We start from the raw sequence: 55,877 nt of genomic DNA on the forward strand, positions 1-55,877 counted from the left end.
GCCTTCGATGCCACCGGTAACGGCGGTTATCTGGCAGAAGCTGCTCGGCTGCGCTGGGGCGCCAGCATGATCGAGTGCGTGATGCTCAATGACCCCTGGTACCGGGAGTGGATGCCCAAGCTCAAGGCTGAGTTCGAAGACGACAACCTGGTGATCCCGCGCCATGCAGACGTGCAGGACGACCTCGGCAAAATCCAGGTCATCAACGGTATTCCCAAGATCGACAAGGGCAAGAACACCGGCCAGGGCGGCCAGCAGCGCCACGGCGACTTTGCGGTGGCCCTGGCCATGGCGGTGCGGGCCAGCTGGATGGAGGGGGGCGCCATCGAGTTCACCCCCTTACCTGGTAAACACGGGCGCGACAGCAACGACGACTATCACCGATATGAGAGAGGGGGTTGGTAATGGCCGGACTCATCGACATTCATGGCAACTCGCTGCGCCTGCAGAAGGAGCCGCAAACCGAAAACGACGCCAAGCTGGCCCAACTGCGCCGCCACTACAGCGAACACCCCACGGTGGGGCTCACCCCGGGCAAGGCGGCCGCTGCGCTCAAAGAGGCGGAGGAGGGGAGCCTCATCGCCCAGTGCGAGCTGGCCGAAGACATGGAAGAGAAGGATGCCCATCTGCAGAGCGAGCTTGGCAAGCGGCGCCGCTCCCTGCTCGGGGTGAGCTGGACCATAGAGCCGCCCCGCAATGCCACCCCCGCCGAGCAGCGCGACTGCGAGATGATCCGGGAACTCTTGGAGGACTTCACCTGGTTGGATGATGCCATCTTTGACGCCACCGATGCGGTGCTCAAGGGATTCAGTGCCCAGGAGTTCAGTGGCTGGGAAATGGTGGAGGGACTGCAGCTCCCCAAGGGTATCGTCTGGCGCGATCCCGCCTGGTTCCAGACCCACCCGGATGACTGGAACCAGTTGCGACTGCGGGACGGCAGCAAGGAGGGGGCGGCCCTCAATCCGTTCGGCTGGGTCATGCACAAGGCCAAGTCGAAGTCGGGGTATCTTGCCCGCACCGGCCTTATCCGCACCCTGGTCTGGCCCTTCCTGTTCAAGAACTACAGCGTGCGGGATCTCGCCGAGTTTCTGGAGATCTATGGCCTGCCGGTGCGCCTGGGAAAATACCCGGAAGGGGCGACTGAGAAGGAGAAGGCGACCCTGCTGCAGGCGGTGCTCTCCATCGGCCATAACGCTGGCGGCATCATCCCCCGGGGGATGGAGATCGAGTTCCAGAATGCGGCCAACGGTCAAGCCGATCCCTTCGGGGTGATGATGGACTGGTGTGAGCGCTCCATGAGCAAAGCCATCCTGGGCGGCACCTTGACCAGCCAGGCCGACGGCAAGAGCTCGACCCATGCGCTCGGCAACGTCCACAACGAGGTGCGCCAGGAGGTACGGGATGCAGACCTTCGCCAGCTCGCCGCGACCCTGACCCGGGATCTGGTCTATCCGCTGTTTGCCCTGAACGGCAAGAGCTTCCAGGGGCCGCGCCGCTGCCCGCGCCTGGAATTCGACGTGACCGAGCCGGAGGACATGCGCGATCTGGCCTATCCACTGCGGGCCCTGGTGGGCATGGGGATGCAGATCCCGGCGCAGTGGGTGCGCGACAAGCTGCAGATCCCGGCGCCCAAGGAAGGGGAAGAGGTGCTGGTCATCGTCGATAAGCAGGCAGGGGCCGGGGAGGCGGCTCTCAGGGCACAAGGGTTGGCGGCCTTGGCGGCAAAGAATCCTGTTCAGGGTGATAACAACGACGCCCAACTGGCGAGGCTGCAGGCGGAGGTCGCCCCCTTGCTGGCGGGCATGACCGATGCCGTCCAGGCACTGGTGATGCAGGCCACCACCCTGGAGGAGATCCGGGATGGCTTGCTGGCGCTGGAGCCCAACCTCAGTCATGACGAACTGGGGGCCCTGCTGGCCCAGGCCATCGCCGCCAGCGAACTGCTCGGCATGCTGGAGATGGAGGAGGGCAACTGATGCCCGTTCGTTACGGCAGTCTGCCGTTTGAGGAGGCGATCGCCTTCTTTCGCCAGAAGCTGAATATGCCGAGCGAGCGTTGGGCCGATGTGTGGCGGGATGCCCATAACCGCGCCTTTATGGTGGCGGGGGCGACCAAGACGGACTTGCTGGCGGACCTGCGCGGGGCGGTGGACAAGGCGATAAGCGAAGGGCAATCCCTCGGTTCGTTCCAGAAAGCGTTCAAGGAAATCGTGGCTCTCCACGGTTGGGAGCATACCGGTCCGGCGTCCTGGCGCTCTCGCGTCATCTTCGAGACCAACCTGCGCCAGAGCTATAACGCCGGGCGTGATGACCAGATTGAGCGCATCAAGCACAAGCGCCCCTATGCGCTCTATCGCCACGGCGACTCCGAGCACCCCAGGGAGCTGCACCTCAAGTGGAACAACCTGGTGCTGCCGGTGGACCATCCCTGGTGGGATACTCACAGCCCCAGCAACGGCTATGGCTGCAAGTGCAAGAAGTTCCTGCTCTCCGAGGCGGATCTCAAGCGTCGGGGGTTGACGGTGGGCCAGGCACCGGATGACGGCAATTATGAGTGGGTGGACAAGGCCACCGGGGAGATACACCGGCTCCCTCGTGGCATCGATCCGGGTTTTGATTACCGGCCAAAGACGCCCGCCGCCCTGACCGAGGCGATGGCCAAGCGGGAGGCGGCGAAACCCGCGCTGGCCGAGCGCTTGCCGCAGCGGTTGGTGGAGAGCGCCTTTTCGACGGCCAAGGGGGTAACGGCGCAGGGGGTCAGCGATCTGCTGGCCCAGCTACCCGCACCCCAGCGTGAGCCCTTGGCGGCCTTCCTCAAGGCGCACCCAATCAAGACCCTGTTTATCAAGCAGACCGAGATGGGCAAGGGGGCGGCAGGGCTCAAGGTTGCGCCGGCTATTGCCGAGTACCTGGGCACAGACCCTTACCTGGTGCGGTCCCTCTATTACACGCGCCGGGCCAGCGCGACCAACGGCTTTACGGCCAAAAGCTGGGGCCATCTGGTTATCAAAGTTAAGGCGGGTGATACACTCAAAGCAGTGGACATGCAGGCGGTGCAAGCGGCGGCGGCCGAGGTGGTGACCGATGCCCATGGCAACACCGGGCCCCGTCACTGGTTGCAAAGGGGGACCAGTGGCGAGACATTGCGCCGTCACTGGAGCATCTCCGCCAACGTCGGCGGTAAGCAGGGGGAATCAGCCCAGCGGCTCTCAACCTGGTTGCACGAACTCGGTCACCAGGTTCACTTCTGGGCCGGGGAGCCTGACCTGACGGGAGTGGGGCTGCTGACGGAGTATGCCGGCAAGACCAGGATGGAAGCCGCCGCCGAGGCGTTTGCCGCCTGGATCTTGGCGAGGGATGCCATGGTGGCGCATTTCCCCGAACTGGCCAAACGGGTGGAGGCCATGCTGGCCCAGGCCACGACCGCCAGCCGCAAAGGAGAGAAAGGATGACCCTGTTGGAGCAAGCCAGCGCCCTGCTGGCAGAAGATGGCCCCTTTACCCTGGCACAGGCCAAGGCGCTGGATGCCTTGTGCGAGAAAGCCCGGGGCGAAGAGGCGGATATGTTGGGGGATCTCTGGGCTGCCGCCATGGCTGCGGCCGATGAGGAGGCCCTGCACTTTATGACCACCTTCGAGGATGAGATCTGATGGCGGGCAGCTTTATCGCCATCAGCCACCACGGGGTGGCCGATGCCCATGAGTTGTTGGCCCGGCTCTATCAGCGCACCGGCGATTTGAGTGAGCCTCTGGCGGATATCGGCGAGGGGCTGGCGCTTTCCCACCGGGATCGCTGGGATGCGCAGGAGACCCCGGAAGGGGAGCCCTGGGCCCCCCTCTCGGACAAGTACCGCGCCCGCAAGCCACGCCATGCCGACGAGGTGCTGCGCCTCAACGACGATCTGCGCGACACCCTCAACTATCAGGCAGATCCCCAGACCCTCTACTTCGGCACCCCGCTGGAATACGGCGCCGCTCACCAGTTCGGCCGCCCAGAGATCAACCTGCCCGAGCGCCCCTATCTGGGGTTGTCGGAAGCAGACCAGCAGAGCGTGCTGGAGACGCTAGAGGACTACTTGACGCCAAATCGCATGTGATGCGTTTTAGGAAGATTGGTGCTTTGTTGGCAGTAAAGGGTAGGATTAGTTCGTGACGTGGGTCTAAGAGTGGTTTAAACAGGCTTAAACACCGAGAAATTGTGTGTGTGAAGCGTTAGGATGTGTTTCAGTCGAGACAAGCTGGAACTATTGTATCTATGCAGCACCAAAACTTGAAAGTGAAGCTACATGTCTACTCTATTGAGCGCTGGGGGATCTACGGAACCGAGAAAAATCAAGCAGCTCCTAAGTGCTGTGGAGTAGATGAGACATTAGAGGCTTTGCATCAATGGGCAATTTTGAGTAGTGCTCCGTTAAGCGAGACCAAAACATATGATGGGAACGATCAGATTTTGCCTTCTTATGCTTGGGGGATGAGTAAGGGGGCACACGGTGACTGGCTTGTGTCACTATGGAACGAAGTCGAAAACTACGAAGGTAAGGTTCGATATGCTCCTTCTACCCAGCCTGTAGATGCTGCGCAAGCTACAACCCATAACCCTGGTGCCAATATGATCCCGGGCTTTCCATCACTATTTTGGGTTTTGCCTAAATTAAATATCTTGATTGCTGTTGTTCCCGATACACAAAAGAGCTCTGGGGTGAGGCAGTTTGGTGAGTATGTGAGGGGCTTTATTGGGTTTTTCTCTGAATATGTCGTGAAAGATGAAAAAGACCCAAAGATTAGGGTCGGTTTGACGACTGCCAAGAGGCCTCAAGGAAAGGATGAACGAGCCGTCGACTCAAAACTTCACGTATCTTACTATGCTCATATTAAACGTAAGCCAGGACATTTTGATAAAATATTGGATTCTGTGGCTGATATTAGAAAAATAGTGAAAAAGGTAGATATGAAAACATTGACTGGCAGACCTAAGTTTTGGCGGGGGATTTATTTTTTTGCTAGACACCTAGGTCTTCAGAATGAAAATGTATCATATCTTCCAAGGAAAACATTTAAGGTTGAGATACCAGTTACTCTTGAAAGAGAAGATGTCAAAAGAGCTATCAAGGAATATCTTGATAATGATGGTAGTCCAAGCTTTGATGTAGGGTACATTTTAAAAGGTGATATGCAGCCTATTTATTTGAGCGGTAGCAGACTAATCGAGGAATGTGAAGTCTCATATCAAGTTAGAGCTGATGGAACAGCAGATTTGACAGCCTTAATGTCTGAGCTACATCGACATAGAGATGATGTGAAAAGATGGATTTCATGATTATCTCCTTTGGTAAAGAGAGGGGTTTATAATGCTGGCTCACATCAAAAAGAGAGTGAGTGAAATATTGGATAGACACATAAAGACTATGTTGTTTTATATCAGATGTTTCTTTTTGCTCCTAATCGGATTGCTAGCATATTATACATCTCCACTTATAGATAGATCTTCCATATCTGGACTTTTGGATGCATTGCTGACTGTATCTAGTCTTTTATTTGCGGTGTTCGGTGCTTGGCTGTCTTTACTCGCTAGCAATATGCTATCTGTTGTCAATTCAAATCACTCGAGTCGAGCGGATAGAGATAATGAAGTAGACAAAGCAGAGTTGTTGGTTGCACCAATGACCGCTGCTGCAGTCATGGTTGTAATTGGGATTGTGGCTAAGTTCGGCATCGTATTTACGACAGCAATGACAGTGCCACCATGTATTGCCTTTGGGTTGAAAATGGAGCTTGTTTTTATTATGACCACATCAGCATTTTATCAAGTGTGGTACATCATTGGAGCAGTAAAAGTAGGTATTCAGTTTGTCTTATCTCTGGAGCGATTATCTTGTGATAAATCCTCTGATAATAGATAGTATTAACCCACCATAAACCCCTTCCTTCCTCATGCCGCCGCACAATGGCGGCATGAACATATCCAAGACCCCATACTCAGCGCCCATCGTGGCCATCCTCCATACCCACCCCGCAAGCGGGGAGCGGCTGGCGGTCCTCGATGCGCAGCTCACCCCCCAAGGCGATGGCTGGTATCAGCTGCTGCCGGTCGGCCCCTTCAAAGCCCGTGACGGTCGCCCCTTCGATGTGCCTGGTGGCCACTGGCAGCTCGACAAGACCATCGCCACTACCCTGATCAATCGTGCCAAGGCGCTCGGCCAAGACATCCTCATCGACTACGACCACCAGACCCTCAAGGTGGATCAGAACGGCCAGCCAGCCCCGGCGGCCGGTTGGTACAACGGCGACGAAATTGAGTGGCGCGAGGGCCAGGGCCTCTTTATCAAACCCCGCTGGACCGAGCGGGCCGCCGCCCTGGTCGCTGCCAAAGAGTATCGCTTCCTCTCTGCCGTCTTCCCCTATGACGCTCAGGGCCGCCCCCTGGAGCTGCGCATGACTGCCATCACTAACGACCCCGGGGTGGTGGGTATGCAGGCGCTGGCGTCGCTCAGTGCGCTACCCGCTTCCCAACCCGGCCAGCCGGCCACCCCCGCCCATGCGGTACACAAGGAGACTCCCATGAATGAACTGCTGAAAAAGCTGCTGGCCAAGCTCGGCATCGAGCTGACCGGTGACCCGACCGACGAGCAACTGCAGAAGGCGCTTACCGAGCTCGACAGCCTGCAGGCCAGTGCCAAGAAGACACCGGAGCTGGAGGCCGCGCTCTCGGCCGAGAAAACCGCTCTGGCCGCCCTCAAGGCACAGACGATGTCAGTAGAACAAGGAGGCCAGGTTGACCTGGCGCAATTCGTGCCGGTGGCGACCTACAACGCCCTGGTCACCCAGGTGGCGGCCCTGACCGCCCAGGTGGACACCACCGACGCCGCGACCCTCATCAAGGAGGCCCGCACCGCAGGCAAGGTGGTGGCGGCCGAAGAGGAGTACCTGACCGCCTACGCCGCCCAGAAGGGGGTGGCCGCCCTCAAGGCGCTGCTGGAGCCGCGCCCGGCCATCGCTGCGCTCACGGCGAGCCAGACCGCCGCCGTCACCCTGCCGGAGAAGAAGGGCGAGGCCGTGCTCTCGGCCGAAGACAAGTACGCCGCCGACCAGCTCGGCATCAGCCACGAGGACTTTGCGAAGGCCAAGGCCTGAGCAAGCCCCGTTTCACGCGAAGGCAGTTCCGTTTAACCAGAGAAGGAATAGACCATGGCCATGATTACACCCGCGCTGCTGCAGTCCCTCTTCACCGGCTTCAAGAAGAACTTTGAAGACGCCAAGAGCGAGGCGCCGACCCAGTACACCAAGATCGCCACCGTGATCAAATCGACCACCAAGTCCAACACCTATGGCTGGCTCGGCAAGTTCCCGTCCCTGCGCAAGTGGGTCGGGGATCGGGTGATTGAGTCGATGAAGACCCACGGTTACCAGATCGTCAACGAAGACTTCGAAGCCACCGTGGCCGTCGATCGCAACGATATCGCGGACGATGAGCTGGGCATCTATGCCCCGCTGTTCGCCGAGATGGGGCGCTCGGCCGGGGTACATCCCGACGAGCTCTGTTTCGGTTTGCTGGGCGCCGGTTTCACCACCCCCTGCTACGACGCCCAGTATTTCTTCGACACCGATCACCCGGTCTATCCCAAGGTCGATGGCACCGGCACCCCGGCGCTGGTGGCCAACCTGGTGGTGGATGGCGCCTATACCGGTGAGCCCTGGTTCCTGCTCGATACCAGCCGCGCCCTCAAGCCGATCATCTTCCAGGATCGCAAGTCCCCCGAGCTCATCGCCATGACCAAGATCGACGACGAGGCGGTGTTCACCCGCAAGGAGTTCCGCTACGGGGTGGACTGCCGCGACGCCGCCGGTTTTGGCTTCTGGCAGCTGGCGTTCGCCAACAGGCGGGCGCTGACCCCCGACAACCTGTGGGATGCCTACAGCCGGATGCGGGAGTTCCAGGCGGACGGCGGCCGCAAGCTCGGCATCAAGCCGACCCTGCTGGTGGTGCCAGCCTCCCTGGAAAAGCTGGCGACCCAGATGCTGGAGCGTGAGCTCTCCGAGAGCTCCAGCAACGAGCTCAAGGGCAAGCTGGAGCTGGTGGTGGCTGACTACCTGTAAGTGACACCGAGCTGTTTAACGGTGGGGTTAAGCGAGTGCAGTGCGGGCGTTTAACCCCCGTTTAAACCGGATCCTGGATTGAACGAGACAGAGGGAAACATGAGATGGAACACGAGATGGAACAGGCTATTCGCGTTGGCATCACATCAACGGTTCGTCAGATCTATTTTCGCGCGGGCTTGGCGATTGCACCTGGCAAGTCTGAGCGGGTTGTGTCGCCTGTGCAGTGCGAGGCCCTGGAGGCCGATCCGCGCCTGGTGGTCACCCGCCTGGGTCAAGACGTCGCCCCTGCGACGGCTGATGCACCGCAGACGGACGGGGATCTGGACGCAGCAGTGGGCGGCCTGACTGGCTCGGGCTATCTGGCGGGCGTCGCCACGTTGGATGGCAAGGTCACCCCGTTGGCCGAGATGAAGGTCGATGAGCTGCGCGAACTGGCCGTGGAGATGGCGATCCCGGGCGCCGCCAGCATGAAGAAGGCCGAGCTGGCGGCTGCCATTGCGGCGACCGAGGTGCAATACCCGGTCAAGGACGAGGCTGGCGTCACCACTGAGTCGCCTGCCGACCCCGTGACAGAGGGCGCCTGATATGTACGCCAGTGTCAGCGATATGGTGACCCGCTTTGGCGAGGCGGAGCTGTTGCGCCTCGCCATGACCCCGGCCGGCGAGCTGGATAGCGCGGCCATCACCATCGCCCTGCAGGACGCCAGCGCCCTGATCGACGGCTACCTGGCGGGACGTTACCCGCTGCCGCTTGCCCATGTCCCGAGCGCCCTGGTGCCCATCTGCGCCGACATCGCCCGCCACCGCCTCTATGGCGAGCAGGCGCCGGAGCAGATAGCCAAACGCAATGAGGCGGCCCTGGCCTTCCTCAAATCGGTGGGCAAGGGGGAGCTGGCGCTGGGGCTGGCGGCCGATGGTGAGCAGGTGGAGAGCCAGAATCTGGCCCAGCTGCAGTCTGATGGTCGGGTCTTTGGCCGGGGAAGTGGGGGCTTCCTATGAGTGCCCCCACGCCTGAACTCGACTACCTGGCGGCGGGGGAGCGGTTGCGCGAGCTGCTGCTGCCTTTGAAGACCCGGGGGCTCAAGGAGGTGTTTGTGGCCACCGACCTGGAGGCGGTGGCCAACCTGGGGCAGCACACCCCGGCCATCCATGTGATTTACCAGGGAGAGCGAGAGAGCGAGAGCAGCCAAAGCGGGCGGCAAAGCGCGTTCGATCAGGTTTGGCTGCTGGTATTGGTGCATAGAGCCACCCCCAAGGAGGTCAGCGCCGGGGTGTGGTTGGGGCGCATGTTGCAGGCCGTGGCCGGTCGGGCCTGCGGTGACAGTACCTTTCGGCGTGAAAGCGCACTGGTCAAGCCGAGTTACAAGGGTGGGGTGGTCTATCTGCCCCTTGCCTTCAAGACGACAGTGAAATTCAAGGGAGAACGGTCATGAGCGAAACACTGCACCTGGAAGGGGATCTCTATATCGAGACCTTTACCAACAACGTCTCGAATGGGGTGATTGGCCCGGTGGACGTCAACAGCCTGGAAGTCAAACCGGACAGCGAGAAGATCAGCATCCCGAGCAAGCGCAAGCACAAGCTGGGCCAGGCGCGGGAAAGCTACTTCGTGCCCAAGCCCGCCACGGTCAATATCAAGACCAGCGAGATCCCGCCGGTGCTGCTGGCTGCCGCCTTTATGGGGCTGGAGAGCCCGATCAACCAGGGAGCAGGGACGCTCACTGAACTGCCGGTGACTCTGCCGGCGCACCCCAAGTGGGTAAGCCTGGGCAAGACCAATCTCTCGGCCACCGGCCTGGTGGTGAAGGAGGGGGCCACCGCCTTGGTGCTCGGTACCGATTTTGAGATCAACTATGCCCTGGGGCTGCTGCGGGCCACCAAGGCGGGGGCGGTGGCAGATGGCGGCCCGGTGACCGTCAGCGCCAGCTATAACGCCATCACCGGCACCCGCATCGCCGGCAACGTGCAGCCGGAGGTGAAGGCGAAGCTGACCCTGGATGGGCGCAGCGTCATCAGTGGGGAGGCAATCCTGCTGACGGTGCCCCGCGCCAGCTTGTCCCCCAAGAAGGCGGTAGACTTCCTGAGCGACAAGCCCATCGAAATCGAGCTGGAGGGGGAGCTGTTGGCCCTGGATGGCGAGGACGCACCTTTCTATGTGGATCGGCCGGAGACGGTGTGATTGTTGGGGAATAAGAAACGGCGGGGAGACCCGCCGTTTTCACCAACCCCAACCGTTTGTCTGCATGGAGTCAATTGATGTCTTTAGCTAGATTTTTTAACTCAATTTATAACTCTTTCCTTCAATCAGCCCCCCATATGAGAGTGTGATATCTAACCGTTTAAATAGCGCAAGGAAGTCAGCAATATTCATATCAAGGCAAATTTCTTTGACCTTGATTGGTTCTCCGGAAGATTGAAGCATTTCTGGAATGCTTGTATACCCGTTTAATCCAGTGACTAGGAATGTAACACTCACAGGGTCCCTATGTGTGCCACGGTTTTCCCCCGTCCACATAGAAATACCAACAACAACATGATCATCATTGATATGACCATTATATTTTAGCCATTTTTCCGCGTCAGTCATATCAGCACGATCAGCCGCAGCGCTACCTTTTAGGTGATTGTATTTAACCGATGCTTTGAAAATTTCCATTTGTTATTCTCATCATTAATGGCCCGTGGAGTCAATCATGTACACTGTAGTCGAAAATTTATGCAGCCGGAGGTGAGGGCGAAGCTGACCCTAGATGGGCGCAGTGTGATCGGCGGGGAGTCCATTGTACTGACGGTGTCCCGCGCCAGCCTGGCCCCCAAGAAAGCTGTGGACTTCCTGAGCGCCAATCCCATCGAGATCGAGCTGGAAGGGGAGCTGTTGGCCCAGGATGGCGATAGTGCGCATTTCTATGTGGATCGGCCGGAGACGATGTGATGGTTGGGGAATGAAAACGGCGGGGAGACCCGCCGTTCTGCATGAGTACAGTTCTTTTATAGCCGCTTATTTTATCAATGCTTCGTGAATTAGATGCATGCCAATATGCCAAGCCGACCGGTGATGAGTGATATTGAGGGGCTCATCTTCTGAGGGATCTATTAAGTCAGAATCACCATTTGGTTTAAATGTGAAGCCACCGGTATCCACAGATTTTTCCTCGGGGTATGTTTCTAATGAATAGCAGCGGACTATACCAATAATTCTGTTTGGTTCTTCCTTTCTAATTCCGGTTGAAAACACAAGCCGTAATGAGATACCAACAAAATTGATGTCAACAGTAGCTGTATCAGGAGTACGCTTTACTGACAGTCCTTTCAATTCGGATCTTGGCGATCCAAAAGCATGTTCAAGATTTTCAGCAAACTCAGAATACTTGGCTGTCAGAGTAATGTACTGTCTAGATGTCGTAGTCAGTGCAGTAAGTAGTTCATTTTCAGTCAACATTATTTCGTCCTTAACTTTATATTAATAGTATGACTACTGTTCCCGAGTGCGTGATTCAAGCTGAGTTTTTAGCGATGAGATACTCCCATATGCCCAGACAATGTGCTGGTCGCTTTCATGGCCGTTTGTAGTGTCATAACCGACAGCTGCACAGATGTGTCTGCAAGCTTGAAAAACCTTTTCTAGGGTGTAGCCATCGAAATCCTTTTCGACAGCATCAAACTCTGCTTGGATTGATGATGTAGCAGCATACACAGCAGCTTTTTCAAACTCTGTGTTTGCTTGTGAGGCCAGCTTAGCGAGTTCCTTTAAGCGGCTGGCCAATAACATTGGATCATTCATGTTAAATTCCCTTTTGAGTCTGATTTTAACTGGTTCAGTTTAATCGAACATTATCGTTTGCCTGTGACGCATCTCAGTAATTCACAATAAATCCAACCATTCGACCACCTCTTTACCATAGGGCATATCTGAATCTCTCAGGAATGCCCCATGTCCACCTCTTCCACCCTCAAACTCGCGCTAGAGCTGGCGGCCAAGGTCACCGGCCGCGAGGATCTGGCCGCGCTGGCGGGGCAGGTGCAGGAGTTGGGCCCCCTATCTGACGAGACGGCCGCCGAGACCGAGCTGCTGGCGCAGACGCTGGAAACTCTGGGTCAGCAACAGGACATGATCGCTCAGTTCGAAGCCAGCGGCCGCGCCCTGACCCAGCTCGAACTGGCCACCGTGCTCTCCCGGGACCGCTTGGCCGAACTGCGCCGCGAGCAGCAGGGGGCGGCAGGTAGCGCTCGCCAGCTCACCGACCAGGAACGGCTGCTGGCCTCCGAGGTCAAGCAACTGGAGCGCCAACTTGTCGCCCAGGCTGCCAGCCATAGCCGCCTGCATGCCGGTCTCTCCCAAGCCGGGCTCGATACCCGCAACCTTGCCCAAGAACAAAACAGACTGCAGCGGGAGCTGCGGGGCAGCGCGGCCCAGACCGAACGGCTGGGGCGTTCCCTGGTGCAGGGAGCGCAAGGCGCTGGCGGCTTCCAGGGAGCCATCGGTAGCCTGACCGGCCGCCTGGTGGCCATGGCCGGTACCTGGTTCGGTATCCAGACCCTCACCACCCAACTGATGGCCATGTTCCAAACCGGCGATCAGGCCGAGCGGCTCAGTGTGCAGCTCAAGGCGGTGATGGGGTCGATTGCCGGCGGCAAAGAGGCGTCTGCCTGGATCCAGGACTTCGCCAAGAACACCCCGCTGCAGCTCGACGAGGTGACCCAGGTCTTCGTGCGCCTCAAGGCCTTTGGCATCGACCCCATGAACGGCGCCATGCAGGGCATCGTCGATCAGGCCTACAAGCTCGGCGGCGGCTTTGAGGAGGTGCAGGGTATCTCCCTGGCGCTGGGCCAAGCCTGGGCCAAGCAGAAGCTGCAGGGGGAGGAGATCCTGCAGATGATCGAGCGCGGTGTGCCGGTGTGGCAACTGCTGGAGCAGGTCACCGGCAAGAACACCGCCGAGCTGCAGAAGCTCTCGGAAGCAGGCAAGCTCGGCCGGGACACCATCCAGGCGCTGATGAACGAGATCGCCGCCCAGTCGAGCGGGGCGGCGGCCAACAACATGAGCCTGCTCTCGGGGCTTATCTCCAACGCCCAGGACAACCTGGCCAAGTTCTACCGCATGGTGGCAGAGAACGGGGCGCTGACCTGGCTCAAGAACCAGCTGGCCAGCCTGAACCGTGAATTCGACCAGATGGCCCAGGATGGTCGCCTGCAGGTGTGGGCCCAGCGCCTCTCCGACGGCATCGTCGGGCTTGGGGAGTCCATCAAGGCCTTCATCCAGACCGTCTATGCCTGGCGCGATGCTTTGCTGGTGATGGCTCAGGCCTGGTATGGCCTGAAAATCGCGGGCTGGATTGCCGATCTGCGCGGCCTCTACGGCCAGTTCATCGCCCTACCTGCGGCGACGGCCACGGCGGCGGGGGGCATGACCACGGCAGGGACGGCAGCGGCCGGGGCGGCGATCGGCGTGCGGGCGCTGGGCATGGCCATCAGGGCTGTGCTGGCTGCCGTGACGGTGGAATCCATCATCCAGATTACCCAGTTCGCCAACGCCCTGCGCCAACTGGTGCAGGCCGAGCTGGCGCTGCGAGAAGCGCAGGCCCAGCGCTCGCAAACCCAGGCCCAGCTCAATGGCCAGTTGGCGGCCCTCTCTGCCGAGCTGGGGTTGGCCATCACCAGCATGGCAGACCTCGATCGCCTGGTCGCCGAGGGCAAGGTGCATTACGACGAGGCGACCGGCAGTTGGCGAGCGGGGGCCGCCGCCGTTAAGGCGTTGGGCGATGAAGCCAAGCAGACCCGCGACTATCTTGCCGAAATCAACACGGTGGCCAAGCAGACGGCGGCGGATGGTCCGGCAAAGCTGGCCAAGGCATTTGATGAGCTGGGGCTGGACTTCGAGCGGGCTAATGGTCGTATCGGCGCCAGTTTCCAGAATACGCTCGGCGTCTTGGATACCCTGGTGCAATACACCGGATCTAGTTCGGCAGCCTGTGAAGAAGCCCTGGCGGCGGCGTTCAACCAAGCGAAGAACAAGGCCGAGATCGATGCGGTGATCGAGCGCATGCAGGCGATGGCCAAGCAGGGCCAGCTCACCGGGGATGGCATCACCCGCTCGATGGCCATCGCTGCCGACGCCATGAGCAAGGTGAAGGGGGGCAGCGGCGATGCCAAACAGGCGGTGGCGGCGATCGGCGATGGCTTCGACACGGCCGCCGCCAAGGCCAAGAGTGCCACCGATGCCATGCGATCCAATCTTCGCGGCGTACAGAAAGAGGCAGAGCAGACCGGTAATGCTGTGGCCTCTGCAGGTGGTGGGGGCGGTGCCGGTGGGGGCCGAGGGGACGTCACCCGCACCGTGGGCGCCGGCTCGTTCTTCTACAAGACAGTGGACATCAACAACCTGCGGGGCAATGCCGATGCCCTGGCCAACACCCTCGCAGGCGTGGAAGAGGAGCTGGCCCGCTACAGCCAGAAGGTCAGGGACATCCCGGCCTATAGCGAGTGGAGCAAATGGTACGCAGAGAAGTTCCAGAAGGAGATGGAGGCCATGCGCACCAAGCTCCAGCAGGAACTGAGCAAAGCCCAGGCCAAGGAAGCAGAGAAGGCGCAGACCACCACCTCGGCTGCCAGTCAAGCCGGGCCATCTTCCCAAACCTCGTTCACCCAGGGGCAGCCCCAGCGGATCATCATCGAGCTGAGATCAGGCTCCGCCCGGGCCGAAGTTCAGGCCGATGAGGCCAATGCTGCCGCCCTTATCAACCTCCTTAAACAGCAAGGATTGCGCTCATGAACGTCACCTTAAACGGGCTGTTCCTGCCCGATGATCTCGTTTGGCGCGACGAGTTCGATTGGTCGCCCGTCGAGCAGGTTGTCACGCCGACGCTCTCTGGCGCTCTCCTGGTCGAGGAAACGGCCACGCCGGAGGGGCGCCCCATCACCCTGGTGGGCCATGCCCCCCGCACCACGGTGCTCTTGCTTAAAGCGCTGGAGGCCCAGGTGGCCCAGCTGATGACCCTCACTTTGCTCAATGGGCAGCAGCGGGAGGTGTTCTGGCGTCGGCCCGGCATCGTGGCCACCCCTCTGATCGAGATGGCTGACCCCGAAGCGGGTGAACCCTATGCCCTGACTCTTAACTTCACCGAGGTGATCCGATGACCATTCATTCCGGCGACATCAAACTGATGGCCAGTCAGCGGTTGACTGACACCACGGACGGCGGCGGCCGGGTCACCGGCCACGAAATCGTCAGCGGCGAGCACAACAGTCTGTTTCCCGATGTCAGCGATCTCGACCGCGCCTATGGGGTGGTCAACCTGCGCAAGGCCTTTCTGGCGGTGCAGACCGACGACACCGACACCTACTACGGTGCTAACACCACGGTGCTGCTGCCGCCGAGCGACCCGAACGTGGGCCTGTGCCTGATGAGCACCGAGGACCACCACGACACCCGGGACGCTGCCCGCGACGTGCTGGAGCGCTACCTGGCCCGTGGGCCCAAGTGGCGCGGCTTCCTGTACGACACCCAGCTGGAAGGGCAGCGGGCGATCCGCTTCTTCCAGCGGGTCGAGGTACGCCTGCCGGAAGTGGGGGAGACCCTGGTGCTGGTCGGCAACGAGGGGAAGGCCGGCGAGTTCGAGCAGTATGTTCGGGTGCTGGAAGTGACCCAGCAACTGGCCAAGTTCCAGATCCCCGGGGTGGGCGAGTTCACCCGCAACGTGGTGACCTGCAAGCTGGCGGATCCGCTGCGCTACACCTTCGAGGGGGAGCAGCCGACCCCCTATGATGTGGTGACCAACCTCAAGACCGCCCTGCGCGAGACCGTGGTGGCCGATGCGGCCAACTACTTCGCCACCACCAAGCTCGCGGAAAATGCGGCCTTTGGGGCCATGCAGGTGAAGGCCAAGACCATCTTCACCCAGCTGGTGCCGGCGGCCAGGAGCGAGACCCCGGCGGTGGACCTGACCGCCGCCGGCGAGCTGGCCAGCCTGGTGGATTCCGGCAAGGCCCTGGTCACCTTCTCGACCGTGGCCAGCATCGCCCCGAGTCGGGGTCTGTTCCTCGGGACGGGCGTCAAGCCGGGGACGCTCAGCATCACCATCGGCGCGGCCACCATCACCGACAAGGGGGGCGAGCTGGTTGTCGCCGGGTCTGTGGTGGGAGCCATCGACTACGGTCGGGGCCAGTTGGAGTTCAACGCCCAGTGCCCGAACTACGGCACCGCGAGCAAGAGCGTCAGTTTTTGGCCGGCGGCCCGCCCGTCGCGTATCGCCGACACGGCCCAGATCGAGATCAAGGCCAACAACCGGGGCTATGCCTATACCATCACCCTGCAGCCGACCCCGGCGCCGGGCACCCTGACGGTGTCGTTCATGGCGCAAGGCAAATGGTACGACTTGAAGGACAACGGCCGGGGCGAGCTGTTCGGGGCAGACAGGTCCTACGGGACCGGTATGGCCAACCTGGCCACCGGCTCGGTCATGCTGACCCTGGGGGCGCTGCCGGACGTGGACACTGCGATCTTGTTCAGCTGGGCCACCCCGGTCAACTACACCAACCGCAGCGGCCAGGCCATCAGCATCAGCAAGAGCGCCTGGCAGCTGCCCCACACCGGCATCACCCCCAAGAGCCTGATCCTGACCTGGGGCGCGGGCCTGACCGCCAACGATGCGGTGGGGGATGGGCGGATCCGGGGCGACATCACCGGCACCATCGACTATGCCGAGGGCATCATCGATCTGGAGCACATCACCCTGCCGGCGCTGGGCCAGGAGTACGTGGCCCAGTACCAGTACGGCGAGCCGGTGACCGAGCGCCACATCGAGCCCGGGCGCCTCAGCACCCCCGGCCAGGTGGGGCACCTCTCCATCACCCTAGACGGTGACGGCGGCGGTGCGCTCAACCTCACCCCGGGGTCGGTGCGGGTGAAGTTCAACGCGCTCTACAACATCGTGGCGGCATCTGAGCAGATCCTCTCCATCGAGAAGAAGGACCCCATCATCACGCTGCAGGACGATGGTCAGGGCAACCTGAAAGACGCCAGCGGCAACGTGTTGGGCGCCATCGACTACGGCGCCGGCACCCTGCATTTCATGCCGGACGGCACCGCCCTGCTGCCAGAACCGACCTATGCCTGGGTACCGGCTGGCAGTCACCAGGACCCGGTGACGGGCACCTGGTACACCGACATGCGCTGGACCCTGACCGGCTTCCAGTACATCAACACCGCCTACACCTTCCCCGATGGCGAGGGAGGCTGGGTCGATGTGACCTACCGCAACAACAACAGCGCCCTGGCGCAAAACGCGACCCTGACTGCCCAGGCGCTGCGTATCGACGTGACCCCCGGTTTTGCCGAGGCGATCCTGGAGGGCTCGATGCGCTTCACCTTAGGGGGGAGCACCTACGTGGACCGCCAAGGGCTGCTCTATCGCAACCCGGACCCGGAGACTGGCGCCGGCATTCAAGCGGGCACCATCGACTACAGCAACGGGCTGGCGGTGCTGGCCGATTGGGCAGCAGGGCAGGCGGCCCAGCCGGCGCTGCAATCCCTGGCCACCTCGTTCAGCGCCCAGTCGGTGGATGCGGTGACCTTCCGCACCCCGGGCGCCCCGGTGGCCCCGGGCAGTCTCTACCTTAGCGCCAATACCGTCACTGGGCGGCGCATCGAGGCGACGGCGGACGGCGACGGCTATTTCACCACCACCGACATGGACGGGCGGGTGAACTTCCAGACCGGGGTGGCGACGGTGCGTTTTGGCCGCAAGGTCACGGCCGCCGGCAACGAGGGGGAGCCCTGGTATGACGCCGAGGCGGTGGGGGAGGATGGCAAGATCTGGCGCCCGCTCAGCCTGGTGGCCGACACCATCCGCTTTAACTGCGTGGTGTTCAGCTATCTGCCCCTCGATGCCGACATCATCGGGCTGGATCCGGTGCGGCTGCCGTCCGATGGCCGGGTGCCGTTCATCCGCACCGGCAACATCGTGGTGGTGCACAGCACCCGCAAGGCCGCCTTCCCCCTTGGGGTCAGTGCCGGACAACAGCTCAACACCGGCCGCGAACGGCTGGCTCATGCCCACGTGGAGGACAAGGACGGCAAGCAGCTGGCCCAGGCGCTCTACAGCGTCAACCTGGACAGCGGCGTGGTGACGCTTGCCAGCCCCTTGAACCTGACCGGTTACACCGAACCGCTCTACGTGGTGCACCGCATCGAGGACATGAGCCTGGTCAGCGACGTGGAGATCTCGGGCCGGCTCAGACTGGCCAGGCCCCTGTCCCACGCCTATGACGCCGCCGATACCTTGGTATCGAGTGCGCTCATCATCGGCGACTTGTGGGCGCGCTACACCAACCTGTTCGATCAGAAAACCTGGACCAACAAATGGCAGGACTATGTGGATGGCGACCAGTCCACCGCGCAGTACAACGACACCGACTACCCGATCCAGGTCACCAACCGCGCCACCCTGCAGGAGCGCTGGGCCATCATCTTCTCCTCCAGCACCAATTTTGTGCTGGTCGGGGAGCATGTAGGCCAGATTGCGGCGGGGGACGTGAACACCGACTTGGCCCCCATCAACCCCAACAACGGCCAGCCCTATTTTAGGTTGGACAGGCGGGGATGGGGGGCTGGTTGGGCGGGCGGCAACGTACTGCGCTTCACCACCCAGGCGGCGGCGTACCCGCTCTGGGTGATCCGCACCATCCTGCAGTCGGTGGCGGCGCAGGAGACCGACAAGTTCGAGCTGCAGCTGCGCGGCAACGTCAACCGTTAACCGGGTGGGGCAATCTGCCCCGCCCTGAGCCACCTCACAGGAGAAAACCATGGCCCATCCCGTAAAATGGTTTTGCGAGGCAATGGGGGGCGCCCCCTTGCTGTCAACCGACACCGGCAATGGCACGGCGGGCACCCTGATCTCGGTACTGAAAGCCTGCCTGGTGACCGGGTTCAATATCAACCCCATCCAGTCCATCACTATGAATGGCGGCCTGGCGGTCGTCACCTTCGCCCTGGCCCACGGCTTCCTGCCGGACAGCATCGTGGCGATCGAGGGCGTCAACCTGAGCTGGAACGGCGAGTATCGCGTACTCTCGGTGACCACCACCACGGTGACCTTTGCCCCTGTCGGCACCCCGTCTGCAGTAGGGGCCGGTGGCACCATGAAGGTGGCCCCGGCAGGCTGGGAGCTGGAGTTTGTCGATGGCACCAACACGGTGGCGGTGTTCAAGCGCATTGCGGCCGACGCCACGGCGCTGCGGCTGCGCATCGACAACACGGCGTTTTCTGGTTGGAACGGTACGGCAAGCTTTCGCTACTACTACGCCAAGGCGCAGATGGTGGAGAACGTCACCGATGTGAACACCTACAGCCTGGTCAAGGAGTTCGCCTGGCCGGCGTCCCATGCCTATGCCACCGGCGAGCAGCAGTGGGATTTGGTGGCCGACGACAAGCTGTTTTACTTCCTGCCGCGCTATAGCTCGACCAAAATGGCCGCTGTGCTGATGTTTGGCGACATCAACAGTATTCGCCCCAACGACAACTATCACTGCGTGCTGACCGGGATCCTGACCCCGATCCAATCTAGTGGCTATCACTGGGGGACCAGGCTGGCCAGCACCAACGGCTATCCCATTTATAACGATGTGCTGCAATTTGGCACTTTGGTGGGTTCGGTAGGGAATGCCTCCAACCAAGCCTGGATCAACCGGCGAACCCTGTTTGCGATTGCCAGGATGCACCACCAGTTGCCAGGCTCGGATAACTGCCTGCTGCTCGGCATCGGCTACGCCTTCGGCTGCCCCTACCAGGCGGGGGTGGCTTACCCCAATGCGCCCGATAACGGGGTCTACTTCAACGACGGCAAGATCCCCATCGTGGAGCAAACCGCCCAAGCCATCCGTGGCTTCTTGCCCGGGGTGCTGGCACCGCTGCAAAACGACCTGCGGCTGTGGCGCTATAACATCGCCCACGACCCCGCCAAACCGGGATCCCTGCTGCGCATTCTGAAGGGGGCCGGCGCCATAGACCTGTCTGGATCTTCTGGTAAGTTCGAGGACGCCCAGGGATTCGCTTATACCGAATACCGCAACACTGAACGGCTGATCGGCTTTGATATTGCGGGGCCATGGCGATGAACACCGTACTGCCTGATAACGCCGTGGCCAGGGTGATGACGGCCACCGCCAGCTATATCAACCCGGAGGGGAGGGCGATCTCCTCGCCCCCCGCCGTCACCTGGAAAACCAGCGTCGATATTGGACGTTGCCGCACTGCCCTGCGCCATGCCGAGCCCCCCATCTTGCTCGGCTATATCGCCAGCAAGGTGACCATTGACGGCGAGGGAGTGGCTGGCAGGCGGGTGGTGCTGCTGGGGCGCGATCTGGCCATTCAGGGCATCACGTTCAGCGATGAGCAGGGCAACTACCGGTTCGATCACCTGCTGCTGACCAACCGCTACCTGGTCATGGCGCAGGATACGTTCGAGTTTTATTACGCCCCGGTCGCCGCTGACCTGCTCACCCCCACCCCCTACTTCAAGTAAAGGAGCCGCCATGCTGACCTTTGCCGAGCCCTTGCGCACCAGCCGCGTTCAACTGCTGGCCACCGCCATCGACGAGGGCAGCGCGGGCGCGGCTACCCTCAAGATTTACACCGGCCCGAGACCCGCGCCCGGGGCCGCCATCACCGACCAGGCGCTATTGGTGGCGCTGCAGTTCCCCCACCCCTGCGCCCAGAGCGTGACGGGCGGGGTGCTGACCCTCAAGCCGCTGGCCGAGCAGATGGTCACCGGCAGCGGCGTCCATGCCTGGGGGCGCATCGCCAACCGGGATGGCGACTTTGTGGCGGATCTCGACGTGGGCCCACCGGAGAGCGGCGCCGACATCGAGATCCCCGCCAGTGAGCTATTTGCTGGTGCCATGGTGCGCATCAATAGCGCCAGCCTGACCGAACCCTAAGCCAAGCCCAAGCGGAGCGCCTTATGGCCAGACCCATCGACGGTAACCTGGAGCTTAACAAGGCGCGTAAGCCTGGCGGGCACCTTGAGCTGAACCCAGCCCATGTCACCCGTTATCTGGCGGTGTTGCAGGGCGCCAGCTTGCCCCCCAGCCTGGCCTGTTCGCCGGGACTGGTGCTGCCCGCCGTGCTACAGGGGCAGAGTGCCGCGCCGGTGCCTGGCATTTCGGCCGGGCTGGTTCACCCCGGCCACCTGACCGCCGAACCGGCGGCGCCGGTGACCACCGTCAGCGCCACCGTGGTCATCGAGGCCACCCTGGCCAGCACCGTCCAGGCGGTGCTGCACGACTTCGAAGCTGGCCATGACATCAACGTGTTCAGGGGGCCTAGCCACACCAACGCGGGGGATTGGGACAGGGCCGCCCTGGTGACCACGGCGGTGGCCGACGACTGGCAACGACCTGCCATGACCCCCGCGACCTGTCAGGCCGACTGGCAGGAGGCCGGCCCGCTGATGGCGGTGGTGGTGGATCTCAGCGACCAGATGCCCCGCCACGATGAGCCGGTGCGGGGGCTGTTTGACGAGGCCCTGCCGCTGGGCACGAGCCATGGCCAGGGGTTCGACAGCCTGCCGCCTGGTCATGTCGTCACCCGCTCGCTCTGGGTCGAAGGGGCCCCGGTCAGCCGCTGGCAGGTGAACGAGTATCGCCACCCGCCGCGCCAGGACAATGTGTGGCAGCCCGGCAGCTGGCAGCAGGGGGCCCCGCAAGGGTTCACCCTGGGCGGCCAGCAGTGGCAGCTGGGCCTGCCCCTGCTCAAGGGCTGGCTGGACAGGTGGGAGGAGGCGATGCAGCCCCCTTGGGGTCTCTCTCTCCCCCCCAAGCCACCTATTCCCCCCGAGCCAGGCCACCGCAGTGGGCTACTGGCATTCAGCCGACCCAGGGGGGATGCCTCCCTGGAGTTTGTCTGGTTTGGGCAGGCCCACATCGTTATTCCAACCCGGAGGGTTTACCTGGTGAGCAACGCAGCACAGATAGTGCGAGTCAGGGACGGGCTCGACATTCCCGCCACCTCGCTGAGCATCGAACTCGATACCGACTCCTGGGCCTGGCAGTTCACGGCCCAGATCCCGCGCATCGCGGCGGCCGAAATGACGGACGAGGAGGAGGTAAGCATCCATGTCAACGGCCAGCAGTGGGATTGCGTGTGCGATGGCTGGCAGTCGAGCCAGAGCTTTGCCCGCGAGTCGGCGACCCTGACTGGGCGCTCTCGCACGGCCTATTTGTCACCGACTCATGTCTTACCCCAGGCAGTGAGCGAGATCGGGGCGGCGACCATGGCCCAGCTCGCAGAGGCGCTGCTGCCGTTCGGGTGGACCCTGGACTGGCAGGCGCCGGATTGGCTGGTACCTGGCGGCTTCTTCAGCCTCGACAGCCAGACTCCCATCGTGGCGATCAAGTACCTGGCCGAGGCGGCGGGTGGGTTCGTGCTGCCGCACCAGCGCGAGCGGCACCTGGTCATCAAGCCGCGCTATCCGACCATACCCTGGCAGCTCGACGGGGCGCTGGCAGACGTGGCCATCCCCCGCGCCATCATCACGACGCTGGGCAGCGACTTCCAGCCGGGGCAGGCGGCGAACGGCATCTATGTGAGCGGTGGCCATCAGGGCATCAATGCCCGGGTGCTGCGCCAAGGCACGGCAGGGGATCGGCAGGCTCCGGCCATCACCCACCCGCTGGTGTGCGATGTGGTGGCAGCTCGCGCCCAGGGGGTGGTGGGGTTGGCCAAGACCATGCCGAGGCGCACCCAGACCATCGAACTGCCGCTCTCGAGCGACACCGGACTCATCCTGCCCGGGGCGCTGATCGCGGTTGATGGCTGGAAGGGCTTTAACCGAGGGGTCAGGGTCGCGGCTGGAATGCAGGGCCGAGCCATGACGGTGCGCCAGCAACTGAGTGTGGAGCGATTTGTATGAACCTGTTCAAGCGGTTCCAGGAGCTGATCCCCGGTACCGACCCGCTGCTGGTCGGTACCGTCACCGCAACGACTGGAACCAGCACCACGCTGGAGACCCCAGGCGGGGGCGTGGTGATTGTGCGAGGGGGAGGGGTGGCCATCGGCCAGAAGGCGTTTTATCAGGGAGGCGCCATCATTGGGCCCGCACCTGATTTACCAACCTATGAAATCGAGGTTTAAACCCCTGTTAAACGTTGGCTTTTTCTGGCGATATGGCAATCAGTGGTTAGGCTTTATTTGTTCAAGGAGGATATCGCTATGAAGAATGTGAAAGGATTCACATTGCTTGAACTGATGATAGCGGTCAGTTTGGGCGTCATTTTACTCGGTATTGGGGCCCCGGCTTTATCCAGCTTGCTCAGCGGAAACGCTCTGCATTTCGAGTCCCGTAACATACTGAAAAACATGAGATTCGCTCGTAGCCAAGCAATTGACAATCAGACGGTAGTGACTGCGTGTTTGGCTGATGCCAACGACAATTGCGTAACGGCAGACCCCTCGCATTTCTTGGTGTTCATTGACGACAATGCAAATGACGTCCTGAACAATGGAGAGCAGGTTTTGGTAAGAAGTGCAGATTTCCCCAGCTCACTGACAGCAACCAACAGCATCACCTCTAGCACTTTCAGCCCGGATGGTACTCGGGATATCGACGATGAAGATGAACATGTCATCAGCCTCTGTATCTCAGGTAATGCACAGGTCAATCTTGTGACGCCGCCAGGTGGCCGAACCCGTCAAGAAACTCAAGCATTCATCTGCCAATAGCATCTTTCATTCTCGGCGGAATCTGCATCGCCGAGAATGATAAATCCCATGTTCCAGTCGATGGTCATTTTCCCCGTAAGAATTTCTCATTTTTCGCGGCGGGCTACACTTGCGATAGCCATGTCCTTGGATATCCGCTGCCGCCTCCTGCAGGCAGCCCGCCCCCATCAGGTTGATTGCGGGAATGTAGAACTTGAATGTCGCCATGATGGACTCCGTATGATTAGCCATTAAGTGGTATGCGGGCGCCAACATAACAGCGTCGGAGGGGATGAGAAGGGGTCAATGGTATCTCGTTTGCAACTTTGTGGACTCGATCGCGCTCTTTGAATGGACGGTCGCTCAAGGCTTGACAAGGGATGGGAGTGCAAAAGGAACGTAAAAACGTTTTTCAAGAAATTCATCATCTTAGCAAACGTTTCGCGCCATTTTTGTCAGCTTTGAAGCGCAGAAGTGTGAGGCGCATCAAGGAATTGGAAAGCGCTTTCGACCATAGTTGGCGCCTCCCCGGATGAGGGGACACCGGCTAGAAAGTACCGTAAAGAATCACCTTAACTGCACTCGGCTGCCATGCGGCGGGGCGCAACCAGGAGTCCACTATGTCTGATGTATTTCACTTGGGTTTGAAAAAAGCGGATCTGCAAGGCGCCACCCTGGCGATCGTCCCCGGTGACCCCGAGCGCGTGAAGCGCATCGCAGAACTGTTGGACAACCCGGTGCACCTGGCCAGCCATCGTGAATTCACCACCTGGCGCGGCGAGATGGACGGCAAGGCCGTGATCATCTGCTCCACCGGTATCGGTGGCCCGTCCACCTCCATCGCGGTGGAAGAGCTGGCCCAGCTGGGTATCCGTACCTTCCTGCGCATCGGCACCACCGGCGCCATCCAGCCGCACCTGAACGTGGGCGACGTGATCGTCACCACCGGCTCCGTGCGCCTCGACGGTGCCAGCCTGCACTTCGCGCCGATGGAGTTCCCGGCCGTGGCCGACTTCGACTGCACCACCGCCCTGGTGAACACCGCCAAGGAGCTGGGCTCCAAGCTGCATGTGGGCGTCACTGCTTCTTCTGACACCTTCTACCCGGGTCAGGAGCGTTACGACACCGTATCCGGCCGCGTGGTACAACGTTTCCAGGGTTCCATGAAAGAGTGGCAAGCCATGGGCGTGCTGAACTACGAGATGGAGTCCGCCACTCTGCTGACCATGTGTACCAGCCAGGGCCTGCGTGCGGGCATGGTGGCCGGTGTCATCGTGAACCGTACCCAGCAGGAAATCCCGAACGCCGAAACCATGGCGAAAACCGAATCTGATGCCATCAAGATCGTGCTGGGCGCCGCCCGCAAGCTGATCTGATAGCCCTCTTTGTAACAAAGAGTACCGAGTGGGGGGTGGGGGCCGTTGCGAAAGCGCGGCCCCTATCTTTATCCGCCGTTTGCCGCTTTCCCTCTCCCGTCACGCATTTCACTGATCCCGCCGCACTTGCACTTGTTGTTCCTACCCATTGCCTCTAAAACGGCGCTGGACAGCGCACTTGCATCGGCTCGCCGCTCACCGGGTGCACAAAACCGAGTTCACTGGCGTGCAGCATCAGTCTGGGGGCTCGTTCGCAGCCTGGCGGGAGCAGGCCGCCATAGAGATCGCATCCCAGGATGGGATGGCCCAGCCACTGGCTGTGGATGCGCAGCTGGTGGGTGCGCCCGGTTTCCGGTACCAGCCTGACCCGGGTCAATGGCACCGGCTGGCCTGCCCCCTCCAGGGTGAGCCGCTCCATCACCCGATAGCGTGAGCGGGCGGGTTTGCCGCTGGCGGCGCAGATGCTCATCAGCGGGAACAGCGCCGGATCCTTGGCGATGGATGCGTCGATGACGCCCTCATCCACCGCTAGATGGCCGCAGAGCAGTGCCTCGTAAGCCTTGCTCACGGTGCGCTGGCTGAACTGGTGGCAGAGCAGGGCGTTGATGCTCTTGTTTCTGGCCACCACCATGACGCCCGAGGTGCCAAAGTCGAGGCGGTGCACCAGGGTGCAGCCGGGGTAATCCTGTACCAGCCGGTAATGGACCGAATCGAGGTTCTGCGGGTTCTTGCCCGAGAGGCTCAGCAGGCCGCTCGGCTTGTTGATGAGCAGCAGATGCGCATCCTCGAACAGGATCTCGATGGTGGCCGCACAGGGCGGGGCGATGAAGGTGTCGACGATGACGGACATGGGGCAGCCGGACGATGAAGGGGGAGGGATCATACCCGAACGATGGCGGCGCGGCGAATCTGGATGTCCGCTCCCAAGGCCTGTCGCCAAGTACTTGATCTCGTTGGTTGAGGCGTTTTGTGACTCCCTCCTGAGTTCATCTGGCCATCTCTTGCTAAGGTATGGCTCCCTGTCATGTTGTAAGGAGTCTGTCCATGGCGTTGCCCGTTATTCTCGATTGCGATCCCGGCCACGATGATGCCATCGCCCTTATTCTGGCGCTGGCGAGCCCCGAGCTGAAGGTGCTGGCGGTCACCACCAGCGCGGGCAACCAGACCCCGGACAAGACCCTCAACAATGCCCTGCGCATCCTGACCCTGCTCGGCCGCGACGACATCCCGGTGGCGGCGGGGGCAGCCAAGCCCCTGGCCCGTGAGCTCATCATCGCCGACAACGTCCACGGCGAATCGGGGCTGGACGGCCCAGAGCTGCCGGATCCCGCCTTTGCTCCCTGGGCGATGAGCGCCCTTGAACTGATGGCAAGATGTCTGCGCGAGAGCCCGGAGCCGGTCACCCTGGTGCCGACCGGGCCGCTCACCAACATTGCCCTCTTGCTGGCGGCCCACCCCGAGCTCAAGCAGAAGATCGCCCGCATCGTACTGATGGGGGGCGCCGCCGGTGCGGGCAACTGGACCCCCGCGGCGGAATTCAATATTTATGTGGATCCCGAAGCGGCCGATATGGTCTTCAAGTCGGGGCTGCCCATCACCATGTGCGGGCTGGACGTGACCCACGAGGCCCAGGTGATGGACGAGGATATCGAGCGGGTACGCGCCATTCCCAACCCGGTGGCGCAGTGCGTGGCACAGCTGCTCGACTTTTTCATGATCTATCATCGGGATCCCAAGTGGGGATTTGCTGGCGCGCCGCTCCATGACCCCTGTACCATCGCCTGGCTGCTGGCGCCCTCCCTGTTTCACGGGGTGGAGTGCCGGGTCGATATCGAAACCGGCGGGACCCATACCCTGGGCATGACGGTGGTGGATCGCTACGACCTGACCGGCAAACCGGCCAATGCCCTGGTGCTGCTGGGGCTCGACAGGGTCGGTTTCATCGAGTTGCTGGTGCAGCGACTGCGCTCATTTGGTTGACATCCTGGACATCGGATAAGGGGTTGGGAATGTGGAAAGGGACGTTGGCGCTGCTGACATGCATGCAACTGACGGGTTGCGCGACCCCGTTCGAGAAGATGTGGCAGGGGCTGGCGACCTGCGAGCTGGATACCCTTCATCTCGACATCGAGACCGGGCGCCCGGCCAATCCGCAGCTCGCCATGTATACCCCTGACAAGGTGAGCGAGGGCTTTGCCTGGTACAAGGTCCATCAGGAGTTGCACGGCCTGCCCATCGTCGGCTTCCTGGTGCCAGCCTCCACCTTCGAGGTACATGCCCTCTTCGTGGATACCCCCATCGCCAATGCCCGCAGGCTGACCCACAACGCCTATGGCAGCGAATTTTCCGACGAGAGGCTGCATGACGAGGGGATGGCCCCCCTATTGCTGCGCGACCCCAACAATCCCAAGCGCTCCATCATCGACTGCACCCGGGGTGAGTCGGCGGAGCCGCTGCCGGAAGCGTCTTTCGGCGAAGGGGAGTGAGTCCGGGGGAGGGCAACGGGATATCAGGCCAGACAAGAAAGGGGCCAGCCGCAAGGCTGGCCCCTTCTCTATGGGAGCAGACCCGGGTCCGGGGTGTCAGGGATACCCCAGGGTCTGCCTGATGACGGGAAGCTGCGCAGCAATCCAGGCCGGATTGATGGGCCCCCAGTCGCTGATGCGGTAGTGCCCCTGCAGATGGCGAGCCCCCTCGGTCTGCTCGAAGGCGCACTGGATGTCGAGCTCCGCCAGGGCGCTGAGGGTGTCCTGGGCGGTGCGGCGCGGCATGCCAGTCGCCTCCATGATGGCGGGCACGGTGTCCGTGCCCTGACTGATGAGGTGAGCCACGTAGAGCCGGCGATAGAAGCTGGTGCGGGTCTTGCTCGGCTCGCTCATATCTCGTCCTCGAGGCGATCAAAGTAGCGCCAGGTGGCGATGGCCGCCTTGCCCATCACCAGGGCCCAGACACCGAACCAGAACCAGCGGAAGAAGCTCCAGGTGGAGGCATCGGGCTCGGTGCTCGCGATCTTGGTGACGTTGGGGAACATGGAGAACATGTTCACGCGCCAGCCGTAGGAGGTGATGATGGCCAGGCGTTTTTCGAACTCCATGGACTTGGCCTTGGCCTGGACGTCGGCGGCGTTGAATTTGAAGTAGAAGGGCCAGCCCCATTCGGTGTCTTCATTGCGAAACACCCGGATCTTCTCGCCGGGGCGCTCGGTGTAGATGTAATAGACGTCGGTGGTGGGGCCGTCAGCCGGGTTCTTCTGGCTGATGGGGCCATCCTTGTCGGTGCGCTTCACCTCCACCCCGGTGATGGTGGCGATGGTGTGTTCCGGCAGATAGAAATCGAGCCAGAGTGCGGAGAGCAGGGCGATGAGGCCGAGCATGATAAAAGCGGGTTTCTTGAACTTCAGGCTCATGATGATCTCTCGATGAGGGGGAGTGACGTGCCTCTACCATACCCACATTTGCGAATGCAGCCCAGCCCCCAATGACACCTTGATGGCAAAAACCCGTTTTAAACAGGAGGCGTGAAGGGGGAGGGGCAAGTGCGGGGCCTGCGCCGGGCCCCGCGGTATCGAAGAGATCCTCGCAGTATCAGAGCTGGAACTGGGCGAGCTGCCTGCGCTGCTGCTCGGCGAGCTGTGACAGTTCGTGACTGGCGGCGGCACTCTGGCTGATGCCGGCAGCGTTCTGGTTCACGATCTCGTGGATGTTGGTGAGGTTGCGGCTGATGTCGGCGGTGACGCAGGATTGTTGTTCTGCCGCGGTCGCCACCTGGGCGTTGGCACCGTTGATCTGGTTGACCGCGTCCGTGATGCCCCCCAGCAAGGCCTGTACCTCGGCGGAGAGCTGCTGGTTGTGGCCGAGGATCTCCAGGGTCTGCTGCACGCCGCTGTTGGCGGAGAGGGACTGGCTCTGCAACTGTTCGATGATGGCCTGGATCTCCTTGGTGGAGTCCTGGGTACGGGCGGCCAGCAGGCGCACTTCGTCGGCAACCACCGCAAAGCCGCGGCCGCTTTCACCGGCGCGGGCCGCCTCGATGGCGGCGTTGAGGGCCAGCAGGTTGGTCTGCTCCGAAATGCTCTGAATGACTTCGATCACCTTGCCGATCTGCTCGGACTGGGACTTGAGCCTGGCCACCACAGTCGCGGCGTTCTCCAGACTGCCCGCCATGCGGCCGTTGGCCTCGATGCTTTCGGCAAACAGGGCCAGCCCCTGCTCGACCCGACTGTTGGCATCCCGGGCCAGCTCGTCGGCCAGGGCGGCGTTGTGGTTGACGTTGTCGGCGGTGCTGGCCAGCTCGGTGACGGCGGAGGCCACCTGTTCGGTCTCACCGCGCTGCTGCTGGGCGTTGACCTCTGCCTGGGTCATCACAGCGGCAAGCTCGGTGGCGGCGGAGGCCACATTGCCACTGATGCCGGTCAGGGTCTGGATGGTGTTGGCAAGCTGGCTCAGGGTCCGGTTGATATCCCTGGCGAGCTGGCCCAGCTCGTTGTTGCCTTCGGCATTGGCACGCACGTTGAAGCGGCCGAGGGCGACGGCGTGCATCACCTCCTGCAACTGGCCGATGGGCTGCACGATGCGCCCGGAGATCCACCAGCCGCCCAGCAGGGCCGCGATCAGGGTGCCCCCCATCAGCAGCAGGGTGCGCAGCAGGGTCGCGCGGTAGTGGGCCTGCTCCTCGGCAATCTCAGTCTGGGTCAGCTGATTGATGTGGACGGACATGGCATCGATCTGCTTGATGAGCGCCTCCCCCAGATCGCGAAAGTGCAGGCGGGCCTGCTCATAGGCGGCGGGATCGCCACTGCCTTGGTACTTGGCGGTCAGCAGGGGCAGCATGCTGCTGCGGGTGTGGCCGAGGTAGGCCTGCAGGGCGGCCGCGACCTGACGGTTGTCCTGCTCGGCACCGGTGACAACCAGTCTGGTCAGGATGGCGCCAATCTCCTGTTCGGCGGCGGAGAGCTGGGCCGGCAACTGGGCGAAGAGGGCCTCATCGTAGAGGCCGTAGATGGCGTTGGTGCGCAGCCGGTAGGTGGCGTGGATCAGGGCCGCGATGTCGTCCTTGTGGCGGGTGACGCTGGCGGTGGTTTCATTCATGTCCTGAATGGCACCGTCGATTTCCTGTTTGCTGATCACGGCCATCAGCAGCATCAACAGGCTGGCGAGCAGGAGAGGGATAAGCACTTGAAGACGAATGGACAGATTATTCAATGACATGAAAGATCCTAACCCGAAAGAGGAGTGAGGCGGCATCTTACACAGGCGCGACAATCCTTGTCACAGGGTTTTTAATGCTGAATTCTTGCTGAATGAAAAGGTTTTTCTTGTGTTAAAAGAGTGTGATAGGCAAGATCGTCTGCTTGTTACCCTGGAGGTGTAGTGTGTCCGACTGGATTGATCCCGCCATCTTGGCGCTCTTTATTCCCACGTTCTTTTTTGTCTCAGTAACCCCCGGTATGTGCATGACCCTGGCGATGACCCTGGGCATGAGTCTGGGGGTGCGCCGTACCCTGCACATGATGTGGGGGGAGCTTGTCGGCGTCGGCCTGGTCTCCGTGCTGTCGGTGGTCGGGGTGGCGGCAGTCATGCTCAACTACCCGGCCCTGTTCTCTGCATTCAAATATGTAGGTGGCGCCTACCTGGTCTGGCTTGGCATCCAGATGTGGCAGGCCAAGGGCAAGATGGCCATCCCGGCGGATCTCTCGGCGGGCCAGCAGACCAGCCCAATGGGACTGGCCGTGCAGGGTTTCGTGACCGCCATCGCCAACCCCAAGGGGTGGGCCTTCATGGTCTCCCTGCTGCCCCCCTTCATCAATGCGGCCAAGCCGATGGCACCCCAGATAGGGGCCCTGGTCGCGCTCATCCTGGTCATCGAGTTCTCCTGCCTGATGCTCTATGCCAGCGGTGGCCGCACCTTGCGCCATTTCCTCGCCAAGAGCGGCAATGTCACCCTGATGAACCGGATCGCGGGCTCTCTCATGCTGTTTGTCGGGGTCTGGCTGGCCTTCGGTTAAACACCCGCTCAATCTGCCGCCCTATGTGACGCCATGGGGCACCTGAAGAGAGATCATGCAAAAAGGCCACCACCCTGCCCGGGAGGTGGCCTTTTACATGGGCCCGTTTTTCATGGACTCATGAGGTCAGTCGGTCAGGCAGTCCGGATCGAACACGTACTCCCCGGCCAGCCAGCGCAGGATCTCGTTCACGCAGGCCTGATCCTGAAACGGCAGGTAGCGGCTCTTGAGATGGATGACCTGCTCGGGGGTGAGCTGGGCCAGACCGATGTCCTGGAAGAGCGGCAGGTCGGCCTGGATCATGGCGGAGATCTGCGGCCCGCAGGTGGCGTTGAGGGAGGCGTGCAGCGCCTTGTCAGGATCGTACTGCTTGCCGAGCTTGTAGCTCATGGGCAGGGTGGCGAGCGGCAGGGCCGAGAGGGCCGCCTGCTTCATGGGATTGACCGCATGGCCGCTCACGAGATCCGCCAGCTCTGCCGGACGGTTTTCGAAGGCGCGCAGGTGCAGGAAGCTGCTCGCCTTGCTGCCGTCGTTGACCGGATAGTTGTCCCACAGGAAGGGCTTGCGATGGAGCCAGTCGGCGGCCTGTTTGAGGTGGGCAGCCGGATACTCGGTGGAGCAGACTTTGGGGCCGGTCCAGAAGACATCGATGCGCCTGTCGAGCCCCTGACCCAGATCCTGCAGATAGTGGGGGGGCATGGCACCGAACACCTTCTCCAGCACCGGATCCGTGCTGTAGTAGCTGGGGCAGAACAGCAGGCGGCCTGCGTCGGTGTGGGCCGCGATGTCGTGGGCGATGGTGAGCTGCCAGTGGGCGAGATCCGGGGTGTCCCCCTTCATGTCGTCAAACAGGATCGCCAGGATATCGGGCTTGAGCGCCTCCTCGATGAGCCTCACCTTCTCCAGCAGGGCGGGTCGCTGGCGGGCATAGTCGTGATGGGCCCCCATGGGGCTCAGGCCCACCCCGAAGGCCAGACCGTTCTCCCGGCACTGGCGGGCGAGCTGGCACAGGGCTTCAAGCTGGTCGGCGGGCCAGGGGGTGGCCCAGTGCTTGCGCAGGTAGCCGTCTTCCTTGGGGGCGTAGAGGTAGAAGCCATAGCCGTGGCGGGGCAGCCACTGGGCGTAGCGGGCACGGGCTTCCCAGCTCCAGCCCTTGCCAAAGAAACCCTCGATGAGGCCCAGCTTGGGCGAGGGAGGATACAGACCGGACAACAGGGTTTGATAAGGCATGGTTCACTCCCTTCTCACACAAATGCGGGCTACGATGGCCGGCGCCTAGACGGGGTCTTCTTCCAGGAAGCGTACCCCTATCTTGCGGGGTTCACCCTCTTCCATTTCCGCCACCGTCCAGAGCAGTCCCTGCCAGGCGACATGGTCACCGACCACCAGATTATCGCCCAACTGGTGGGCAATAAAATCGCCGAGGCTCTGATCCGCCACCTCGCTCACATCCAGCCCGTAGAGCGGGGCGAGATCCACTAGCCTGGCGTTGGCCTCCAGCAGGAAGTCACCGAAGAAGCGCGGGCCCAGATCCTGCTCCGGCGCCTGGCTGAAGAGCTGACCGAGGGCGGGCAGGTCGTGCTCGTGGCCGATGACGCAGAGGATGTCATCGGATTGCAGGCAGGTACTGCCCGAGGGGTGGAGCAGCTCCTGGCCGCGGAACAGGGCGCAGATGCGGGTGCCCTGGGGCATGCGCAGCTCTCGCAAGGGGGAGCCGATGCACCACTTCTCGGCGCTCAGGCGATAGACGAAGGTCTCCCACTGGCTGTCGAGATCGATTTCCAGCCCAGAGCGATTGATGGGAGAGGGCGGTGCGGGCACCTCCACTCGCGCCAGCTTTGATGCCAGCGGCAGCGAGCTGCCCTGCAGGATGAGCGAAACCAGCACCACGAAGAAGGCGACATTGAAGTAGAGCTGGGCATTGGGCAGCCCCGCCATCATGGGGAAGACCGCCAGGATGATGGGCACGGCGCCGCGCAGCCCCACCCAGGAGATGAACCAGCGCTCGCGGGGCGCGAAGTTCTTGAACGGCAACAGTCCAATCCAGACCGACACCGGACGGGCAAACAGGATCATCCACATGGCCAGGGCCAGCGCCGGCAGGGCGATGGGCAGCAGCTTGTGGGGCGAGGCGAGCAGCCCCAGCACCAGGAACATGCCGATCTGGCTGAGCCAGGTCAGGCCGTCCAGCACGGAGAGGGTGGTGCTGCGGCTGCGCAGGGAGAGATTGCCAAGCAGCAGGCCGGTGAGGTAGATGGCGAGGATGCCGCTGCCCCCCACCGCCGTGGTGAGGGCGAAGATGAGCAGGCCGCCGCTCACCGTGAGCAGGGGGTAGAGACCGGGGGCGAGGCGAGCGGTGTTGATGAGTTTCCACAGCAGCCAGCCCCCGGCAAGGCCGATGCCAGCGCCCAGCCCGAACTGCTTGACGAGTTGCAACAGCAGGAAGCCGGCATCCAGCCCCTGCTGGGCGGTGGCCAGCACCTCGATCAGGGTGACGGTGAGAAAGACCGCCATGGGATCGTTGCTGCCCGATTCAATCTCCAGGGTGGCGCTGACCCGCTCGTTGAGGCTGCGCCCGCCGAGCAGGGAGAAGACCGCCGCCGCATCGGTGGAGCCGACGATGGCACCGATGAGCATCCCCTGCATCAGGTTGAGGTCGAACAGCCAGGCGGCGGCGAGGCCCGTGAGGCCGGTGGTGATGGCCACCCCGACCGTGGCCAGCGAGAGCGCGGGCCAGAGCGCGACCCGAAAGGAGGAGACCCGGGTGCGCATGCCGCCGTCCAGCAAAATGATGGCCAGTGCCAGGTTGCCCACCAGGTAGGCGACCGAGTAGTCGGCGAAGTGGATGCCGCCGGGACCATCCTCACCCGCCAGCATGCCGACGGCGAGGAAGATGACCAGGATGGGGATGCCGACTCTGGAGGAGAGTGCGCTCAACAGGACACTGGCGCCCACCAACAGGGCACCGATGAAGAAGAAACTGTTGACGGTGGTGGCATCCAATGGCGAACTCCTTATGGCGGGCTGCAAAACAGGCACATTATATGCAGATTGACCCCCTTTGTGTGGCTTAATTGTGCATTGTTTTGCAGTTTTTTACGTTTGTTGCGCAGTTTTCAAGCAGGGCGAGGGCGAAGTGACCGCGCGGGAAAGCGCAGGGAAAGGGGTTCAATCGAGGGGACTTTCAGGGCCGGCTCAGGGGGGCGGCAGAGGGCGAAAAAATGCCGTGGACGGGAAGGGGGCAGGAGCGCCGACGGGCTCCTGCGAGGGGGTCAGTCGTCCTCGTCGTCCTTGACCTCCCGGATCTTGTCCTTGTACTTGGGAAGCTGTTTCTCGAGCTGCTTCATGTCCTTGATGGCGTTGAGAAACAGGCCGAGCAGAAACAGCAGCGGCAAGCCTATCCATAACCACAAGCTCATCAGAATCTCCTTTCGTGGTGTGCCGGGGTGACATAGCGGGCCAGGATCTCGTCGAGATGAGCCAGGATGCACTCCTTGCCTTCAATATCCGCCCGTTCCAGACAAAGCGCCAGCGCCGCCGGATCCAGGGCCAGCCCGTCGGATTCGGGCGCGAAGCTCAGGTGCCAGGGCTCGTAGGCCACCCCCTGATCCGGTTGCTCCCCTTTTGCATAGGGCAGGAAGAAGCCGAAGTCGTTCATGTGATCGTCCAGCCATTCGCGCAAATCGGCAAACCAGCCGCCCGCCTCGTACTCCCAGGGTTCCAGCGCGAGCCGGGTGCCGGCGGGCAGGCAGTCCGGATCGTAGATGTCGAGATCCGTGCCCCAGTGATGGCGGCTGGTGCCGGGCAGGGCGCTCCAGTGCAGGATGGCGTGCAGTCGCTCGGTCTCGCCCAGTTGCAGGGCATCGAGGGGCTGGTTGTGCGCATCCAGCAGAGGGCGCTCGCCGCGCCATTTGCCGTTCCAGATGGCGAGCTGGCGCTCGAAGCCGCGCCAGCTGGAGGCCGCCTGCAGGTTGAAACCGGCATGGGCGGCAGCCACCTGCATGTCGTTGAAGGCCGCCGCGGTGGCGGCGGTCAGACGATGGGGGCCGCGCCCCACCAGGATGAGGTGGCTCTCATCCAGCCCAAGCAGTTGATCCTGATTCATGGTCTGGTCTCTCTTGTCTGGAGCACCGCTCATGCCAGCAGTCGTGCCAGCACCCCTTGGTACATGTCCGCCAGCAGATCCAGATCGTCCGCCTTCACGCACTCGTTCACCTTGTGGATGGTGGCGTTGACCGGGCCGAGCTCGATGACTTCCGCCCCGGTGGGAGCAATGAAGCGCCCATCGGACGTGCCCCCCGTGGTGAGCAGGGCCGGCTGCTGGCCGTTCACTGCCGCCACGGCGGCGACGGTGGCGTCCAGCAGGGCGCCGGTGTCCGTCAGGAAGGGTTGGCCGGAGAGGGTCCACTTCAGCTCGAAGTCCAGGCCGTGACGGGTCAGCAGCGCCTCGACCCGCTCGCGGATAGCCGCATCGGTGAGCTCGGTGCTGAAGCGGAAGTTGAACTGGACCTGCAACTCCCCCGGAATGACGTTGGAGGCGCCGGTGCCGCCCTGGATGTTGGCGATCTGGAAGCTGGTGGGGGGGAAGTAGGCGTTGCCCTTGTCCCACTCGATGGCGGCGAGCTCCGCCAGCGCCGGGGCTGCCTTGTGGATGGGGTTGTCCGCCAGATGGGGGTAGGCGACGTGGCCCTGCACCCCGCGCACCAGCAGATCGCCGGTGATGGAGCCGCGACGGCCGTTCTTCACCACGTCCCCGACCTGGGCGGTGGAGGAGGGCTCGCCGACGATGCACCAGCGGATCTTCTCGTTGCGTGCCTCCAGGGTGTCGATGACGCGTACCGTGCCGTTGATGAAGGGCCCCTCTTCATCCGAGGTGATGAGAAACGCGATGGAGCCCTTGTGGTCCGGGTGCTCGGCCACAAAGCGCTCGGTCGCCACCACCATGGCGGCCAGGGACCCCTTCATGTCGGCGGCGCCCCGGCCATGGAGCATGCCGTCCTTGATGGTCGGCTCGAATGGCGGGGTGTCCCACTTCTCCAGGGGGCCGGCGGGTACCACGTCGGTGTGGCCGGCGAAGCAGAAGAGGGGACCCTCGCTGCCACGGCGTGCCCAGAGGTTGGTGGTGTCCTCGAAGACCATGGGTTCGATGACGAACCCCAGGCGCGCGAGGCGCTCCGCCATCAGGGTCTGGCACCCTTCATCCAGGGGGGTCACGGAGGGGCGGCTGATCAGATCCTTGGCCAGTGTGATGACGTCCGACATCGGTGTTCCTTAACAGAAAAAGTTAACGGGAGAAGAGGGATTGATAGAGGTCTGCCTTGAAACCCAGGGTCAGGGTACCGTCCTGGTCCAGCAGCGGGCGCTTGATCATGGCCGGGTGGGCCAGCAGCAGGTCACGGGCCTTGGCGGTGTCGAGCCCCTGTTTTTCTGCTTCCGGCAGGGCGCGGAAGGTGGTGCCACGGGTGTTGAGCAGGGCTTCCCAGCCCAGCTTGGCGAGCCAGAGATCAAGCTGCTCCGGGCTCAGACCGTCGGCGCGGTGATCGTGAAAGCGGTAATCGATACCCGCCTCCTCCAGCCACTTGCGGGCCTTCTTGATGGTGTCGCAGTTCTTGATGCCATAGAGGGTGGTGGCCATGGGGGATCCTTTGTCTGCGGGCCGGCGGCCCTGAAATCGTGCAAGGGCCCGATTCTGGCATTGTGGTCTCCCCATGGCAACGCTCATGGCCGGATGGGCTGGTTTTACCAGTCAGGCTGAGTGGAGAAGGGAGGGGGCCGCGCGCCAGAACACGCTGGTCTGTGACGGGATGCGCTGCGGTATCAAAGGGGGAGACCGGGGGCAGGAGGCCCTTATGCTACACACCTGGCCGGATAGGATGACAGGGGGCAGGGCGCCTCACAGGGACACACACCTGGCTGGATGGGCCGCTGGGGCCGGGGAAGAGACGGCGGGGGCCAAAAACCAGAACGCGCCTGCTGGTCTGGGCGCGTTCCGGATTCAGGGGGCGGCACTCAGTGCAGGGTGGTCCACTCGTGATCGAAGACCCGTGCCCGCTCCCAGGGGGCATCCGGCAGGCTGGAGGAGAGGCCGGCGTACTTGCCCACGTCATCCATCACGATGGCGGAGAGAATGGGCAGGTGATTTTCGGTGCAATACATGCGGATGCGTTGCAGCAGGGTGCGCAGTTCATCCTGGCACTGCTCCAGCCCGGCCTGCCTGGCCAGTTTGGAGTAACGAATGGTGGTGCGTTCCTTTGCAGACTCGACGAGGATGTCCCACAGCTTGCAGTCGCAGGTCGGGGTGCCTGCGGTGGCTTGGTTTGTCATAACTCTCTCCGGTGCGAAATGGTCGCTCTGTGTCGACGGGCATCTTGGCCAGTTCACCCCGGCGGGATGTTGATCCAACGCAAACAAAGTGGCGGTTGTCGGTCAGGGATACCCTGGGGAGCATTCTAGATCCAGTTCCGTGATGTTAAATGTTGTTTTTAATTTTATTTTTGGAATAAAAATCTACAACCATTTGCTTTTTCCATCTTTATTGATGGCGATCAAGAGGAAAGGGGAGATCCCCCACTAGATTGCGCTTCTCGATAATCTTGTCAGGAGTGCACCTTGGAACTCGTCTTCGTCTTGCTCGTGCTGATCGCCGTGGTCTACGGCATCATCAAGGATTACAACCCGCAGGCGGTGTTGGCGCTGGCGGGCATGGCCCTCTTTGCGGTGGCCTACTGGCTGGGATTGCACCCCATTCTGCCCGCCGACAAGAGCACCGGCTTCGCCCTGTTCGACCTGTTTGAGGTGTTCAAGGGGATCTTCTCCTACCGGGCGGCGGGGCTCGGCCTCACCATCATGGCGGTGGCCGGCTTTGCCACCTACATGTCCCATATCGGTGCCTCCCAGGCGCTGGTGCGGGTGGCGGTCAAACCGGTGGCGGGCATTCAGTCCAGCTACCTGATGCTGGCCATCTGCTATCTGGTGGCGGTGTTTGTCTCCCTGTTCGTCACCTCCGCCACCGGCCTTGGCCTGCTGTTGATGGTCACCATGTATCCTGTGATGCGCAACCTCGGCATCAGCCCGGCCTCCGCCTGCGGCGTCATCGCCACCTCCCAGGCGTTCGAGATTGGCCCGACCCAGACCAACGCCATCTTCTCCGCCGGCCAATCCGGCATGGATCCGACCAGTTATTTCGTCGACTACCAGATCTGGCTGGTGGCCCCCATGCTGCTGGTGACCATGGTGCTGCATTTTTTCTGGCAGCGGCACTGTGACCGTCAGGAGGGCTGGGATCCGGCCCTGCATCGCGGCGAACACGCGGAGCTTGACGAGAAAGGGGCGAACGAGGTGGCCGCGCCAACCTGGTACGGCCTGCTGCCCATCATCCCCTTCGTGCTGATGATGACCTTCTCCAAGCTGCTGGTGACCAGCATCAGCGTCAGTGTGGAGGTGGCCATGCTGCTGTCGGTCTTTATCGGCATGCTGTGCGAGCTGCTGCGCACCCGCTCGGTGCGCACCGCCTTCGCGGGGCTGTCGAGCTTCCTCGACGGCATGGGCAAGGTGTTCGGCCCCGTGGTGGCGCTCATCGTCTGTGCCGAGCTCTTCGCCGAATCCCTCAAGGCCATCGGCGCCATCGACACCCTGCTCCATTCTGCCAGCAATGCCGGCATCGGCAGCGGCCTGATGACCCTGGTGATGGTGGGGCTCATCATGGTGGCGGCGGTCATCATGGGCTCGGGCAACGCGGCCTTCCTCAGTTTCTCCTCTCTGGCCCCCGCGGTGGCGGCCAAGTTTGGCGTGCCGGCGGTGACCATGCTGCTGCCGATGCAGCTTGCCTCCAGTATCGGCCGCACCGTCTCCCCCATCGCGGCGGTGCTCATCGCCTGTGCGGGCATCGCCAAGGTCTCTCCCTTCGTGGTGGTCAAGCGCACCAGCGTGCCCATGGCGGGGGCCCTGGTGACGGCGCTGCTCCTCAACTATCTGCTGTTCATGTAAAGGCTCTGGTGTAGAGGCGGCGGCCAGTTTATCCACGCTGGCCGACCGCCGTTGACGAGGCGGCGCCGAGTGCCCGCCCACTCTTATCGTTGCAAAAACAGTCTGTGTTTTACGCAGATTGTTCCATGGAGAAGACAATGAACGACCTCACGCGCCCGTTTTCCCTCGATACCTATCTGGCGGATCTGGCCCCGCTCATCAACCTTGACTGCGGCACCCGCACCCCGGCCGGGGTGGCCCGGGTCGCCGACATCATGACCGAGAAATATGAGGCCATCGGCTGGCAGGTGACCCGCCACCAGTTCGCCGCCGAGTGCGGCCCTTGCCTCGAGGCAACCAATGCCCCGGGGGCGGATCACTACGACGTCATGCTGGTGGGTCACATGGACACCGTCTTCCCCGAGGGGACGGCTGCCAAGCGACCGCTGAAAATCGAAGGCAATCAGGCCTTTGGCCCCGGCGTCTCGGACATGAAGAGCGGCCTGCTCTCCACCTGGTATGCCTTGAAAGAGCTGGACCCGGCCGTGCTGGCCAGGCTCAAGGTGCTGGTCTGCTGCAACTGCGACGAGGAGATTGGCTCTCCCTGGTCCAAAGAGTGGCTGGTGGAGCGGGCCAGACAGAGCGGCTGCGTGCTGGTGGCCGAGGCGGCCCGCCCGAGCGGGGATCTCATCAGCGCCCGCAAGGGCAATGCCAAGTACCGCATCACCTTCCACGGCAAGGCCTCCCATGCGGGCTCGGCCCTGGCACAAGGGATCTCCGCCATCACGGAGCTGGCCCACTGGGTGCTCGCCATCAACCAGCAGGTCAACATGGAAACCGGTACCACCATGAACGTGGGGGTGGTGCAGGGCGGTACCGGCGTCAACGTGGTGCCCGACTTTGCCGAGGCGATCGTGGATTTGCGCTTCTGGTGCAACGAAGAGGCGCAGGCGGTGCACGACCGGCTAACCTTCATGGCCAACAACCCCTTCCTCGCCGGTTGCCGGGTCGAGGTGGCGCGCCAGAGCTTCAAGCCGGCGATGCGTCCGAGCGGCGACACCGAGGCCCTGATGGCACTGGTGGAGGCGGCAGGCAGGGAGGAGGGCGTCCCCTTCACCTGGCTGGAGGCGGGGGGCGGCTCCGATGCCAACTTCACCGCCGCTGCGGGTGTGCCGTCGCTGGATGGCTTCGGCCCCATGGGGGGTGGCTTTCACTCGGAGGCGGAATTCCTGCTGCTGGACAGCATCGAGCCGCGCATCCGCCTGCTTAAGCGGGTGCTGGGCAAGCTGGCCAGATAGGCCGGCGTCATAGACAAGCAAAACGGGAGGCCAGTGCCTCCCGTTTTTTATGTGTCGCCCTCGTGAGACGTCATCCCTCGTCCTCCTGCAGATAGGCGAGGTGCTCCTGGCGCGCCACCTGCCAGTGGCCGAGTGTCAGCGGCGCCGCAAACCCGGGGCCGTCGGTCACCATGGTGTGGTACTCCCCCTGCTCGCCGCAGGCATCGAAGCCCCAGGTTGCCGCCAGTTGCTGCAATTCGGCCAGGGTGGCCGCATCGAGCCTGCGCCCCACCCACTCGGGGGCCAGTACCCGGGTATCGACGCAGGAGAGGTGGGCGACGATGCCGCGGGTCAGCATGTCCGCCAGCAACGCCTCGCGGGGTTGTTGCCAGAGCGGGGTGTGAACGGTGAGCCCCAGGGGGCGACAGCGCTCGCGGATCCAGTTCGGCGCCCCCCCCACGCTGTCGATGTCGCCGGTGACGACCCCATCGAGTTGCCACTCCTCTTTCAAGGCCGCCAGGGCCCGCTCATAACCGAGATCGAAGGGCGCCTCGATGGTGACCAGCCGATGGGGCAGCGCGAGGGCCGCCGCCTGACGGCGAACCTGTGACAGGGGATGGGCGAGAAAGCGGGGCGCTGGCGGGGCAAAGGTGACCAGGGCCACCACCTGATGGCCCGCTTCCCGGGCGTGGCAGAGGGCCTGCATGGCATCTTTGCCGCCGCTCCAGAGCAGGATGACGCGAGACATGGGGGATTTCCGCTGAATAAAAGAGGGCTCATGCTACCCAGAGTGGGGGGCGATGGCAAAGCGCGGGCCGGGGATGCGGGGATAAAAAAGCGGCTCCCACGGGGGAGCCGCTCGCACTGGATGCCTGTTACAGCAGGATGCTGGTCAGGATGAAGCCCAGGGTACAGGAGGTCACCACCCCGATGAGGCCCGGAATGATGAAGCTGTGGTTGATGATGAACTTGCCGATGCGGGTGGTGCCGGAGCGGTCGAAGCCGATGCAGGCGAGATCGCTCGGGTAGGTCGGCAGCACGAAGTAGCCGTAGCTCGCCGGCAGGAAGGCGATGAGCAGCTTGGGTTCGACCCCCAGCGCCAGCCCCATGGGGGCGATGGCGGTGAGCGCCGCGGCCTGGCTGTTCACCAGCTTGGAGATGAGGAAGAGCACCAGGGCGTAGGTCCAGGGCTGGGCCTGTACCACGTGGGCCAGGGTCTCCTTGAGCAGCGGCATGTGGGCCTGGAAGAAGGTTTCACTCATCCAGGCGACCCCGAACACGGAGAAGATGGCGACCATGCCCGCCTTGAAGACGGCGCCGTTGGCGATCTCCCCCGGCTTGACCTTGCAGCGCATCAGGATGATGGCGCCGGCGATCAACATCATCATCTGGATCACCAGGTTCATGGAGAGGGGGCCCGTCTTCTCCTTGATGGTGAAGACGGGGCGCAGCGCCTCATCGGCCCCCAGCAGCACCACGGCAGCGATGGCGGCGAAGAAGATCCAGGTGGACCAGTAGGCCTCTTTCGGGAACTTGGTGTTGAGCAGAGTTTCACCACCGCCGTAGATGAAGTCCCGCTGGGCAGGGTCCTTGATCTTGGCCTGGAACTCCTCGTCCTTGTCCAGATCCTTGCCGCGGCGCAGGCTCCACAGGGCCGCCATCATGACACCCGTGAGAGAGGAGGGGATGGCGACCATCAGGATGTCGAGCAGACCGTAGGCCTGACCCACGCCGTGAGCCGCCGCCAGGATGGAGACCATGGAGACCACGGCCACCGAGACCGGCGAGGCGCAGATGGCCATCTGGGAGGCTACGGACGCCACTGCCATGGGGCGCTCCGGACGGATGTTCTTCTGCAGCGCGATGTCGGCGATGATGGGGAACATGGTGTAGACCACGTGGCCGGTGCCGCACAGGAAGGTGAGGGTCCAGGTAGTGAGCGGCGCCAGCAGGGTGATGTACTGGGGGTGGCGGCGCAGCAGACGCTCGGCCACCTGCATCATCAGGTTGAGACCGCCGGCGGTCTGCAGGGTGGCGGCGCAGCCAATGACCGCCAGTATGGTCAGCATCACCTGCACCGGCGGCTCGCCCGGCACCAGGCCGAAGACGAAGGTCAGCAGGAACAGACCAATGCCGCTGATAAGACCCAGCCCCATGCCCCCGAAGCGGGTACCCAGCAGCAAGCAGCCGAGTACCACCAAAAATTCCATCAAGATCATTCCATTACCTCGTGTGTTTTATCCATGTCCCCATCGGCCAGCTGCCCGGGATCCGCTGTCATCAATTACCCCTGAAGGGTTAATGGATATTTTGTCACCCCTAAAGGGGTAAAAAATTGCGTTGCTTCAACAACCGGCTTTTTTCCGATTTAAGTGCATAAAAACTACGGTTCAGCCCTTGAACAGGGGACCGCTTCCTGGCGCACACCAGATAAATGACGGGAAAGATGGGGGAGCGCACAGGGTTTGGAATGCAAAAGGCGGGAATGACACGTGCGGGAAGAGCGAGGCGGGCATAAAAAAAGCCGACCCCGGGGGTCGGCTTTTGCACGGTGCGAGTAGGCGGGTCGCCTTAGAACTCGGCGGTGCGGGGAGTACGGGGGAAGGGGATCACGTCGCGCACGTTGCCCATGCCGGTCACGTAGACCACCAGGCGTTCGAAGCCCAGACCGAAGCCGGAGTGGGGCACGGTGCCGTAGCGACGCAGATCGCGGTACCACCAGTAGTCTTCCTTGTTCAGACCCATCTCGGCCAGACGGGCATCCAGCACCTCGAGACGCTCTTCACGCTGGGAGCCGCCGATGATCTCGCCGATCCCCGGGGCCAGTACGTCCATGGCGGCAACGGTCTTGCCGTCGTCGTTGAGGCGCATGTAGAAGGCCTTGATGTCCTTCGGGTAGTTCTTCACCACCACCGGGGACTTGAAGTGCTCCTCGGCCAGGTAGCGCTCGTGCTCGGAGGAGAGATCGATGCCCCAGGAGACCGGGAACTCGAAGCTCTTGCCGCAGTTTTGCAGCACGTCGATGGCGTCGGTGTAGTCAATCTGGGCGAAGTCGGAGGCGACGAAGCGCTCCAGACGGCCGATGGCGTCCTTGTCCACGTGCTGGGCGAAGAACTCCAGATCGTCGCGGCGCTCGGTCAGCACGGCGTTGAAGACGTACTTCAGCATGGCTTCGGCCAGGGCGGCGTTGTCTTCCAGATCGGCGAAGGCCACTTCCGGCTCCACCATCCAGAACTCAGCCAGGTGGCGGCTGGTGTTGGAGTTTTCGGCGCGGAAGGTCGGGCCGAAGGTGTAGACCTTGGACAGGGCGCAGGCGTAGGTTTCGACGTTCAGCTGGCCGGACACGGTCAGGAAGGTCTCCTTGCCGAAGAAGTCCTTGTCGTAGTCCACCTTGCCTTCGGGGGTGCGCGGCAGGTTTTCCATGTCCAGGGTGGAGACGCGGAACATCTCGCCGGCCCCTTCGGTGTCGGAGGCGGTGATGAGGGGCGCCGCGATCCAGAGGTAGCCCTGTTCGTGGAAGAAGCGGTGAATGGCCTGGGAGAGGCAGTTGCGCACCCGGGTCACGGCACCGACGATGTTGGTGCGGGCACGCAGGTGGCCCTGCTCGCGCAGGTACTCGATGCTGTGGCGCTTGGCAGACATGGGGTAGGTGTCCGGATCTTCGACCCAGCCCACCACCTTGACCTCGGTAGCCTGCAGTTCGAACGCCTGGCCGCTGCCCTGGGACTCGACCACGGTGCCGGTCACTTCGACGGAGCAAGCTGTGGTCAGACGTTGCACTTCATTCTCGTAATTGGCCAGGGTATTGGGGGCGACGGCCTGCACCGGATGGAAGCAGGAGCCATCGGAAACGGCCAAAAATGAGATCCCCGCCTTGGAATCGCGGCGGGTCCGGATCCACCCTTTCACAGTCAGGGTGGTGCCGACCGAATACTTACCGGCCAGCACATCAACTACGGATGCGTGCGTCATCGAAATATTGTCTCCAGCTTGTTCTTGCAGCGCTATTTGCAACACTAGGGGTCTGGCCCGGGCGCAGTTGGCCCACCATGGCAGACTAAGCCGTTCATCTTACCCGCGCAGGTTTGATAAACAAGCAAAAATGTCGGACCCTTGCGGGGATTTCCCCATGCATCGTGCATGGATCATGGCGGCTGGACGGGGGTGAGGGTGAAGGAGCGCAGGCGGGGGCCGGATGGCTGGATACGGGTGTTGCAGGGGCTGGTGATCCTCTGCTGGGGCGGCTTTGTCGCCCTGCTCTCCCTCTATCACTTCGCCCGGCCAGAGGTGGCTTACGGCTTTCTGGTCTATGGGGGCGTCAAGGTGCGCCAGAGCTGGGATCCCCTGCTCACCCCCTGGCTGGAGCGCGGGCTCTGGGGTTGCTGCCTGCTGACCCTGGTGGTGCTGGTGCTGGCCCGTGGCCGCAGCCGCCGGCAGGAAGATGCCCGCCACGTCAATCTCTTCATCCTGCTGCTGATCCTGGTGGCCTGCCTGCTGCTTTACTACCGGGGCTGAGGGCCGTCGCCGTCATCCAGCCCCTGAGAGGCGGGGCGCTTGCCTATCTGGCGCTCCACGCTGTCGAGCATCTGGTTGTAGGCGAGCGCCACCCGGCCAATCTCGTCCCCTTCATCCCCCTCCAGCCTGTGGCCGAAGTCGTTGCGATCGGTGGCCTCCTCCATGGAGCGGGTCAGCTGGTTGAGAGGGCGGACTATCCAGGTGCGGATGACCCAGAGGGTGAGCAGGAGTCCCAGCCCGAAGATGAGGGTGAGGCTCAGGGCCGAGGTGAGGATGTTCTGCTCCACCCGGGTAAACAGGGTGTCGAGGGAGTAGTCAAAACGCACCGCTCCCAGTACGGTGTTTTCCGGCACCTGGTGGCAGCTGGTGCAGTCGGTACCGCGAAAATCCTTTCTGGCCAGCAGCGGGCGGGTCACCACCAGCCGGCTGTGCATGCCCTCATGCTCTACCTCCAGGCTCCCCTTGCCCGCCAGCGCCAGGGCATCGTACCTGTCCTTCGGGGCCTCGACGTCACGGCCCGGCCCGTACTGCTTGTTGACCGCCGCCCCGCGCACGATGCGGGCATCTTCCACGTGGGCGTGATGGAGAAACTTGGCGCGCAGGGTATCGCGGGCGTCCATCTTGCCGGTCAGCATCAGCATGTTGAGGCCGTCGAAGTAGGCCTCGGTCTGCTCGCGGCTCTGCTCCTTGATGAGGGTCAGGATGAGGTCACGCTCGCGCACCGCCTGATAGGCCGCGGAAAACACCAACACCATGGAGAAGATGAAGAGCAGGAAGAAGTTGATCTTGGCAGCAATGGAGAGGCGCATGGGACTGGTACATCTGTTGGGTAAAACCCGCGCAGTCTACTCTCCTCGCCGGACGGGTTTTGGTGTCTTGCTCACATTCTGATGAAAAAGCGCCAAAAGGCCCTGCGTTCTCATGCAGGGCCCGTTCATCCTGACTCAATATTCGCCGCTGGTGATGGCCTCGTGGATGGCGCCGGTCAATACCCGCAGCTCTTCAGGGGTGATGACGAAGGGGGGCATCAGGTAGATGAGCTTGCCAAAGGGACGGATCCAGGCGCCCAGCTCCACGAACTTGCGCTGGATGCGCGCCACGTCCACCCGCTCCTTCATCTCCACCACCCCGATGGCGCCGAGCACCCGCACATCCGCCACCGCCGGGTGCAGGGTCAGTTCCACCAGTTCGGTTTTGAGTTGGTGTTCGATGGCTTGCACCCGCGCCTGCCACGGGGAGGCGAGCAGCAACTCGATGGAGGCATTGGCTACCGCGCAGGCAAGCGGGTTGCCCATGAAGGTGGGGCCGTGCATGAAGACGCCTGCCTTGCCGTCACACACGGTGCGAGCCACATGCTCGGTAGTGAGCGTGGCCGACAGCGTCAGGTAGCCGCCGGTGAGCGCCTTGCCCAGGCACATGATGTCGGGGCTGATCCCCGCCCAGTCGCAGGCAAACAGCTGGCCGGTGCGGCCAAAGCCGGTGGCGATTTCATCTGCTATGAGCAGCACGCCGAATTCGTCGCACAGGGCGCGCACCCACTGCAGGTAGCGGGGGTGGTAGAAGCGCATGCCGCCCGCCCCCTGGACGATGGGTTCGAGCACGATGGCGGCAATTTCCTCGTGATGATCCGCCACCAGGGTGGCCAGCTCCACCACGCTCTGCTCGTCCCACTGGGCGTGGAAGCGGCAGCTTGGCGCTTCGACGAAATGGTGTTCGGGCAGGAAGCCCTGATAGAGCTCGTGCATGCCGCCATCCGGGTCGCACACGCTCATGGCGCCGAAGGTGTCACCGTGATAGCCGCCCCGAAGGGCAACGAATTTGGCGCGGGGCGTCCCTTTGGCATGCCAGTACTGCTGGGCCATCTTGAGCGCCACCTCCACCGCCACCGAGCCGGAATCCGCCAGAAAGACCCGATCCAGCCCCTTCGGGGTGATTTCCACCAGTTTGCGGCAGAGCTCGACCGCCGGGGCATGGGTCAGGCCGCCAAACATCACGTGGGACATCTTGCCGAGCTGGGCGGTGGCGGCCGCGTCCAGTTCCGGCACCTGATAGCCGTGAACGCAGGCCCACCAGGAGCTCATGCCATCCACCAGCTCGCGCCCGTCCGTCAGGGTGAGGGTCACCCCTTTGGCGCTGGCCACTTCATAGCAGGGCAGGGGATGGGTGAGGGAGGTATAGGGGTGCCAGACGTGGTGCAGGTCGAATTCTTGATTGGTCATTTTGTGTTCTGTTGTCAACTAATTTGATCTGGTCGGTGTTGACAGTCTACGCGTGCTCTCTACACTAGCCAACAATTTCAGCCACTTGGCTTCGCGCACGCCCTGGCGTCGCGCTGTCCAGCTGGCGGGTCTTGCGGCGAACGCTCTCTTGAGCGCGGCGCAGGATCCCACCAATAACAACCGGAAGCCATGTATGAATGCTCTCACCGCGGGTGCCCACGCCCTTCGTCACGACTGGACCCTGTCCGAGGTTCAGGATCTCTTTGCCCTGCCATTCAACGATCTGCTGTTCCAGGCCCAGACGGTGCACCGCGCCCATTTCGACCCGAACGAGGTGCAGGTAAGCACCCTGCTCTCCATCAAGACCGGGGCCTGCCCGGAAGATTGCAAATATTGTCCCCAGAGCGCTCGCTACCACACCGGGCTCGAGACCGAGCGGCTGATGGAGGTGGAAAAAGTGCTGGAGCGGGCCCGGGAGGCCAAGGCCAACGGCTCGTCCCGCTTCTGCATGGGGGCGGCCTGGCGCAACCCGAAAGAGAAGGACATGCCCTACATCCTGCGCATGATTGAAGAGGTGCGCGGGCTCGGCATGGAGACCTGCATGACGCTGGGGATGCTGACCGCCGATCAGGCGGCGCGTCTCGGGGCTGCTGGGCTCGATTACTACAACCACAACCTTGACACCTCGCCAGAGTTTTACGGCGACATCATCACCACCCGCACCTATCAGGACAGGCTCGACACCCTGGAGCATGTGCGCGGCGCCGGCATGAAGGTCTGCTCCGGCGGCATCGTCGGCATGGGGGAGCAGGCGAAAGATCGGGCGGGACTCCTGATGGCGCTTGCCAACCTGCCGCGCCATCCCGAGAGCGTGCCCATCAACATGCTGGTCAAGGTGAAGGGGACGCCGCTGGAGAACCAGGAGAACCTGGACCCGTTCGAATTTATCCGCACCATCGCCGTGGCGCGCATCATGATGCCGGCCTCCCACGTGCGCCTCTCCGCCGGACGGGAGAAGATGAACGAGCAGATGCAGGCCATGTGCTTTATGGCCGGGGCCAACTCCATCTTCTACGGCTGCAAGCTGCTGACCACCCCCAATCCGGACGAGAACAGCGACATGCAGCTCTTCAAGCGCCTTGGCATTCGCCCCGCCCAGCGGGCCCAGAAGCCGGATCAGGTTCAAGAGGAGGAGCTGCTGGCCGAGGTGAACCGCCAGAGCGAGCCGAGCGAACTCTTCTACGATGCCACCCGTTCCCGCGCAGATGTCCTCCGTCCATGATGACGCCCGTTGTTACCGGCCCCTTTGCCCTGGGGGAGGCGCTGGCCGAGCGTGAACAGGCCACCCTGCTGCGCCGACGCACCCCGGTGGATGTGGCGAGCGGTGGGCGGATCCGGGTCGGGGGGCGCGATTACCTCAACGTCTCTGGCAACGACTACCTGGGCCTTGCGGGTCACCCCGCCATCAAGGCCGCCTTCACGGCGGGGGTGGCGCAATATGGCGCAGGGGCAGGCGCCTCGCCCCTGGTGACCGGTTACAGCCGCGCTCACCAGCAGCTGGAAGAGACGCTTGCCGACTGGCTCGGCGTGGAGGCGGTGCTGCTGTTCAACTGCGGCTTCTCCGCCAATCAGGCGGTGCTCAAGGCCCTGCTCGGCAAGGATCACCTGCTGTGGCAGGACAGGCTCAACCACGCCTCCCTGCAGGAGATGGGGAGCCAGCTCCCCTGCAAGATGAAGCGCTTCGGCCACAACGACATGGCGGCCCTTGAGCGGCTGCTTGAGCCAAACCGGGGCCTGATCGTCTCGGAAGGGGTCTTCAGCATGGACGGGGATCAGGCCCCTTGGGCTGAGCTGGCCACACTCGCATCCCGAAGCGGCAACTGGCTGATGATTGACGATGCCCACGGCCTCGGCGTGCTGGGTGCCGAGGGGCGCGGCACCCTGGCAGCCCAGGGGGTGAACCCGGCCAGCGTGCACATCCAGATGGGGACCTTCGGCAAGGCGCTCGGGGTGGCCGGCGCCTTTGTGGGTGGCAGTCGCGAGCTGGTGGAGTACCTGGTCAATTTTGCCCGCCACTATGTCTACAGCACCCATATGCCCCCCGCCCAGGCGTGCGCCGTGCGCCAGAGCATCGAGCTGGTACGCGTAGCCGACGAGGCCCGTGCCCACCTGGCTCGCCTTGTCGCCCGGTTCCGGCAGGGGGCGCAGGCGCTCGGCTGGCGGCTTGGGGCAAGCGATACCCCCATCCAGCCGCTGCTGGTGGGGGAGAGCGTCGCAGCCCTGCAACTGGCCGAGCGCCTGCGGGAGTGCGGTGTCTGGGCCGGTGCCATCCGCCCGCCCACGGTGCCGGTCGGCACGGCGCGCCTTCGCATCACCCTGTGCGCTGCCCATGGCGAAGATGACGTGGATCGCCTGCTCGAGGCCCTGGGGCCCAGCCCATCCACTGACGAGAGAGGGGCGCCCATGGTGCATGAGCGTTTCCAGTCGGTGGACAAGGCACAGCTCGCCCGCCGCTTCGGGGCGGCGGCCCGCCACTACGACGCCCACGCCCGCTTCCAGCAGGAGGTGGGGCAGTCGCTGCTGGCGCGCATGGACGAGGGGGGCGTGAAAGAGGTGCGCTCAGGGGCCGGGCTGGATCTGGGTTGCGGCACCGGTTTCTTCCTGCCTGCCCTGGCGCCGCGCTGCGAGACGCTGACCGGGCTGGATCTCGCGCCCGGCATGCTGGCCCAGGCGGCCCTTCGCGGCAGCGGAGCCCGCCTGGTGTGCGGCGACGCGGAGGGGCTGCCCTTTGCCGACCAGAGCCTGGACTGGGTCTTCTCCAGCCTGGCCCTGCAGTGGTGCGAGCGGCCGGCCCAGGCCTTTGCCGAGCTCAACCGGGTGCTCAAACCCGGTGGACAGGTCTTCTTCTCGACCCTGCTTTCGGGGTCACTGTGGCAACTGCGGGAGGCCTGGCGGGCCGTGGATGGTCGTGACCATGTCAATCGCTTCCTGACGTTGCCCCAGTTGCAGCAGGCGGCCCGTGACGGGGGCTTCGAGGCCCCGGCACTCTGCCCGCTGACCTGGTCCCTCGCCTACCCGGCGCTCAGCGGACTGCTGCGCGACCTCAAAGGGATAGGTGCGAGCCAGGTCAACGACGAGCGGTCTGCGGGCCTGGGTCATCGCCAGCGCCTGGTGCGACTGGGGGAGGCCTACGAGCGCCACCGTCAACCGGACGGCCTGCTGGCCGCCAGCTACGAGGTCTGCCTCGGGCGCCTGGTGCGGCGCTGACACAAAAAGACCCGGCGCACCCACCCCTTCAGCGGCAGGACGCGCGCCTGCCTTTCACCATGGATATCGGGGCGCCTCTGCGCCCCTGCACTGCATCGAGGAAATATCATGGGGACATCCTATTTCATCACCGGCACGGACACCGACGTGGGCAAGACCCTGGTGGCCCGCACCCTGTTGCTGGCGCTTGCCGCCAGAGGCATTCGCTGCGCCGGGTACAAACCGGTGTCGGCGGGCTGCACCCGCACCCCGGAGGGGCTTCGCAATCTGGATGCCTTGCTGTTGCAGCAGGCGGCCACGGTTGCGCTGCCCTACGAGCAGGTCAATCCCTATGCCTTCGAGCCGCCCATCGCCCCCCATATCGCCGCCCGTGAGCGGGGGGCGAGCATCCCCTTCGAGGGTCTCTCCGCCGGCTTGCGGGAGATTGAGGGAGCTGGGGCCGATCTCGTCATTGTCGAAGGGGCGGGGGGCTGGTTCCTGCCGCTGGATCATCAGCGTCTGCTCTCGGAGTGGGTCGCCCAGGAGCGGCTGCCGGTGATCCTGGTGGTGGGGGCCAGGCTGGGCTGCCTCAACCATGCCCTGCTCACCGTCAGCGCCATTCGCCAGCAGGGGTTGACCCTGGCGGGCTGGGTCATCAACCGGGTGGATCCGCACATGAGCCGCTACGAGGAGAACCTGGACACCTTGAAAGCCATGTTGCCGGCCCCATTTCTGGGGGAACTCCCCTTCGTGGACGCGGTGAATGAGGTGGATTTGCACCACTGTCTCGATGTGTCGCCCTTGCTCTGAGGCCAGACATTCAGCAAACATTCATCGAGTCTGTCTATTATCTGGGGCAAGTGTGGCATCGGTCGCCCCTGGGGCGCCCCGAACCATGCATCCATATCTCACAAGGAGTCAATATGAAGCGAATTATGCTATTCCTGGTGACCAACCTGGCCGTCATGCTGGTGCTGGGGGTGGTACTCAATATCCTGTTCTCGGTTCTGGGGATCAACAAGTCCAGCATTTCCGGTCTGTTGGTGTTCTGCGCCGTGTTCGGTTTTGGGGGTTCCTTTATCTCCTTGCTGATGTCCAAGTGGATGGCCAAGCGCAGCTATGGCGTCCAGGTCATCGAGCAGCCCCGCAACGAGACCGAGCACTGGCTGGTGAGCACTGTTGCCCGTCAAGCCCGTGAGGCTGGCATCAAGATGCCGGAAGTGGGGATCTACGACTCCCCCGAGATGAACGCCTTTGCCACCGGCGCCCGCCGTGACGACTCCCTCGTCGCCGTCTCCTCCGGTCTGCTCTACAGCATGAGCCGCGACGAGGCGGAAGCCGTGCTGGCCCATGAGGTGAGCCACGTGGCCAACGGCGACATGGTGACCCTGACCTTGATCCAGGGGGTGGTGAATACCTTCGTGATGTTCTTCGCCCGCATCGTGGCCGGCGTCATCAGCAACTTCTTCAGCTCCAACAACGAGGAAGAGAGCAGCAGCACCGGCGGTTTCGCCTACATGATCACCGTGTTCGTGCTGGAGATGGTGTTCGGCGTGCTCGCCTCCATCATCGTCATGTGGTTCAGCCGTCAGCGCGAGTTCCGTGCCGACGCCGGTGCCGCCAAGCTGGCCGGCCGCGACAAGATGATTGCCGCGCTCCAGCGTCTCGCCCGCGGTGCCGAGCCGCAGATGGAGGGTTCCATGATGGCGTTCGGCATCAACGGCAAGCGCTCCATGAGCGAGCTGTTCATGAGCCACCCGCCCATCGAGCAGCGCATCGCCGCCCTGCGTGGCTGATAGCCAGTCATCTAAAGAAAACGGCTGCCCTCGGGCAGCCGTTTTGCATTCCGGGGACGGGGTTTTGCCCCCCGATCACCCTATTTGATCACCAGATCCGTCAGGGGCACGGCGCAGCAGGTGAGGATCTTGCCCTCGGCACGCTCGGCGGCGCTGATGGCGGGGGCATCGGGGTGATCCACCTCGCCCGAGACCAGGGTCTGCTTGCAACTGCCGCAGATACCAGCACGGCAGCTCCAGGGCAGCTCTACCCCCTGCTTGTTGGCCTGATCCAGCACGGTGCCCTGGTTGTTGCCCGCAAACTCCCGCTCGCCGATACGCAGTTGCACCGCCTGATGGGGGCGGGCCACCGAGAGCAGGGCCCCGCCAAAGCTCTCCTGGCGGATGCGCCCGGCCGGTACGCCGAGGGCGGTCAGCCGGTTGGCTGCATCGGCCATGAAGCCGTGGGGGCCGCAGATGAACACCTCCCGCTCCTGCAAACCTCGGATCCGGCCCAGGTGATCGTCATTCAGACGGCCGCTGAGCCCCTGCCAGTGTTTGTCAGGCTGGCTCAGGATCAGGGTGAGGGTCATTCCCTGCTGCGCCATGGCGTGCAGCTCGCTGGCGGCAGGAATATCCGCCTCGCTGCGACACAGGTGCATGAAGTGGACGTCACCGAGCTCCCCCCGTAGTGCCAGAGTGCGGGCAATGGAGAGCATGGGGGTGACACCGGATCCCGCCGAGAGCAGGAGCAGCCTGCGCTCGGACCCTAAGTGAAACTCGCCGGCCGGGGGGGCGGCCAGCAGGTGATCGCCCACGCGCAGCTCATGGTGCAGCCAGGGGGAGAGGCGGCCATCGGCCAGCTTCTTTACGCTGATGCTGTAACGCTCGGGCCGCTCCGGCGTGGAGCTCAGGGTGTAGCGGCGTTGAACCCGTGTGTTTTTGATATCGAGGCTGATGGGCAGGTGCTGTCCAGGCAGGTAGTCGGGCAGGGGCTCGCCGTCGGCGGCCTCGAACCAGAAGGTTTCCAGATCCCGGGCCAGGGGTTCCCGGGCGACGCACACCAGCTCCCGCTTTTTCGGGGCCGCGTTGGGGTAGACCGGCGCCCGGGCCCGCTCCAGCACCTCGATCTCGCTGCCCGCCTCAATCCACCCCTCGTTCAGGGCCACCAGATTCTGGCCGAAGTAGACCTCACCATCTTCGCCACGGCGGTAGCGGGTGAGGGTAGCCAGCGGCTCTTTCAGGGCATTGAAGCGCTCCGTGCCAGCCTCCACCGTGGTCATGATGCAGCGGCTGCACGGCTTGTCCACCCGAAACTCCACCTCGCCGATGCGGATCCGCTTCCAGCCATCCTCCTCGAAGGGGCGGGTGCCGCTCGCCACCAGGTTGGTACGAAACTGGCTCATCTGGTGCAAGGCATCGGATCTCAGGTTGAGATCCTCAAGGGAAGCCTGGCTGATGAGCAGCAAGGGGTAGCCGTCCGCAAAGCTCACCCGGGTGCCGGTCTTCTCCCGAAAACGATCGGATGCCTCCCCGAGCCAGAGCAGGCGCACCGGCTCCCTCGCCACCCGGCTCAGCCACTCATCGGCGTCGGGCCCGGTGTGCAGGGCGGTAAAGCGATCCCCCCAGACACCGGTGTGCTGAGGGGCGCGACTGAACGCCGCCTCCATGAGGGCAAGGGGGGGCAGACCTGGATAGCGCAGTTGAAGCCCCCCCTCGACGGGGGTGGCCACCACCTGCTGCAACTGGGGATGGGTGCGGGCGGTGATAAAGGTGCCATCCGGTTTGACCACCATGTAGCGGCGATCCCCGGCAAGTCCCTCCTGGGTCACCTGGGCGCGCTCCAGCGGCATGCCTGCCGTCGATTTGATGGGGTAGAGATGTATGCTGGCGAGGGTCGGCATGTCCTGGTCCTTGTGCTGTGGCGATTCCTGTGAAGAGAGGAAGATAACGATTCCTGCCCCGGGCGGCAATCTTCTCCTGCTGCCCATGTCGAGGGCGGCGAGGGGGCTCGGGCGACAGGCCCGAATGGCTGCGGGGTGTGACGGGGATCCGGTTGTGAAGGGGGCGACCCATAAAGCGCAACATTTATTGATCCTGATCCACCATGTCGTACAAAAAACGGCCCATCATCGGGCCAGCTTCCAGTTTCTGACGCTTTCGCTTCTTCCCTCTCCGGCCACCGTCTGCCCAGGCAAAACGGTATCAAGCGCATTCGGATGGGGCCTGTCACACAAAAAGAAGAAAGCAATGTATGAGCAAACAACTGGATATGACCCCACAGCCGGATCTCTCCCAGAAAACGGGAACAGGCCCGGTGCGTACCCGGCTACCCGTCTGGCGGCCGGCCCTGCCACCCTGCAACCACGCCTGCCCGGCTGGCGAGAACATCCAGGCCTGGCTTGCACTGGCCGAAGCGGGCCGCTTTGAGGCGGCCTGGAAACGACTCATCGAAGAAAATCCCCTGCCTGCAGTCCACGGGCGGGTCTGTTATCACCCCTGCGAAAGCGCCTGCAACCGTGCCCAGGTGGATGATGCCGTCTCCATCCACGCCATCGAACGCTTCCTCGGCGACGAGGCGCTGGCCCGTGGCTGGCAGCCTGCAACCCCTGCCCCCGCCAGCGGCAAGAAGGTGCTGGTCATTGGCGCCGGTCCCTCCGGCCTCTCTTGCGCCTGGCACCTCAACCGGCTCGGCCATCAGGTGGAGATCCGCGAAGCGGGCCCGCTCGCCGGCGGCATGCTGCGCTTTGGTATTCCCGCTTACCGCCTGCCTCGCGATGTGCTGGATCGGGAGGTGGCCCGCATCGTGGCGGCCGGGGTGACGCTGACCCTCAACCACAAGGTGGAAGACGTGCTCAAGGCGCGCGACGAGGGTGGCTTTGACGCCGTCTTCATGGCCATCGGCGCCCATTTGGCCAAGCGGGTCGACATTCCGGCCCGCGAGGCGGGCAAGATCCTCGATGCGGTGAGTTTCCTCGAGCAGGCCAGTCTTGCCGAAGAGCAGGGGTTGCCGCCCCCCAAACTGGGACGGCGGGTGGCCATCTACGGCGGCGGCAACACTGCCATGGATGCGGCCCGTACCGCTCGTCGCCTCGGGGTCGAGGAGGCGATGATCATCTACCGCCGCGACCGGGACCATATGCCAGCCCACGCCTTTGAAGCCGACGAGGCCGAGGAGGAGGGGATCAAGATCAACTGGCTGCGCACTATCCGCCAGCTCGACAGTACCAACATCGAGGTGGAGGTGATGGCGCTGGATGCTGAGGGCAAGCCGGTGCCCACCGGCAAGTTTGAAACCCTGGAAGCGGACTCCCTCATTCTGGCGCTGGGTCAGGAGGTCGACCTCTCGGTGCTTGAGAGCATCCCCGGCGTGCGGGTCAACAAGGAGGGAGTAGTACAGGTTGGCGAGAACCTGATGATGGATGTGCCGGGCCTCTTTGCCGGTGGCGACATGGTGCCCTCCGAGCGCACTGTCACCATCGCCACCGGCCACGGCAAGAAGGCGGCGCGCCATATGGATGCCTGGCTGCGCGGTCGCCTCTACCACAAGCCGCTTTCCTATTCATTGGTGGGGCCGGAGCAGTTGCAGCTCTGGTTCCAGACCCATGCGCCGGCCAGCAGCCAGCCGGTCAAACCGCCCTCGGCGCGGGACGACTTTGGCGAGATCATCGGCGGGCTGGACGAGACGGCAGCCCGCTACGAGGCGGCGCGC

General features: G+C 62.9%; 55 protein-coding genes and 1 pseudogene (2 of these 56 running past the window's edge). 36 read left to right on the forward strand and 20 right to left on the reverse strand.

Annotated features, from left to right (window positions below; all coding sequences use genetic code 11):
- The 13 genes from AB5Y93_RS02895 to AB5Y93_RS02955 all read left to right on the forward strand — a co-directional run.
- A protein-coding gene (locus AB5Y93_RS02895) for a terminase family protein (RefSeq protein WP_368228762.1) crosses the window boundary here: on the forward strand, positions 1-405 show its final stretch. 1,140 nt of this gene lie to the left of the window's left edge; only the last 405 of its 1,545 coding nucleotides appear in the window; its start codon lies off the left edge, out of view; its stop codon occupies positions 403-405.
- Entirely contained in the window at positions 405-1,976 is a 1,572-nt protein-coding gene (locus tag AB5Y93_RS02900; RefSeq protein WP_368228763.1) for a DUF935 domain-containing protein, read from the forward strand. Before AB5Y93_RS02895 ends, AB5Y93_RS02900 begins: the two co-directional genes overlap by 1 nt.
- Positions 1,976-3,451 carry a phage minor head protein gene (locus AB5Y93_RS02905; RefSeq protein ID WP_368228764.1) on the forward strand — a complete coding sequence of 492 codons (1,476 nt, stop codon included), beginning with the start codon at positions 1,976-1,978 and terminating at the stop codon, positions 3,449-3,451. The genes AB5Y93_RS02900 and AB5Y93_RS02905 overlap by 1 nt, the downstream gene beginning before the upstream one ends.
- Positions 3,448-3,648, forward strand: coding sequence for a hypothetical protein (locus tag AB5Y93_RS02910; protein ID WP_368228765.1), 201 nt, complete (start codon positions 3,448-3,450; stop codon positions 3,646-3,648). The genes AB5Y93_RS02905 and AB5Y93_RS02910 overlap by 4 nt, the downstream gene beginning before the upstream one ends.
- Positions 3,648-4,094, forward strand: coding sequence for a phage virion morphogenesis protein (locus tag AB5Y93_RS02915; protein ID WP_368228766.1), 447 nt, complete (start codon positions 3,648-3,650; stop codon positions 4,092-4,094). Before AB5Y93_RS02910 ends, AB5Y93_RS02915 begins: the two co-directional genes overlap by 1 nt.
- Before the next feature lie 158 nt (positions 4,095-4,252).
- Complete coding sequence (locus AB5Y93_RS02920) at positions 4,253-5,314, forward strand: hypothetical protein (RefSeq protein WP_139736683.1); 1,062 nt, start codon at positions 4,253-4,255, stop codon at positions 5,312-5,314.
- Between the two features lie 31 nt (positions 5,315-5,345).
- A complete protein-coding gene (locus AB5Y93_RS02925; protein ID WP_252593397.1) occupies positions 5,346-5,897 on the forward strand; it encodes a hypothetical protein in 552 nt (183 codons plus the stop codon).
- Positions 5,898-5,928: 31 nt separating this feature from the next.
- Positions 5,929-7,128 carry a phage protease gene (locus AB5Y93_RS02930; RefSeq protein ID WP_368228767.1) on the forward strand — a complete coding sequence of 400 codons (1,200 nt, stop codon included), beginning with the start codon at positions 5,929-5,931 and terminating at the stop codon, positions 7,126-7,128.
- Positions 7,129-7,182: 54 nt separating this feature from the next.
- Entirely contained in the window at positions 7,183-8,091 is a 909-nt protein-coding gene (locus AB5Y93_RS02935) for a Mu-like prophage major head subunit gpT family protein (protein ID WP_319892859.1), read from the forward strand.
- Positions 8,092-8,303: 212 nt separating this feature from the next.
- Complete coding sequence (locus AB5Y93_RS02940; protein WP_368228768.1) at positions 8,304-8,678, forward strand: Rho termination factor N-terminal domain-containing protein; 375 nt, start codon at positions 8,304-8,306, stop codon at positions 8,676-8,678.
- 1 nt (position 8,679) lies between these two features.
- On the forward strand, positions 8,680-9,093 hold the full coding sequence (locus AB5Y93_RS02945) for a gp436 family protein (protein ID WP_368228769.1): 414 nt from the start codon (positions 8,680-8,682) through the stop codon (positions 9,091-9,093).
- Positions 9,090-9,527 carry a hypothetical protein gene (locus tag AB5Y93_RS02950; protein ID WP_368228770.1) on the forward strand — a complete coding sequence of 146 codons (438 nt, stop codon included), beginning with the start codon at positions 9,090-9,092 and terminating at the stop codon, positions 9,525-9,527. Before AB5Y93_RS02945 ends, AB5Y93_RS02950 begins: the two co-directional genes overlap by 4 nt.
- Positions 9,524-10,273 (forward strand): hypothetical protein, encoded by a 750-nt coding sequence (locus AB5Y93_RS02955; RefSeq protein ID WP_368228771.1) that lies wholly within the window; start codon positions 9,524-9,526, stop codon positions 10,271-10,273. Before AB5Y93_RS02950 ends, AB5Y93_RS02955 begins: the two co-directional genes overlap by 4 nt.
- A gap of 96 nt (positions 10,274-10,369) precedes the next feature.
- Here the strand turns inward: AB5Y93_RS02955 and AB5Y93_RS02960 are convergent, their stop codons facing one another.
- The gene (locus AB5Y93_RS02960; RefSeq protein ID WP_368228772.1) at positions 10,370-10,750 is read right to left on the reverse strand and encodes a hypothetical protein; all 381 of its coding nucleotides are present in this window, start codon (positions 10,748-10,750) and stop codon (positions 10,370-10,372) included.
- Between the two features lie 72 nt (positions 10,751-10,822).
- Here AB5Y93_RS02960 and AB5Y93_RS02965 point away from each other — a divergent pair, with 72 nt between their 5' ends.
- Positions 10,823-11,026: a hypothetical protein gene (locus AB5Y93_RS02965; RefSeq protein WP_368228773.1), complete on the forward strand. Its 204-nt coding sequence runs from the start codon at positions 10,823-10,825 to the stop codon at positions 11,024-11,026.
- A 66-nt stretch (positions 11,027-11,092) separates the two neighbouring features.
- On the opposite strand, the gene AB5Y93_RS02970 is transcribed toward AB5Y93_RS02965, so the two are convergent.
- The gene (locus tag AB5Y93_RS02970; protein WP_368228774.1) at positions 11,093-11,533 is read right to left on the reverse strand and encodes a hypothetical protein; all 441 of its coding nucleotides are present in this window, start codon (positions 11,531-11,533) and stop codon (positions 11,093-11,095) included.
- A 33-nt stretch (positions 11,534-11,566) separates the two neighbouring features.
- A complete protein-coding gene (locus tag AB5Y93_RS02975; protein ID WP_368228775.1) occupies positions 11,567-11,875 on the reverse strand; it encodes a hypothetical protein in 309 nt (102 codons plus the stop codon).
- Between the two features lie 150 nt (positions 11,876-12,025).
- Between AB5Y93_RS02975 and AB5Y93_RS02980 the strand changes: the two genes are divergently transcribed.
- From AB5Y93_RS02980 to udp, 10 genes are all read left to right on the forward strand, one after another.
- A complete protein-coding gene (locus AB5Y93_RS02980; RefSeq protein ID WP_368228776.1) occupies positions 12,026-14,863 on the forward strand; it encodes a tape measure protein in 2,838 nt (945 codons plus the stop codon).
- The gene (locus AB5Y93_RS02985) at positions 14,860-15,228 is read left to right on the forward strand and encodes a hypothetical protein (protein WP_368228777.1); all 369 of its coding nucleotides are present in this window, start codon (positions 14,860-14,862) and stop codon (positions 15,226-15,228) included. Before AB5Y93_RS02980 ends, AB5Y93_RS02985 begins: the two co-directional genes overlap by 4 nt.
- Positions 15,225-18,845, forward strand: coding sequence for a curculin (mannose-binding) lectin protein (locus AB5Y93_RS02990; RefSeq protein ID WP_368228778.1), 3,621 nt, complete (start codon positions 15,225-15,227; stop codon positions 18,843-18,845). Before AB5Y93_RS02985 ends, AB5Y93_RS02990 begins: the two co-directional genes overlap by 4 nt.
- A 49-nt stretch (positions 18,846-18,894) precedes the next feature.
- Positions 18,895-20,205: a hypothetical protein gene (locus AB5Y93_RS02995; protein WP_368228779.1), complete on the forward strand. Its 1,311-nt coding sequence runs from the start codon at positions 18,895-18,897 to the stop codon at positions 20,203-20,205.
- Complete coding sequence (locus tag AB5Y93_RS03000; RefSeq protein ID WP_290433663.1) at positions 20,202-20,612, forward strand: hypothetical protein; 411 nt, start codon at positions 20,202-20,204, stop codon at positions 20,610-20,612. The genes AB5Y93_RS02995 and AB5Y93_RS03000 overlap by 4 nt, the downstream gene beginning before the upstream one ends.
- Before the next feature lie 10 nt (positions 20,613-20,622).
- Positions 20,623-21,027, forward strand: coding sequence for a hypothetical protein (locus tag AB5Y93_RS03005; protein ID WP_368228780.1), 405 nt, complete (start codon positions 20,623-20,625; stop codon positions 21,025-21,027).
- A gap of 23 nt (positions 21,028-21,050) precedes the next feature.
- Positions 21,051-23,000 carry a hypothetical protein gene (locus tag AB5Y93_RS03010; protein ID WP_368228781.1) on the forward strand — a complete coding sequence of 650 codons (1,950 nt, stop codon included), beginning with the start codon at positions 21,051-21,053 and terminating at the stop codon, positions 22,998-23,000.
- On the forward strand, positions 22,997-23,221 hold the full coding sequence (locus AB5Y93_RS03015; protein WP_368228782.1) for a hypothetical protein: 225 nt from the start codon (positions 22,997-22,999) through the stop codon (positions 23,219-23,221). Before AB5Y93_RS03010 ends, AB5Y93_RS03015 begins: the two co-directional genes overlap by 4 nt.
- A 78-nt stretch (positions 23,222-23,299) precedes the next feature.
- The gene (locus AB5Y93_RS03020; RefSeq protein WP_202042587.1) at positions 23,300-23,809 is read left to right on the forward strand and encodes a GspH/FimT family pseudopilin; all 510 of its coding nucleotides are present in this window, start codon (positions 23,300-23,302) and stop codon (positions 23,807-23,809) included.
- 599 nt (positions 23,810-24,408) lie between these two features.
- Complete coding sequence (gene udp, locus AB5Y93_RS03025; protein ID WP_010674037.1) at positions 24,409-25,164, forward strand: uridine phosphorylase; 756 nt, start codon at positions 24,409-24,411, stop codon at positions 25,162-25,164.
- A gap of 154 nt (positions 25,165-25,318) precedes the next feature.
- Here udp and AB5Y93_RS03030 read toward each other — a convergent pair whose 3' ends face one another.
- Positions 25,319-26,014 carry an RluA family pseudouridine synthase gene (locus AB5Y93_RS03030; protein ID WP_368228783.1) on the reverse strand — a complete coding sequence of 232 codons (696 nt, stop codon included), beginning with the start codon at positions 26,012-26,014 and terminating at the stop codon, positions 25,319-25,321.
- Positions 26,015-26,208: 194 nt separating this feature from the next.
- On the opposite strand from AB5Y93_RS03030, the gene rihA reads away from it, so the two are divergent.
- Both rihA and AB5Y93_RS03040 read left to right on the forward strand, forming a co-directional pair.
- Positions 26,209-27,144, forward strand: coding sequence for a pyrimidine-specific ribonucleoside hydrolase RihA (rihA, locus tag AB5Y93_RS03035; RefSeq protein WP_043154549.1), 936 nt, complete (start codon positions 26,209-26,211; stop codon positions 27,142-27,144).
- Positions 27,145-27,173: 29 nt separating this feature from the next.
- Entirely contained in the window at positions 27,174-27,650 is a 477-nt protein-coding gene (locus AB5Y93_RS03040) for a hypothetical protein (RefSeq protein WP_045525252.1), read from the forward strand.
- A gap of 96 nt (positions 27,651-27,746) precedes the next feature.
- Here AB5Y93_RS03040 and AB5Y93_RS03045 read toward each other — a convergent pair whose 3' ends face one another.
- From AB5Y93_RS03045 to AB5Y93_RS03055, 3 genes are all read right to left on the reverse strand, one after another.
- The gene (locus tag AB5Y93_RS03045) at positions 27,747-28,043 is read right to left on the reverse strand and encodes a helix-turn-helix domain-containing protein (protein WP_039039881.1); all 297 of its coding nucleotides are present in this window, start codon (positions 28,041-28,043) and stop codon (positions 27,747-27,749) included.
- Positions 28,040-28,570: a DUF1523 family protein gene (locus AB5Y93_RS03050; protein WP_010674042.1), complete on the reverse strand. Its 531-nt coding sequence runs from the start codon at positions 28,568-28,570 to the stop codon at positions 28,040-28,042. The genes AB5Y93_RS03045 and AB5Y93_RS03050 overlap by 4 nt, the downstream gene beginning before the upstream one ends.
- 178 nt (positions 28,571-28,748) lie before the next feature.
- Positions 28,749-30,371: a methyl-accepting chemotaxis protein gene (locus AB5Y93_RS03055; RefSeq protein WP_045525254.1), complete on the reverse strand. Its 1,623-nt coding sequence runs from the start codon at positions 30,369-30,371 to the stop codon at positions 28,749-28,751.
- Between the two features lie 164 nt (positions 30,372-30,535).
- On the opposite strand from AB5Y93_RS03055, the gene AB5Y93_RS03060 reads away from it, so the two are divergent.
- Positions 30,536-31,168, forward strand: a complete 633-nt coding sequence (locus tag AB5Y93_RS03060) for a LysE family translocator (protein ID WP_039039878.1) — start codon at positions 30,536-30,538, stop codon at positions 31,166-31,168.
- A 126-nt stretch (positions 31,169-31,294) separates the two neighbouring features.
- Here AB5Y93_RS03060 and AB5Y93_RS03065 read toward each other — a convergent pair whose 3' ends face one another.
- The 7 genes from AB5Y93_RS03065 to AB5Y93_RS03095 form a co-directional block, all read right to left on the reverse strand.
- Positions 31,295-32,398, reverse strand: a complete 1,104-nt coding sequence (locus AB5Y93_RS03065; RefSeq protein ID WP_045525256.1) for a beta-N-acetylglucosaminidase domain-containing protein — start codon at positions 32,396-32,398, stop codon at positions 31,295-31,297.
- Between the two features lie 45 nt (positions 32,399-32,443).
- Complete coding sequence (locus AB5Y93_RS03070; protein WP_041215565.1) at positions 32,444-34,171, reverse strand: potassium/proton antiporter; 1,728 nt, start codon at positions 34,169-34,171, stop codon at positions 32,444-32,446.
- Positions 34,172-34,440: 269 nt separating this feature from the next.
- Positions 34,441-34,587 (reverse strand): hypothetical protein, encoded by a 147-nt coding sequence (locus tag AB5Y93_RS03075; RefSeq protein ID WP_010674048.1) that lies wholly within the window; start codon positions 34,585-34,587, stop codon positions 34,441-34,443.
- Entirely contained in the window at positions 34,587-35,273 is a 687-nt protein-coding gene (locus tag AB5Y93_RS03080; RefSeq protein ID WP_029314223.1) for a M15 family metallopeptidase, read from the reverse strand. The genes AB5Y93_RS03075 and AB5Y93_RS03080 overlap by 1 nt, the downstream gene beginning before the upstream one ends.
- Positions 35,274-35,302: 29 nt before the next feature.
- Positions 35,303-36,430 (reverse strand): succinyl-diaminopimelate desuccinylase, encoded by a 1,128-nt coding sequence (gene dapE / locus AB5Y93_RS03085; protein ID WP_010674050.1) that lies wholly within the window; start codon positions 36,428-36,430, stop codon positions 35,303-35,305.
- Between the two features lie 22 nt (positions 36,431-36,452).
- The gene (locus AB5Y93_RS03090) at positions 36,453-36,803 is read right to left on the reverse strand and encodes an ArsC family reductase (RefSeq protein WP_039039874.1); all 351 of its coding nucleotides are present in this window, start codon (positions 36,801-36,803) and stop codon (positions 36,453-36,455) included.
- Positions 36,804-37,177: 374 nt separating this feature from the next.
- On the reverse strand, positions 37,178-37,492 hold the full coding sequence (locus AB5Y93_RS03095) for a hypothetical protein (protein WP_010674057.1): 315 nt from the start codon (positions 37,490-37,492) through the stop codon (positions 37,178-37,180).
- 285 nt (positions 37,493-37,777) lie between these two features.
- Here AB5Y93_RS03095 and dcuC point away from each other — a divergent pair, with 285 nt between their 5' ends.
- Together dcuC and AB5Y93_RS03105 are read left to right on the forward strand one after the other, a co-directional pair.
- The gene (gene dcuC, locus AB5Y93_RS03100) at positions 37,778-39,154 is read left to right on the forward strand and encodes a C4-dicarboxylate transporter DcuC (RefSeq protein WP_368228784.1); all 1,377 of its coding nucleotides are present in this window, start codon (positions 37,778-37,780) and stop codon (positions 39,152-39,154) included.
- 137 nt (positions 39,155-39,291) lie between these two features.
- The gene (locus AB5Y93_RS03105) at positions 39,292-40,431 is read left to right on the forward strand and encodes a M20 family metallopeptidase (RefSeq protein ID WP_368228785.1); all 1,140 of its coding nucleotides are present in this window, start codon (positions 39,292-39,294) and stop codon (positions 40,429-40,431) included.
- Between the two features lie 70 nt (positions 40,432-40,501).
- Here the strand turns inward: AB5Y93_RS03105 and AB5Y93_RS03110 are convergent, their stop codons facing one another.
- From AB5Y93_RS03110 to asnS, 3 genes are all read right to left on the reverse strand, one after another.
- Positions 40,502-41,158: a hypothetical protein gene (locus AB5Y93_RS03110; RefSeq protein WP_368228786.1), complete on the reverse strand. Its 657-nt coding sequence runs from the start codon at positions 41,156-41,158 to the stop codon at positions 40,502-40,504.
- A gap of 127 nt (positions 41,159-41,285) precedes the next feature.
- The gene (locus AB5Y93_RS03115; protein ID WP_039039870.1) at positions 41,286-42,629 is read right to left on the reverse strand and encodes an anaerobic C4-dicarboxylate transporter; all 1,344 of its coding nucleotides are present in this window, start codon (positions 42,627-42,629) and stop codon (positions 41,286-41,288) included.
- Between the two features lie 352 nt (positions 42,630-42,981).
- Positions 42,982-44,382, reverse strand: coding sequence for an asparagine--tRNA ligase (gene asnS, locus AB5Y93_RS03120; protein WP_039039869.1), 1,401 nt, complete (start codon positions 44,380-44,382; stop codon positions 42,982-42,984).
- A gap of 168 nt (positions 44,383-44,550) precedes the next feature.
- Between asnS and AB5Y93_RS03125 the strand changes: the two genes are divergently transcribed.
- On the forward strand, positions 44,551-44,925 hold the full coding sequence (locus tag AB5Y93_RS03125; RefSeq protein ID WP_223302528.1) for a hypothetical protein: 375 nt from the start codon (positions 44,551-44,553) through the stop codon (positions 44,923-44,925).
- On the opposite strand, the gene AB5Y93_RS03130 is transcribed toward AB5Y93_RS03125, so the two are convergent.
- Positions 44,913-45,734 (reverse strand): HAMP domain-containing protein, encoded by an 822-nt coding sequence (locus tag AB5Y93_RS03130; RefSeq protein ID WP_214004533.1) that lies wholly within the window; start codon positions 45,732-45,734, stop codon positions 44,913-44,915. The genes AB5Y93_RS03125 and AB5Y93_RS03130 overlap by 13 nt on opposite strands.
- A gap of 135 nt (positions 45,735-45,869) precedes the next feature.
- Entirely contained in the window at positions 45,870-47,144 is a 1,275-nt protein-coding gene (bioA, locus tag AB5Y93_RS03135) for an adenosylmethionine--8-amino-7-oxononanoate transaminase (protein ID WP_042882496.1), read from the reverse strand.
- A 193-nt stretch (positions 47,145-47,337) separates the two neighbouring features.
- On the opposite strand from bioA, the gene bioB reads away from it, so the two are divergent.
- The 5 genes and pseudogenes from bioB (at position 47,338) to htpX (ending at position 52,186) form a co-directional block, all read left to right on the forward strand.
- A complete protein-coding gene (bioB, locus tag AB5Y93_RS03140) occupies positions 47,338-48,426 on the forward strand; it encodes a biotin synthase BioB (protein ID WP_043155235.1) in 1,089 nt (362 codons plus the stop codon).
- Positions 48,423-49,601: pseudogene (gene bioF / locus AB5Y93_RS03145) on the forward strand (8-amino-7-oxononanoate synthase); the annotation flags it as partial. The gene bioB and the pseudogene bioF, both read left to right, overlap by 4 nt.
- Before the next feature lie 6 nt (positions 49,602-49,607).
- The gene (gene bioC / locus AB5Y93_RS03150) at positions 49,608-50,411 is read left to right on the forward strand and encodes a malonyl-ACP O-methyltransferase BioC (protein ID WP_041212694.1); all 804 of its coding nucleotides are present in this window, start codon (positions 49,608-49,610) and stop codon (positions 50,409-50,411) included.
- Positions 50,412-50,519: 108 nt separating this feature from the next.
- Positions 50,520-51,200: a dethiobiotin synthase gene (gene bioD, locus AB5Y93_RS03155; RefSeq protein ID WP_041215555.1), complete on the forward strand. Its 681-nt coding sequence runs from the start codon at positions 50,520-50,522 to the stop codon at positions 51,198-51,200.
- Between the two features lie 113 nt (positions 51,201-51,313).
- Complete coding sequence (htpX, locus tag AB5Y93_RS03160; RefSeq protein WP_010674070.1) at positions 51,314-52,186, forward strand: protease HtpX; 873 nt, start codon at positions 51,314-51,316, stop codon at positions 52,184-52,186.
- Between the two features lie 80 nt (positions 52,187-52,266).
- On the opposite strand, the gene AB5Y93_RS03165 is transcribed toward htpX, so the two are convergent.
- Positions 52,267-54,069 (reverse strand): MOSC N-terminal beta barrel domain-containing protein, encoded by a 1,803-nt coding sequence (locus AB5Y93_RS03165; RefSeq protein ID WP_368228787.1) that lies wholly within the window; start codon positions 54,067-54,069, stop codon positions 52,267-52,269.
- 350 nt (positions 54,070-54,419) lie between these two features.
- On the opposite strand from AB5Y93_RS03165, the gene AB5Y93_RS03170 reads away from it, so the two are divergent.
- On the forward strand, positions 54,420-55,877 hold the 5' portion of the coding sequence (locus tag AB5Y93_RS03170) for an NAD(P)-binding protein (RefSeq protein WP_368228788.1). 189 nt of this gene lie beyond the right edge of the window; only the first 1,458 of its 1,647 coding nucleotides appear in the window; its start codon is at positions 54,420-54,422; the stop codon falls past the right edge of the window.

It is taken from the genome of Aeromonas sp. R10-1 (genome assembly GCF_040908465.1).
Lineage (GTDB): Bacteria > Pseudomonadota > Gammaproteobacteria > Enterobacterales > Aeromonadaceae > Aeromonas > Aeromonas caviae.

Coding starts and splice junctions, on each gene's coding strand:
- AB5Y93_RS02900 (WP_368228763.1), top strand. CDS start 405: ATGGCCGGACTCATCGACATTCATGGCAACTCGCTGCGCCTGCAGAAG.
- AB5Y93_RS02905 (WP_368228764.1), top strand. CDS start 1,976: ATGCCCGTTCGTTACGGCAGTCTGCCGTTTGAGGAGGCGATCGCCTTC.
- AB5Y93_RS02910 (WP_368228765.1), top strand. CDS start 3,448: ATGACCCTGTTGGAGCAAGCCAGCGCCCTGCTGGCAGAAGATGGCCCC.
- AB5Y93_RS02915 (WP_368228766.1), top strand. CDS start 3,648: ATGGCGGGCAGCTTTATCGCCATCAGCCACCACGGGGTGGCCGATGCC.
- AB5Y93_RS02920 (WP_139736683.1), top strand. CDS start 4,253: ATGCAGCACCAAAACTTGAAAGTGAAGCTACATGTCTACTCTATTGAG.
- AB5Y93_RS02925 (WP_252593397.1), top strand. CDS start 5,346: ATGCTGGCTCACATCAAAAAGAGAGTGAGTGAAATATTGGATAGACAC.
- AB5Y93_RS02930 (WP_368228767.1), top strand. CDS start 5,929: ATGCCGCCGCACAATGGCGGCATGAACATATCCAAGACCCCATACTCA.
- AB5Y93_RS02935 (WP_319892859.1), top strand. CDS start 7,183: ATGGCCATGATTACACCCGCGCTGCTGCAGTCCCTCTTCACCGGCTTC.
- AB5Y93_RS02945 (WP_368228769.1), top strand. CDS start 8,680: ATGTACGCCAGTGTCAGCGATATGGTGACCCGCTTTGGCGAGGCGGAG.
- AB5Y93_RS02950 (WP_368228770.1), top strand. CDS start 9,090: ATGAGTGCCCCCACGCCTGAACTCGACTACCTGGCGGCGGGGGAGCGG.
- AB5Y93_RS02955 (WP_368228771.1), top strand. CDS start 9,524: ATGAGCGAAACACTGCACCTGGAAGGGGATCTCTATATCGAGACCTTT.
- AB5Y93_RS02960 (WP_368228772.1), bottom strand. CDS start 10,750: ATGGAAATTTTCAAAGCATCGGTTAAATACAATCACCTAAAAGGTAGC.
- AB5Y93_RS02970 (WP_368228774.1), bottom strand. CDS start 11,533: ATGTTGACTGAAAATGAACTACTTACTGCACTGACTACGACATCTAGA.
- AB5Y93_RS02975 (WP_368228775.1), bottom strand. CDS start 11,875: ATGAATGATCCAATGTTATTGGCCAGCCGCTTAAAGGAACTCGCTAAG.
- AB5Y93_RS02980 (WP_368228776.1), top strand. CDS start 12,026: ATGTCCACCTCTTCCACCCTCAAACTCGCGCTAGAGCTGGCGGCCAAG.
- AB5Y93_RS02985 (WP_368228777.1), top strand. CDS start 14,860: ATGAACGTCACCTTAAACGGGCTGTTCCTGCCCGATGATCTCGTTTGG.
- AB5Y93_RS02990 (WP_368228778.1), top strand. CDS start 15,225: ATGACCATTCATTCCGGCGACATCAAACTGATGGCCAGTCAGCGGTTG.
- AB5Y93_RS02995 (WP_368228779.1), top strand. CDS start 18,895: ATGGCCCATCCCGTAAAATGGTTTTGCGAGGCAATGGGGGGCGCCCCC.
- AB5Y93_RS03000 (WP_290433663.1), top strand. CDS start 20,202: ATGAACACCGTACTGCCTGATAACGCCGTGGCCAGGGTGATGACGGCC.
- AB5Y93_RS03005 (WP_368228780.1), top strand. CDS start 20,623: ATGCTGACCTTTGCCGAGCCCTTGCGCACCAGCCGCGTTCAACTGCTG.
- AB5Y93_RS03010 (WP_368228781.1), top strand. CDS start 21,051: ATGGCCAGACCCATCGACGGTAACCTGGAGCTTAACAAGGCGCGTAAG.
- AB5Y93_RS03015 (WP_368228782.1), top strand. CDS start 22,997: ATGAACCTGTTCAAGCGGTTCCAGGAGCTGATCCCCGGTACCGACCCG.
- AB5Y93_RS03020 (WP_202042587.1), top strand. CDS start 23,300: ATGAAGAATGTGAAAGGATTCACATTGCTTGAACTGATGATAGCGGTC.
- udp (WP_010674037.1), top strand. CDS start 24,409: ATGTCTGATGTATTTCACTTGGGTTTGAAAAAAGCGGATCTGCAAGGC.
- AB5Y93_RS03030 (WP_368228783.1), bottom strand. CDS start 26,014: ATGTCCGTCATCGTCGACACCTTCATCGCCCCGCCCTGTGCGGCCACC.
- rihA (WP_043154549.1), top strand. CDS start 26,209: ATGGCGTTGCCCGTTATTCTCGATTGCGATCCCGGCCACGATGATGCC.
- AB5Y93_RS03040 (WP_045525252.1), top strand. CDS start 27,174: ATGTGGAAAGGGACGTTGGCGCTGCTGACATGCATGCAACTGACGGGT.
- AB5Y93_RS03045 (WP_039039881.1), bottom strand. CDS start 28,043: ATGAGCGAGCCGAGCAAGACCCGCACCAGCTTCTATCGCCGGCTCTAC.
- AB5Y93_RS03050 (WP_010674042.1), bottom strand. CDS start 28,570: ATGAGCCTGAAGTTCAAGAAACCCGCTTTTATCATGCTCGGCCTCATC.
- AB5Y93_RS03055 (WP_045525254.1), bottom strand. CDS start 30,371: ATGTCATTGAATAATCTGTCCATTCGTCTTCAAGTGCTTATCCCTCTC.
- AB5Y93_RS03065 (WP_045525256.1), bottom strand. CDS start 32,398: ATGCCTTATCAAACCCTGTTGTCCGGTCTGTATCCTCCCTCGCCCAAG.
- AB5Y93_RS03075 (WP_010674048.1), bottom strand. CDS start 34,587: ATGAGCTTGTGGTTATGGATAGGCTTGCCGCTGCTGTTTCTGCTCGGC.
- AB5Y93_RS03080 (WP_029314223.1), bottom strand. CDS start 35,273: ATGAATCAGGATCAACTGCTTGGGCTGGATGAGAGCCACCTCATCCTG.
- dapE (WP_010674050.1), bottom strand. CDS start 36,430: ATGTCGGACGTCATCACACTGGCCAAGGATCTGATCAGCCGCCCCTCC.
- AB5Y93_RS03090 (WP_039039874.1), bottom strand. CDS start 36,803: ATGGCCACCACCCTCTATGGCATCAAGAACTGCGACACCATCAAGAAG.
- AB5Y93_RS03095 (WP_010674057.1), bottom strand. CDS start 37,492: ATGACAAACCAAGCCACCGCAGGCACCCCGACCTGCGACTGCAAGCTG.
- AB5Y93_RS03105 (WP_368228785.1), top strand. CDS start 39,292: ATGAACGACCTCACGCGCCCGTTTTCCCTCGATACCTATCTGGCGGAT.
- AB5Y93_RS03110 (WP_368228786.1), bottom strand. CDS start 41,158: ATGTCTCGCGTCATCCTGCTCTGGAGCGGCGGCAAAGATGCCATGCAG.
- AB5Y93_RS03115 (WP_039039870.1), bottom strand. CDS start 42,629: ATGATCTTGATGGAATTTTTGGTGGTACTCGGCTGCTTGCTGCTGGGT.
- asnS (WP_039039869.1), bottom strand. CDS start 44,382: ATGACGCACGCATCCGTAGTTGATGTGCTGGCCGGTAAGTATTCGGTC.
- AB5Y93_RS03125 (WP_223302528.1), top strand. CDS start 44,551: ATGGATCATGGCGGCTGGACGGGGGTGAGGGTGAAGGAGCGCAGGCGG.
- AB5Y93_RS03130 (WP_214004533.1), bottom strand. CDS start 45,734: ATGCGCCTCTCCATTGCTGCCAAGATCAACTTCTTCCTGCTCTTCATC.
- bioA (WP_042882496.1), bottom strand. CDS start 47,144: ATGACCAATCAAGAATTCGACCTGCACCACGTCTGGCACCCCTATACC.
- bioB (WP_043155235.1), top strand. CDS start 47,338: ATGAATGCTCTCACCGCGGGTGCCCACGCCCTTCGTCACGACTGGACC.
- bioC (WP_041212694.1), top strand. CDS start 49,608: ATGGTGCATGAGCGTTTCCAGTCGGTGGACAAGGCACAGCTCGCCCGC.
- bioD (WP_041215555.1), top strand. CDS start 50,520: ATGGGGACATCCTATTTCATCACCGGCACGGACACCGACGTGGGCAAG.
- htpX (WP_010674070.1), top strand. CDS start 51,314: ATGAAGCGAATTATGCTATTCCTGGTGACCAACCTGGCCGTCATGCTG.
- AB5Y93_RS03165 (WP_368228787.1), bottom strand. CDS start 54,069: ATGCCGACCCTCGCCAGCATACATCTCTACCCCATCAAATCGACGGCA.